The sequence below is a fragment of the Robertmurraya siralis genome (assembly GCF_005502275.1).
Classification (GTDB): domain Bacteria; phylum Bacillota; class Bacilli; order Bacillales; family Cytobacillaceae; genus Robertmurraya; species Robertmurraya siralis.
In genome coordinates this window covers 403701-461371 of the sequence record NZ_SWLZ01000001.1, presented here as the reverse complement: position 1 = coordinate 461371, position 57671 = coordinate 403701, and the positions used below count along the sequence as shown (strand labels likewise).

The window sequence follows — 57671 nt, the reverse complement described above, 5'->3', positions numbered from 1 at the left end:
ATTCATGTAACTGTAAGGAATAAATGGATGGTTTCTGCTCGGTTGTTTGTTTCTTCACTCTTGTTGTTTGTTCCACTTCCTACACCTTCTTTCTTTGCCTATACATCAACATTGTATCTGTTTATCGCGATTCATAAACGGTCATCTTTCATTAAGTCTTCTTAAGTGCTGCAATATAAAATCCGTCCGACCCAAAATCCTGCGGCAAAATTTGCAATGAAAACTCATCACAAAGCGCTGTAATCGCATCTGGAAGTCGCTCTGCCAATGTATGATCACCAATAAAATTTTTATTCTCATTTAAAAACGTCTTTATGACAGAGGCATTTTCTGCTTCATCAACTGTACATGTACTATAAACAAGAATACCACCTTTTTTCAACAATGGGGCAACAGAATTCAGAAGCTCGAGTTGAATTCTTTGAAGGTGCTGAACGTCTTGCTCATTTTTTCTGTACTTCATATCCGGTTTTCTCCTCATTACGCCAAAGCCTGAACATGGGGCATCAAGGAGAATGCGGTCGAAGCATTCTTCAGGGAAGTGTTCTCCCGCTTTACGACTATCCAGAGCCTTTGTTTCAATATTTTCTAATCCAAGCCGTTTGGCGTTTTGCGCGATTAGTTTTACTTTATGTTCATGAAGATCTAATGAAATGACTTGACCTGTTTGTTCAAGCTTCTCCGCGATATGTGTTGTCTTTCCTCCAGGTGCTGCACAAGCATCTAATACCATCTCATCTTGTTTTACTCCTAATGCATAGGCAACAATCATCGAACTCTCGTCCTGAATTGTTAACAATCCTTTCTTAAACGCCGTTGAATTAGCTAAATTCCCTTTAAAACACCTAATTGCTTCTGGAATAACAGAGCTTCTTTCAACTTGATAACCTTCTTCCTCAAGCATTTTGAAACATGCTTTCCAATCTGTTTTTGTCGTATTAATGCGAGCTGTTTGCAATGGAGCCGTTAAATTAAGTTCACACATTTCCTTTGCCCGATCATAGCCTAATTGATCGATCCATCTTTCAACAAGCCATAGTGGATGACTTGTACGAATTGAAAGGCGATGGGCAGGATCGCTTATCGCTTCCAAACTAGGAACACCCTGTCGTTGGATGGACCTTAAAACCCCATTGACCATACTAGCAATCCCTTTATGCCCACGCTTTTTAGCAATTTCAACAGCTTCAAAAATAGCGGCCCGATCAGGTATTTTATCTAAGTAAACCATTTGATAAATCGTCAATCTCAGCAATTGCTTTACCCATGGTTCGAGTTTATGTGCTTTTTTTAAAAATGGCTCCATGTAATAATCCAGCGTCATTCTGCGCTGTAATGTACCATAGACCAACTCTGTTAATAAACCGATATCTTTTCGGTCAATTTGATTTTTATTTATCTCGCTATTTAAAAGAAGATTGCTGTACGCTTGATTTTTTTCAATCTGATCTAATATTCTGAGTGCACCTTCTCTAACATTGTTTTGCTGGCCCATTTTATTCTCCTAATCTGTCTCCAACTACTAGCTTTGCGCCTCTTAAAAAATCGCTCGCTTTCATACGTTTTTTTCCTGAAGGCTGGAGTTCGATAATTTTCACAGCTGTTTTATTCCCTGTTGCAACAACAATGCCATCCTCTTCAATGGCAATAATTTCTCCTGGCTGTTGAGCTGTGGTGATTGCGTATTTTTCGACCCACCAAATTTTCATAACCGTGCCTTCGTGCGTTGTATAGGCAACTGGCCAAGGATTAAATCCTCTCACATGGTTATAAATAGCTTCTCCCGTTTTTGTCCAATCGATCTTCTCTTGCTCACGTTTAATCGTATAAGCAAATGTAGCCAATTCTTCGTTTTGCGGCACGGCTTGCAATTCCCCTTTTAAAAGCTTAGGCAATGTCTCTGAAAGCAGCTTCGCTCCTGCAGCACTTAATTTATCGTGCAACGATCCGACGGTATCTGTTTCGGTGATCGGAACTTCCACTTGCGTAAGCATATCACCTGCATCAAGTTTTTCCACCATATACATAATCGTAATGCCCGTTTTCTCTTTTCCTTCGACGATTGCGTAATGCATCGGGGCTCCCCCCCGTAATTCAGGTAAAAGAGAGGCATGAACATTAATGCAGCCAAACTTCGGTGCCTCCAGTAATGACTTCGGTAAAATCTGACCAAAGGCCGCTGTTACAATTAAGTCGGGCTGAAGAGCCAAAATCGGTTCCAGCGCTTCTGGTTGACGGATTTTTTCTGGCTGATGGACGGGAATTCCATGTTTCTCCGCTTCCATTTTTACTGGTGGTGGCGTCAATAGTTTTTTACGTCCCACAGGACGGTCTGGCTGCGTGACTACTCCGACTACTTCATAACCATCTTCGATAATTTGTTGTAATACAGGTACAGAAAAATCAGGCGTTCCCATAAATACGATTTTAGTCATTTTGCTCCACTTCCTCTAACTCTTCTTCATCTAAATATTTGCTGACCTTTGATGTGAATAAAACCCCATGAAGATGGTCAATTTCATGTTGAATGGCACGAGCTAAGTAATCTTCCGCTTCCATGACAAATGGCTTGCCTTTGCGATCATATGCCTTTATTTTCACATAATATGGTCGTAACACTTCTCCATATAGTCCCGGAAAGCTCAAACAGCCCTCTATTCCATTTTGTTCGCCTGACGTTTCTAATATTTCCGGATTAATCAGCTCAATTGTGCCTGACTCATCATCTATATCAACGATTGCGATCTGCTTGTTCACACCTATTTGCGGTGCGGCAAGACCAACACCATCAAATTCAATCATCGTTTCATACATATCAGTTAAGAGCTTTGCTAGTTTTTTATCAAATATCTTTACTGGCTCACACACCTGCTCTAATATTTCAGCAGGATATGTCACAATTGCTTTTACAGTCAAATCATTTCCTCCATTAATAAAACTTGTGATTAAAAAAGTGCTTTAACAAAATTATTTTTTGCCTACATCCCTCGCAAAAAAAGCTCAAGATTTAAACCTTCTTGAATGATTCCTGACATTCCTCTACATTAATATATAGGGATTGACATCAATGGAGATTTGTAATCCCTTCGAGGCGATATCCTGTTGATAATGGTCAAGAATCGTTTTTAATGCATTGTTTAATTGTGGTTCACGTTTGTATTTTATCAAACATTGGTAGCGATATCTATTTTTGATCCGTGAAATAGGGGAAACAACTGGACCGAGAACATGCGCTTCATTCGATAGTTTTGATTGTACAAACTTCGCTATTTTATCGGTTACCGATGCCACCATTGCTACATTTTCATGGGAAACGGTGATAAGTGCAATATAATAATATGGTGGATATTGACGAGCTTTGCGAACCGTCATTTCCCGTTTAAAAAAACGATCAAAATTTTGTTCTGCTGCCAACTCAATGCTATAATGCTCTGGCGTATATGTTTGAATGATGACTTCACCAGGTAGCTCATGTCTTCCAGCTCTACCACTCACCTGTGTTAACAACTGGAACGTTTTTTCGGAAGAACGAAAATCAGGCAAGTGCAGCATTGTATCTGCCGAAAGAACACCAACTAAGGTAATATTGGGAAAATCAAGCCCTTTGGCGATCATTTGTGTACCAAGTAAAATGTCAGCCTTCCCCTCCTCAAATTCAGTCAACAAGCGCTCATGTGCCCCTTTGCGGCTTGTTGTATCCACATCCATTCTAATCACTTTTGCTTCTGGAAGAATTTTCCCTAATTCTTCTTCTACTTTTTGTGTACCAGTTCCAAAATAGCGAATATGTTCGCTATTACATTCTGGGCATCTGGTCGGCACAGAAGCCTCATATCCGCAATAATGACACTTCATCTGCTGACTAAAGCGATGATATGTCAAGGATATATCACAATTAGGGCAATTTGCCACATAGCCACAATCACGACACATAACAAATGATGAGTGTCCGCGTTTATTTAAAAACAACACGATCTGTTCTTTTTTTTCAAGTCGCTCCTTTAAGCCCTCGATCAATGCTCTCGAAAACATAGAACGATTTCCGTCTCGGAGCTCTTCTCTCATGTCGACAATCTGCACGGAAGGAAGCGATTGATTATTCATCCGATTAGGCAATGTCAGCAGCTCGTAAACTCCCTTTTGCGCCCGGGCAAACGTTTCTAATGTTGGAGTTGCGCTTCCTAAAATAACGGGGCATTGATAATATTGCGACCGTTTAATAGCAACATCTCTAGCATGATAACGTGGATTGTCTTCCTGTTTATAACTTGTTTCGTGTTCCTCATCAATTATAATGATGCCTAAATTTTCAAATGGCGCAAAAATAGCTGAGCGCGCTCCGACGACGACCTTTACTTCTTTTCGCTCAATTCTGCGCCATTCATCATATTTTTCCCCTGATGATAACCCACTATGAAGAACTGCTACTTCATCACCAAAGCGACCTTTAAATCTTTTGACCATTTGCGGTGTTAAGGAAATCTCAGGAACTAGCACGATCGCTTCCTTCCCTTTCTCCAAAACCCGTTGAATGGATTGGAGGTAGATTTCCGTTTTTCCACTCCCAGTGACACCATATAATAAAAAAACCTGCTGACGTTCCTCTTCAACCGTTGCTATAATGGGAGAAATCGCTTTTTCTTGTTCCTTCGTCAAAGGAAAAGGCTTCGTTTTTGCAAATACGCGATCTTCGAACGGATCCCGATACACTTCCATTTCCTTTTCTTGCAAAATCCCTTTTTTTATAAGACTTTTAACCGTTGACGTCGAAACGTTGAAATAGGATAGAATTTCCCTAAGTTGAACAGGCTCATGCTTTTCAATAAAGAAATCAATGATTTTCCTCTGTTTTTCCGCAGTTACAACCAAGCTTGCTTTCGCCTGTTCAAGCGCCACTTTATCCAATAACGGTAAAAGATATTTTATCTTTTTCTTCTTCACACGTTCCTTCACTTCATATATAACTTCTATAGATCCATTGGCTGCTTCTCTTTGCAATATACTAAAAAAAGGAGCCGCATCGTTCCACAAAATCGTATCACTCTCTTGAAAAAGTGGCTGCAGTTTCGCTGGCAAGTGATCTAACGGGGCAATCCTCCTAATCTTTTTTTCATATTTTGCTTTCAAAGCGGCTGGAAGCATCACTTGAAATGCAGATATTTTGTAAGAAAGGGTCTCCTCTGTTAACCAATCACCAAGACTGAGCAGTTCCTGGTTTAACACAGGGGCCAGATCCATTGGCTCGACAATTTCCTTTAACTTCGTAAAAGCTGATTTTTCTTGCACTTCCACAACAAACCCTTGAAGCTTCCTCGGGCCAAAAGGAACGACAACGCGCATCCCAGGTTTAATCACACTTTCCAAGGCAGCTGGAATTTTGTAGTCAAAGGGACGATCCGTCTGCTTAGCTGGAACATCGACTATTACTTTAGCAATCATCTTTCGTCGCCACCTCTAAAATTTTAGCCGCCTCTACTAAAATTCTTCTAGCAACCTCCTGCTTTGACAGGATTGGAAGTTCTAAACTTGAACCGTCCTTCTTGTAAATGGTCACGATATTCGTGTCGGTAGCAAAACCCGCTCCCGGTTCCTTCACATTATTCGCAACGATCATATCCGCGTTTTTCTTTTTTAGCTTTGCCCGGGCATATTCCTCGACCCGATTGGTTTCCGCTGCGAAGCCGATGAGAATTTGATCCTTTTTCTCGTTTCCTAACTGCTGCAGGATATCCTTTGTTCTTTCCAATTCAAGCACTTCTGCCCCGTCTTTCTTTTTAACCTTATCATCGTAAGCTATTTTCGGCCGGTAATCAGCAACCGCAGCCGTTTTAATAACAATATCTGTTGAGCTATACTCTCCCATAACAGCATTGAACATATCCTCAGCACTCTCAACAGAGATAAACCGTACACCCTTGGGCACTTGCAGAGAAACAGGTCCAGAAATTAAGACTACTTCTGCCCCAAAACGAGCAGCTTCCTCTGCAATTGCATACCCCATTTTGCCGCTAGAATGGTTTGTAATATATCGAACTGGATCAATTTTTTCACGGGTTGGACCTGCTGTAACCACTATTTTTTTGCCACTTAAAATGGATGGCTGCGTCTGAAAAAAAACAGAGATTAACTCAACAATTTTTTCTGGTTCTTCTAATCGACCTTTGCCGACATAGCCGCAAGCTAAATAGCCTTCATTGGGTTCAATAAATTGATAACCAAAGCGATGAAGCGTTTCAATATTTTGTTGAACAGCAGGATGCTCATACATATGAACATTCATTGCAGGGGCTACCCACACTGGAGAAGTTGCCGCTAAAAGCGTTGTCGAAATCATATTATCAGCAATGCCGTTGGCTATTTTTCCGATAATATTCGCCGTTGCTGGGGCGATCAAAACCAAATCGGCCCAGTCTGCTAAATCAATATGAGCGATCACTTTAGAATCCTTTTCATCAAATGTATCTATATAAACATCATTTCTTGATAACGCTTGAAAGGTCAAAGGAGTAACAAACTTCGCCGCTGATTCACTAAGAATTACCTTCACTTCTGCACCAGCTTGCGTAAGCTTGCTCGTTAACGCAGCCGCTTTATAGACTGCTATTCCTCCCGTTACGCAAAGCAAAACTTTTTTTTCATTTAACATTTTTTCTTCCTCCGTCACATATCTCTTTCTTTCATTATGCAAGAATTGTCGTTTTATTGCATCTTTTAGCAATGATATTCCTTAAAAACCTGATTAGACGGTTGTTATTTGTCTCTCGAAGCAGTTTTCCATTGAAAAATGCCAAATTTAACAACATCATCTTGAAATAAAAAACAACCTATTTCTAGGTTGTTTTAGTTATTTTTCGTTTTCCCACCTTCAGATGAGTAAAACCGTCCGGCAAAATACTAGTTAGTAGCTGCCTCTTCTTGATCGACCATTCTAAATGTCAGCTGATCAGCATGAATTTCTTCTAACGCTTTGCCAACAGATTTATGAGAAACATATTTTGTTAAATATGGCTGGGCGTCCTGTTGTAGGCGACGAGCTCGTTTTGCCGCCACTGAAACCAATGAGTACTTAGAATCGATTTTTGTTAATAATGAGTCAATTGATGGGTATAGCATATTTAATTTACCTCCAACATTCTTTTATATTTGGGCTCAACCCGTTCTCTCCGGAGATGCTCAGCAATCACAATCGCTTTAATTTTCTCTACGGCATTCTCTACTTTATCATTTTCTACTACATAATCATATAAATGCATCATTTCAATTTCTTCTTTTGCCGCATTCATCCGGTTGTTGATCACTTCCTCAGACTCAGTTCCCCTCGTAACGATGCGTTTTTTCAACTCTGAAAGGCTGGGAGGGACAAGGAAGATAAAAAGACCATCAGGGAATTTTTCCCGAACCTGTTTCGCTCCTTCCACCTCTATTTCAAGGAAAACATCCTTTCCTTTATTTAAAGTTTCTTGAACGTAATCGACTGGTGTTCCATAATAATTGCCAACAAATTCTGCGTATTCAAGCAGTTTTCCCTGCTTAATAAGGGCCTCGAATTCTTCTCTTGTTTTGAAAAAATAATCGACACCATTGACTTCACCTTGTCTAGGTGCACGAGTTGTCATGGAGATGGAATACTCAAAAGCTGTATCCTCTTGCGAAAAAATTTCCTTTCTAACGGTACCTTTCCCGACTCCAGAGGGTCCAGATAAGACAATTAATAACCCCTTTTCTTGCATGAAACGTACCTACCCTTCATCCATAATTTCATCACGGTCATTCAGTCGGGCTGCAACCGTTTCAGGTTGAACCGCTGAAAGAATCACATGGTCACTATCCATCACAATAACAGCTCGAGTCCTTCTTCCATAAGTGGCATCAATGAGCACACCTCTGTCTCTTGCATCCTGAATAATCCTTTTAATCGGAGCTGATTCTGGACTAACTATCGAAATGATTCGGTTAGCAGAAACGATATTTCCAAAACCGATGTTAATTAATTTAATTGACATGCTTCCCCTCCATAATTCAGTTATTTATTTTTACCTTGCTAGCCTATTTCTAAACAAGGACTACTCTATATTTTGAACCTGCTCTTTCATTTTTTCGAGCAAGCTTTTCATCTCGACCACTTCCCTAGCAATGCTTGAATCATTTCCTTTTGAACCGATTGTATTAACCTCACGATTCATTTCTTGGAGGAGAAAATCCAATTTACGTCCAACTGGTTCAGCTAAACTCATGATTTTAAGAAATTGACTAATATGACTTGCTAATCTAGTCAATTCTTCATTAATGTCTGCCTTATCTGCAAAAATCGCGATTTCATTCACCATTCTATCCTCATCGATGACACCATTGGTGAACTCCTCCATCCTTTTATGCAATCTTTCTCGATAAAGCTGAACAACCTGCGGTGCATATTTTTTTAATAAAGTGGTTTTTTCGCTTAAAATATTTAGTTGATTATGTATATCATCTTCGAGAACTTTTCCTTCTACTATACGCATTTGCTTCAACTGTACAGCGGCATTTTCAATTGCATCAAGAACCAATTGTTCCAGTTCCGGATTTCCCTCATGCCCTTCTTCGATCGAAATCAAATCTTCACGCAGTAAAAGATCCCGTAGAGAAAATGAATCTTCCAGCTTAAACTTACTTTGAATCGCTTTAATTGATTGCACATATTTTTCAAGAAGGGGCCAATCTATCACCACATTGGAGGAAAGGTGTCCTGTACCTTCAACAGTCACAAATACTTCAATTCTTCCTCTTGTTACATGCTCGGCAATTTTTTTCTTTATTTTGTCCTCGATCACGTGTAGCTGCCTAGGCATTCGTATATTGAACTCTAGAAAACGATGATTAACAGCTTTTATTTCTACTGTCACAGAACATGTCTCGAGTTCCGCTTTACTTCGACCAAAGCCTGTCATACTAACGATCATAGCAACACACCCAATTTTTGATATTGAAAGGCGATATTAAACAATAAAGTTGATAAAAATTTGGGACTCATTCCGCAAAATCAAGCTTCTCATGCCTTCCCGTCAAGCTTTTAAAGCAATGACTTAACTGCAAACAACATCCTTACACAAAACCGATTAAACAATGCGCTTACAGTCTTCCCGAACTTCGCAAAAACAGTCCATTGAAAAAGGTAATAGAGCGATTGCCCTATTACCTATTGGATTATAACATAGTTTACTTTCTTTTTCTTGCCAAAAATGTTCCCGCCAGTAAAAAAGTTGGTGCAGCAGCTAAACCAAAAATCATGAGCCAATCCTTAGCGAGGATCGAAACCGTATGGAAAATTGGCTGTAATGGTGGATAATAAATAACGACAAACATTAAGACAACAGAGGAGATAACCGCCCATACTAAATACATATTTCCAAATGGATTTCGAGCAAAAATCGATTTTTCACTACGGCAATCAAATACATGGATTAATTGTGCCATCACCAATGTGGCAAAAGCCACCGTTTGTGCATACGCTAAATGATCTGGGTTATGATTTAATGCAATCATAAAAGCAATCAATGTCGCAATGCCGATTAAAAACCCTCGCGAAATGACTTTCCAGCCTAGACCCCTAGCAAAAATCCCTTCTTTCGGATTTCGCGGACTTCTTTTCATCACATCGCCTTCCGGTTGATCAAGACCTAAAGCCATTGCCGGTAAACCATCCGTCACGAGATTCACCCAAAGAATCTGGATCGGGACAAGCGGCAGAGGCAGTGCCAATAACATCGCAAACAGCATTACAAGAATTTCACCAACATTTGAAGCCAATAAATAACGAATAAATTTTCGAACATTTTCATAAATATTGCGTCCTTCTTTAATAGCAGTTTTAATAGTGGCAAAATTATCATCCAGTAAAACTAAAGCAGACGCTTCCTTGGCCACATCTGTACCTGTAATTCCCATCGCCACTCCAATATCAGCAGTCTTAATCGCAGGTGCATCATTAACTCCATCACCTGTCATCGCTACTATATGACCACGATCTTGGAAAGCACGGACAATTTTCAGCTTATGCTCAGGTGAAACACGGGCAAAAACTGCCACATCATCGACTACTTCTTCTAACTCGTCGACAGACATCTTCGATAATGCATTCCCGTCTAAAACGCGCTTATTTTTGGTAAGGATTCCCAATTGAGTAGCGATTGCCTTTGCCGTGATCAAATGATCGCCTGTGATCATGACGGTTTTAATTCCGGCTTCCTTACACTCTTTAACCGCTTGTTTAACTTCAGGTCTTGGCGGGTCGATCATCCCCTGCAACCCAATAAAAATCAAATCTTTCTCCGCTTCTTTTTCATCAAGGATCAGTGTTTTGGCTGGTACTTCTTTAAAACCGATCGCAATTGTCCGAAGCGCTTTTGATGCTAATTCATTAATTGCCGTTTGGACATCATTTTTTCGATCCACTGAAAAATTCTGACGCTTCCCATCCCAGAGGATCGATTCGCTAATCCCGATCATCACATCGGGGGCACCTTTTGTTACAATAAACTGACGTCCACTTTGATCTTTGACAATGATCGACATTAGCTTTCTCGTAGAATCAAATGGAAACTCCTGCACAATTTGATATTGCTGTAATAGACCTTCGCGCTTGTATCCTGCTTTCATTGCTGCTACAAGGAGAGCCCCTTCCGTTGGGTCGCCATCGACAATATAGTCATTCTTTGCTTTTTCTTTTAAAACAGCATGATTACAGAGCATACCAAACATGAGCATTTGTTGTACTGATTTTTCTCGATTGACATCGACCGGCCTCTCATGCTCCCCCCGATAGAAGCTGCCGTAAGGATTATAACCGACACCATCTACTCTCCAGGTAATTCCACCGCTCCATAGATGGGTAACGGTCATTTTGTTTTGCGTCATCGTTCCTGTTTTATCGGAACAAATGACGGAAGCACAGCCTAAAGTTTCCACTGCAGGCAGCTTTCGAACAATCGCATTTTTCTTAATCATTCTTTGAACCCCAAGTGAAAGGGCAACTGTCACAATCGCCGGAAGACCCTCAGGAATCGCTGCTACTGCTAGCGAAACTCCCGCCAAGAACATCGTATACAAATCGTTTCCTTGGATGACGCCAACAAATACGACCAAAATTGTCAACAAAATAGCGACAATAATTAATATTTTTCCAAGTTGCTGCAGTTTTCTCTGCAATGGTGTGATCATCGTCTCTGCATTTTGCAATAGATCAGCAATTTGCCCCATTGCCGTCTTCATGCCAGTGCCGACGACAACACCAATTCCTGAGCCTCTTGTCACCATTGTCCCCATAAAGGCCATATTTTCCATATCGCCCATTCCAATATTGTCTTTCTCAAGAGGTTCAGTTGTTTTCGCGACCGGAAGAGATTCTCCTGTTAAGGCAGATTCTTCAATCTCCAAACTTTTTGATTCTATTACTCTTACATCTGCACCAATTCGGTCCCCTGACGAAAATTTAACAACATCTCCCGGAACAAGTTCCTTTGATGGGATCTTCTCCCATTCACCTTCTCTCATGACCATTACACTTGGAGCAGACAGTTCTTTTAACGCTTGTAATGATTTCTCCGCCTTTCTCTCCTGGAAAAAACCTAGAAACCCGTTTAAAATGATAATCGCGATGATTGCAATCGCATCGATATATTCTCCCAATAATCCGGAAATTAGAACTGCCCCTAATAATACAAGAACCATGAAATCTTTAAATTGGCTAAAAAACAATAGTAGTGCTGACTGCTTTTCACCTTCATCCAATTCATTATACCCATGCTGCTTTACTCTCTTCTTAGCATCACTGTTTGTTAACCCGTTAGAAAAGTCGGTATTCAAGACCTTTTCAATATCTTGTCCTTTCATCCCATGGAACTTCATCCGACCATTTCACTCCTCCTTCAGCGTCGTAAAAACTTTCTAACCACTGCTTGTATTTTGTGATAGAATGCAAACTCACTCTAAAGAAAGCTTATTCAGACTCGTCCCAAAAAATGATCTAAATTTATAACAAAGTGAAATTATCGAATATTATATTTACTGAGAAAGCTAAATAGGGAAGAAACAAGGAAATAGAGAGAGCAAATCTAAAAAAAGAATGTGGATTATTGCCGCAGTCATATTATCTTTTATCCTGTGCTTTCTTGTCATAAGAAAGCTTTATGGGATGTCAATAGTAACGATTAAAAGAAAATGGATATTCAGCAAATCGACCATTTTTCACGGCGCAAAAGATACAGAACGTCACTTCCTTAAATTCGAATGATGCTTTAACCTTTGACGCAGCAAGAAACGATTCTGTTATTCTATTATCAATGATCAGTGAACCTACAAGCACATACGTGTGGACTTCTAACGTTATGATTCGTTTTTTCCGCAAAAGTAGGCTATGATAAAGGTGAGATTTTAGAAAGAAGAGGATGTTCAATATGTCATTTGACGGTCTATTTACAAGAGCGATTACAAAAGAATTTTCTTCCCTATTAAAAGGCGGAAGAATCAATAAAATACATCAACCCTTTAAAAATGAAATCGTGCTAATCATACGCGCAAACGGAAAGAATCATAAACTGCTTATTTCCGTTCATCCAAGCTATGCGAGAGCACAATTAACAAATGAAAGCTATGAAAACCCAAATGAACCTCCAATGTTTTGTATGCTTTTGAGAAAACATCTTGAAGGCTTCATTTTAGAGGATATCCATCAAGTAAGCATGGATCGAATTATTGTCTTTGACGTAAAAGGGCGAAATGAGATTGGAGATATTTCTTCAAAGCAATTAATTGTCGAGATTATGGGGCGGCATAGCAATATTATTTTAGTCGATAAGACAAGAAATATGATTCTAGATAGCATCAAGCATATTTCCTATGCGGTAAACAGCCATCGAGCAATTATGCCAGGGCAAGAATATATCGCTCCTCCTATCCAAAACAAGGAAAACCCATTGGAAGCAACCGAAGATTCTTTATTAAGAAAATTAGACTTTAATGCTGGTAAATTGGACAATCAGATTGTTAAGCATTTTGCAGGAGTTTCCCCTCTTCTTGCAAAAGAGATAGTGTTTCAGGCGGGAATTGCTAATAGAGTGACGATACCAAAAGCGTTCGTAGAAGTGTTACGAAAAATGAAGGAGCATCGCTATGAGCCAGCGATTACGATGAAGGATAAGAAAGAATCCTATTACCTCTTACCATTGGAACACCTAAATGGAGAAAGTAAGCGATATGACTCGCTCAGCGAACTTCTTGACCGCTATTATTTTGGCAAAGCGGAGCGGGACAGGGTAAAACAGCAATCCACTGATTTAGAACGGTTCATTTTAAATGAAAAAGATAAAAATGAAAAGAAAATCAAAAAGCTTCAAGCAACGATCAATGAAGCAAAGAATGCGAGCCAGTATCAGCTTTATGGTGAATTATTGACTGCCAATCTTTATGCACTTGAAAAAGGAATGAAGGAAATCGAAGTTAGTAATTATTATGATGAGAATGGTGGAATCATTACAATTCCTTTGAATCCACAAAAGACTCCTTCAGAAAATGCACAAAGATATTTCACGAGGTATCAGAAAGCAAAAACGGCGCTCGTCATGGCGAGTGAACAATTGCAGAAAGCAAAAGAAGAAGTTGCCTATTTCGAGTCACTTTTACAGCAAGTCGAGACCGCCTCAACAAAGGATATCTCTGAAATCCGGGAAGAACTGATTGAGGGTGGCTACTTACGAGATCGACAAAAGAAAGGCAACAAGAATCATAAAAATACTAAGCCTATGCTGGAAAAATACACGGCAACAGATGGAACGGAAATTCTTGTCGGCAAAAATAACAAACAGAATGACTATTTAACAAATAAAGTTGCCGGCAAGGATGAAATTTGGCTTCACACGAAGGATATCCCTGGCTCCCATGTGGTCATTCGAAGTACGAACCCTTCTGAAGAGTCAATTCTTGAAGCGGCTCAGCTCGCAGCCTATTTTAGTAAAGCACGAAGCTCCAGTTCCGTACCCGTTGACTTTACGCAAATTCGTCATGTCAAAAAACCAAGCGGAGCAAAGCCTGGATATGTCATTTATGAAAATCAACAAACCGTATACGTGACACCTGAGGAAGATACCGTTTTAAAATTAAAAAATTAAATTTAGCCAAAAAGTCAAAGGTCATGACTTTTTGGCTATGTCTTTATGGAAAGCTTGTTTTCCTCCTTTAAGCTTCCTAGTGATGCATGTTTACAATAAACATGTAAAATAATAAGCTCAAAGCTGATTGAAATGCCTTTCAAATCATTTAAAGTTTAGGCTTTGTTAAATAGAATTGTTGATAAAACATTATATAACATGATTTTACTACCATGACAAAATGCTTGGTAAGAGGAGTTAAGCTATGATACGTGCTGTTCTCGTAGATGATGAAGAATTAGCCTTAATATCTTTAAAAAACTTATTAAAAGACTTTCCTGAAGTAAAAGTGGTCAATACATTTACTGACGATAAAACACTCCAGTCTTATTTAAAAAAAGAGACTGTTGATGTTGCATTTTTAGATATCGAAATGGGAATATTAAATGGTTTGAATTTGGCTGAAATCATTTTATCGATTCAGCCAAATATTCATATCGTTTTCATAACCGCCCATTCTGAATACGCGGTTCAAGCATTTGATTTAGATTCAATTGACTACTTGTTAAAACCCGTATCACCAAACCGGCTTAAAAAAACAATTTCCAGGGTTATGGAAAGGTTGCAAATCTCTGAAAATTCGTTTAGCGAAATAGATGAAAGGAGCCCATTAGTGATAAAATGCTTCTTTGAATTTCAGGTCTTTAAAAATAATCAACCGCTGAACTTTAAAACGAGTAAAGTGAAGGAGCTTTTTGCGTATTTATTTACTCATATTAATTCGTACATCCATCGAGATCTATTAATTGAAAATTTATGGCCTGAGCAGGAATTCAAGAAAGCAAAGATCAATCTTCACACCTGTGTATCTCATCTGCGCAAAATGTTAACCCAGTTAGGCTATCAAAATGGCATTTTATTCTCTGATCAATGTTATTCTCTTTGCATTGATAATTTTGACTGTGATGCTTTCTATTTTCACCAAATTGCCTCAAAATATAATAAAGTCGACAGCACAAATATTAATAACATTAAAGAAGCCATCCAACTTTATACAGGTGGTTATCTCGAAATGAACGGCTATGAATGGGCAAATGAAAAAACAGTAGAATACCATAGACTCATGACTTCTTTATTAACAAAAACGATCGATTATTTTAAAACAGCAGACACGATCGAAGCGCTCTCATACCTTCAGCTCTATTTAAAACTAAATCCATATTCAGATGAGATTGTCAATCAAACGATGGAATTGCTTATCTCAATGGGGAATCGCGCAGAAGCAATCAGGATCTATCAAAACTATCGCAAGTTATTAAACGATGAATTAGGAATAGAGCCTAATGAAACGCTTTCTCTTTTATATAAATCACTTATAAATCTTTAAAATGGACGTTCCAAATTTGGAACGTCCTAAGTTAACGAGTTCGTTCATTCTATTTCTTTCTAATACCGGAAATTAATGTTTCTCAAATACTTCCTTCACAATATAGTAAGATTGCTTTAATCTTTCTTTATAATTGGGCATATCCCAATTTTCCCAACTATAACCTTTCATTTCTCCTAACTGTTGTCCTTCAACTGAAGGGAAAGCATCTGTGACTCTTCCCTCCTTATCGACCATCATCACTCCTGCAAAGATTTCCTTGATAAACTTACTAGCCGACACCCCATCGGCATATAAATCTCCAATAAATTCCTTCTGACTAGGGTCCTTCGCTTGAAGTAATAACCATGGAATTCTCATTTCTACCACACCGTTTTCACTAATGTAATAATCTGCTAAAGAGTCGTAATCCTCTGCTTCTGGATTCCCGTTTCCTTGTCTTAATTTGCCTGTTTCATAAGACGCAAAAGGTAAGGTCTTCTTTTGCTGAGGCAAATACAATTCTCTATTTAAGGCGTAGTGAATAGGAGAAAAAAACCCAGTATTTTTCTCTGATTGTGCTGCTTTTGCATCGATGAGATTTAAATGCTTGCTATAGAAATAACGGAAAAAATCATAGTATTGATCCACTCGGATACTCGATTCATGCTCATCCAAATTAATGTAGAAATCAATGCCATTTTTAAAGGAAAGGCTGCTGAACTGAGCAATATGATGATTTCCCTGATTTGGTACGACATCTAATAAAATTACTGGATGCCCGCTCCCTACTTTATTTATATCCAAACGAATATATAAATATCGTTCATCGTGATCAACATACATTGCTTTTAATTGTCCATCTTGTTTTTCGTAAATAGGTGCCGTTTTCCAATCTTCCGTTACTCCATCAACTTGAATTTTATGTGTATCAAAACTTAACAAACCAAATTGTTGTTCGTTTGTTTGGGCATTCGACCAATATGGACGTCGATCAGGATTGTCATAATCCATCGTGTTCCACGTTCTTTTAAACCATTCATCCTGCCAAGTAAATACAAGTCCTCCTAAAAGTTCCTCAGCGACAATGTCTTCATATAAATGGCTTGTAATTTCACCCTGTTCTTTCTCAGATAAAAATCCCTGATTCCAGCCAAAGGGATTTTCATGGGTTAATCCTCTTGAACTCGGAACACCAAATTCTGCAACTAAAATAGGAATTCGATGGGCATCATGCAGTTCAGATAAATATGCAGCATAGCTATTAAATTCACCACGATGATCGACATAGGTTTGATATGACTCCTCAAAATTAAAAAAGTCTGGATAATACGGATAAATATGATATGACGCAAATTGCTTCGTCAAATTCATTTCATTTTTGGTATAAATAACATTCGGATTGACCCCGACTAAATCTTCTTGTTCGTTTGGCTCTGCAGGATGCTCCAAAATATCTGTTGTCACCCAGTTTGTAAAGCTTACCGGTCTTATCGCTTGATAGTGCTTAATCTCATAATCAACAAGAAATTCCAATTGTTTCGCAAGCCAATGTTCGAAAGGCTTTGCATCCTTGGTCTCAAAATATTGTCCATTAAAGTCACCAATTGAGGTGTATTCTTCATTCATATTTAAAACCATATACGGGTACCACTCAATCCCAATAACCCACCCGATAACATATTCTGAAATATCTGAGCGGTATATCCCTGAAGCGTGCCCTGCTTCAGGCTGTACGTTGTTATTTCCATGGACAACGTCAACAATTTTCTTCATCTCATGTTGGAATTCTTGAAGAATATCCTTATCAAAAACATCGAGTGATTCCTCTATCTTTTCTTCATTCATCCATACACCGTGGAATACGTAAATTTTCTCTTCGTGAGACTCATTATACCGCTTTAATGCATCATAGAAACCTGGTGGATGAAGGGTATACACCCTTATGGCATTTGCATTCATTTCGCCAATTTGCTCAAACCAGCGGTAATATTCCTCTTCTGTAATAGCAGCCTCTCCAGGGAAATATCCAGGTTTCCCCATCCCTAAATTTACTCCCTTAATTCTCATACGAACCCATTCATTATCCTTAAGTATTTCAAAGGAATTATTTTCGATACGAGCGCCATAATTCAATTTATCTGTATCAATATCAACAACACTATTATCTTTTTTTCTATTACTCTCAAAACTTTCAAGAATACTTGTCATCATTGGTACATAAGTTTTCCAATAAAATGCTGCATCAGAAAACGTATTTAAAACACTGTATGCTCCTTGTAATCCTTTCATTTGATAAAAAGAGGGTACATGCTCAATATCATTATAATCACCGGCAAAATAATATGTTGTTGCTGAACCGTATCCATTCTTTAATACTGCAGCGAATTCCGTTGGGATTTCATTTTCATTCAGAAGTTCCATCCCTGCTTCAGTAAGGCTCCACTCATATTCCGCTAGTACTTCCGATCCAGACTTGGCTGTTACGATATCAAACCAATATTCATAATTTGGGCTTTTTGTTAATCCAAATTGTTTAGAGCCCTGATCTGTGAAACGGATAGAAATCCCCTTATCCTTTAAATGTTTATTGTTTTCCAATACCACAACCTGATAATTGATATCGTTAACTAATATAAAGCCTTCTCCTTCATATCTCCATGAATCCCCAAATTCGTCTACTATCCATTGCGGGATCTCCTTGTTCTTTGCGGGGTTTAGCTCTTGAAAATATCGTCCAGTCCAACCGGACCAATTCAAGCCTAGAAAGTCTGCAACTTTCTTCCTAACTTCTTCATTTGTTGGGGAAGCGAAAGTGTTATACTCGGCAACCAATAGGCTTTTTTCATTTTGGCTTAAGCGATTTACGATGGCACCCCACTCCTCTTCAGTCAAACCGCCATGTATTTTTTCAGAACGAGCTCCTCTTCGATCTTGTTCATACCAAGGAAGATCCTGCTCATACACTCCGTAAGTATCGGCTATATATATCACATCATAGTTCGAATAGTCATTTGGAAGTTTGGATACTTTGTAGCTCTTTTGTTTATCATCTGGAATGAAACCGTAATAGTCATTAACAAGAGAATATGGACTTTTGTCTTTTTTTGAATACTTTAAATGATTCAGCAACCATATAATTCCTTTATGCTCACGATATGTTTCATTTGGAACCGTTTTATCAATCACTGCAATCGACAACTGTTTATCATCCTCTAGAAACCATAAAAAAATCGGCAACACCATGATTACTAGAAAACAAAAAACGGTAATAAGAAACTTTCTCATGCTTATATCCCTTTCTTCGAGAGGCCAACCCGGTTCATACTGCCCCAGTCTTTTCTTTTCAATAAAACCTGTATAAATCCCTCACATCTCCAAATAAGCGTGAGTGGTCTATACCAAAAAATTTCTGTTAGTGACATGAGCATTAGCACAAAGACCTCCCTTATTTTTGGGTAAGTGTTCATAGCCCATGCCTCTAGCAAAATGGAAGCAACAGAAAATACTGTTCCGTATATGACAAATAAAAGGATTAGTAATAACGAAAATTCGTAATAGATGTCCCCCATAAAAAAAGCGATAATCACATATATATAGCCTCCCAGTTCAATAAGAGGTCCTAAGCATTCAACGATCCAAAAAAGTGGAAATGAAATCAACCCAATTCGACCATATTTAAAATTGAATGACATCTTTCTATGCTTTGTCATACTTTCAATCAGACCTTGATGCCATCTTCGTCTCTGCTGTCGTAGCACTGATAGGCTTTCCGGCGCTTCCGTCCAGCAAACCGGATCTGGAACAAACTCGATCCTCTTATTGATCTTATTTTCTTTTAGATACCGGTGAAGCTTAACGACCAATTCCATGTCTTCTCCAATCATGTGGTTTGAATATCCTCCGACTTCCACCACATGTTTCTTTGAAAAGACGCTAAACGCTCCCGATATGATCAATATTAAATTAAATGTACTTAATGCCATTCTCCCCATTAAAAATGCTCGCATATACTCGACGACTTGCATAACAACTAGATAATTTTTTGACAACTTCGTTTGAAAAACAGTACCCATTTGAACTTGCGTACCGTTGGCAATCCGTACATTGCCACCAGCTCCAATCACATCGCCATTTCCCAGAATAATAGGCTTCATCACTCTTAATAGAGATTTTTCATCTAAGATGGAATCTCCATCTACTGAACAAAAATAAGGATAGTTAGAAAAATTAATCCCGACATTTAATGCATCAGCTTTGCCCCCATTCTCTTTTTCTACTAACCAGAGGTGGGGAAAGATTTCCGAATGATAAATATTTTTAATCGGTTTTGTTGGGATTTGCTCACGAATAATTTCATCAACTTTGACCATCTTAAATTCTTTTATTACCTCTTGCTGAGTACCATCTGTTGAACCGTCATTGACTATGATGAGTTCAGTTTGAGGATAGCGGAGACTCAACAAAGAGTGAATACTATTTATTATCCCTACTTCCTCATTAAACGCAGGGACAATGATGGAAATAGGTTTCGAAAAAAACAAATCGATATAGCCTTCATCTATATCCTGCTTCTCCAACTTGTACTGACGTCTTAGCTGAAAAAACGCAAATAGGAGCATGATGCCGTAGGAGATGACCACTACCAGCATATAAACAAGAATTAAGCCCCCGAAAAAAAGCATCACAAATTCCCAAATCTTAAAAAAACTCATTTCCTAACTTTCCTTTCCAAGCACTTGATTTGCCATTTCAATTGCATATCGATCATTAGAACTATTTATATAGCTTTGCAGAACTATCTTTCCATCCTTGTTACGCCCAATGGATTTTGCCGCTTGTGTTCGGACCCACCAATTTTCATCTTCGAGTAATTCTTGCAAATAAGATGAAGTAATCGATATTGGCAAAGCACCCAATAATTTGGCCATCATTAGCCGTTCTTCCCATATTTGAGAAGTAATAAAAGGCAAATATTTATCTAAGTCTGTGATAATGCCAATTTCAAAAATTGCTTTAAGTGTACGAATTCTAATTTCAGCATCATCATTGTGAAGACATGATTCCAAAAAAGATAAATATTGCGGTTCCCTCTTTACTCCCAAAATATCAATTAAAGAATATTGGCATTCCAAAGGCAAGTCATCCATTCTCACAATCAATTGTTCTAAAACTGTTGGATCAAGCCTATATAGAACCTTTTTATATTCATATTCTGTAAGTGTGGTAGGACACTGCAAAAGCTTTGTTATAAAAACCTCTTTATGGCAGATTGAGTATATTTTTAATAATTGTACTTGTTCTTGAAGTGTCAATTTCTTTATTTCAAGCTGTTCACACTCTTCCACCAGTTCGTCCATTTGAAAATCGAATATGTGATAAAGTGCATTCATTCTAGTACTCCATCTATGGCTTCTTATACGACTTCTATAATATTCCTTTAAATAGTTATTAGAAAAAAGTTTAATTTTTGCTAAGATTTCAGAATCGGAAATATTATATAAATATGAAGAAAATATTTCTTCCACAGCTTTTACTTCACTCTCATTATTAGGGATTAGTGTGGAGCTAGGCTCTCTATCTTCAATTAAATACGAATACCATTCCTTCTGTTTTGTCTCAATGTACTTCATCTTTTTTTATTTCTAGAAACTTCCAATCCCCTTTTTAACATTAAATATGCGATGACTACAAGTAGGAGAGCAAACATTAGAACAGTGATTGTCAGTAATATGCGAATTGAAAGTTCAATCATAGCCATAACCTTTCTATCGTTCTTCTTAACTTTCCTTCAAACAGTCTTAAATTAAAGGGTTTCATTAAATATTCATCAACCCCTTGCTTATAAGCGAAAATCATCTCTTCCTCAGATTTCCTTTTGGTCATCATATAGATGATAAATTTTTTATTATTCGGTAATTTTCTTATTGTATGCAAAACCTCAAGTCCGTTTTTTCTCGGCAATATATCATTCATGATAATAATATGGGTATGCGCTGAGCGGAACCATTCTGAGTTTAGAAAGTCATAACCATCTTGAAATCCTTTTATCTCTAGTTGAAAAGGGTTAACTGAAATGTTTTCGATTGAGGTTATGAGAATAGAGCGAAACAAATCATCCTCGTCTAACACACTGATTCTTATTATTTCCAAATCCTTTTTCTTAAAAGAAGTAATTCTTTCAATTCCCCAAGGTCGATTTTTCACCGACTCCTCTAACCTTTCTTGTCCTTGTTGTAATAATTCTTCGAAAGAAACATCTTGATTATTGACTTCAGCTATACTTGCAGTCATTCCAAGAGAGTTCATTTGAAAATGCTCTTTTGTTTGAAGAAGAGAGTATATTCTTTTGAGGAAAGCTTCAGCTTCCTCCTCCCCACTTTCTGAAAGGATTAAAAACCAAGTTAATTCACGATTTAATTTTGACACTAAGTCCGTTTGGCGAATGTTTTTTAATAGAAACTGAGACAACTCCGTTTCTAATTGTTCTACATCTTCTGCAGTAAAGTCCTTATCTCTACAAACGGTTAAAAACACTCCTGTAATGGGAATTCTTGAGCGTACAACCCCTGCTTTTAAAACATTAAAGAAGACCTTCATTTGTTTTTTGTTCAATAAGAATTCTTCCTGAGTGAATTCAATTTCATCTCTCGTCGAAATACTCATGCTTATCACTCCAATGAATAATGTTTGACTGGTTTCTTTTATTCATGCCTTTATTTTCAAAAAAGCTAATTATTGTTTCTTTTGAAATACTCTCTTACTGCCCAACCTCATCAACCTATTTTTAGCAGAAAACTCTTAACAAACTCTTAAATTTATCATTTATGAATGAATATTACGTTTTTCATTGCATGAGGAGCAACAAAAATAGGAGAAAGCAAACAAAACGAAAAAAAGACACAAACCTAAATAAGTTTAAGGTCTGTGCATTTAACTTGATGACCAGTGAGGCAGTCATCACCTTTTTAGACTATATTAACATTAAATATAGCTATTACTTATTAATAAGTCCAGATCTAATCTTTGCCTTTTCATATCACTCTAACTGCTTTTTTGTTTTCAAAAGTCAAAAAAAGGGACATTCCCTTTAAGAACGCCCTTATACAAATAAAAACATGAAAAAATTGGTATCACCCTGAACCAACAATGGTTCAGGTTCTATCTGAAAAAATAACTTAATACATTCTTGACCAGCCTTTTTTAATTGACAAGCTTCTCCCACTCAGAAGGTTCCTTTTTCCACTCTGTTAAATTCTTTAAATCTTTTTCTTGAATATAGCCTTTTGCCTCTGCTACTTCAATTAAACTAGAAAAATCAGACAGTGAATAAGCATTGACTCCCGCATCGACAAGTTTTTCTCTGCCTTTCTCTAATTCATAGGTAAAAATGGAAACAGCGCCCAACACTTCACAACCGGCTTCCCTTAATGCAGCAACTGCTGTTATGACACTACCTCCAGTAGAAATGAGGTCTTCTACAACCACTACTTTTTGCCCTTTCAACGCTTTTCCTTCTATTTGCTTCCCCTTACCATGCCCCTTTGCTTTTGAACGGACATAGCACATCGGTAAATCAAGCAGATCACTTACCCAAGCTGCATGCGGTATTCCAGCAGTAGCCGTTCCCGCTATAAGCTCAGCATCTGGGAATTTTTCTACTATCAAGTCCTTTAAACCATTCGCAATTTCCTTACGAATATGCGGGTAAGAAAGCGTTAAGCGGTTGTCACAGTAAATCGGTGACCGTAATCCGGACGACCAAGTGAACGGTTCGTCCGGCCTCAAAGCTACTGCCCCTATTTCTAATAATCTCGCAGCGATGACATTCTTCATATGCGCACACCCTCCCATGCCTGTTTATATGCTTGATAGCTTGCGTACGGATTTTCTGCTTTTGTAATACCACGTCCAACTACGATTGCCGATACACCGGCTTCTCTTGCTTCATCTGGTGTCGCTACTCTTTTTTGATCCTGAACAAGATCGGAGTTTAAGCGGATTCCAGGTGTCACCGTTAGAAACTCTTTTCCTAAATGGTGGTGAATTATTTTTACTTCATGGGATGAACAAACAACCCCATCAATTCCCGCTTCCTGTGCAATTAAAGAATAATGGAGAACCGATTCCTGAAGAGTTGCTTCGATCAGTTGTTCACTTCTCATTTGCTGTTCGGAAGTACTTGTCAATTGGGTCACAGCGATACAGGAGGGTCTTACCTCTCCAGCCTTTGTTCCAGCTTCAAGTCCTTCAAGTGCAGCCATCATCATGTCTTTTCCCCCTGCCGCATGAACATTGACAAGGTCACAGCCTAACTTCGCTAAGCCTTTCATCGCACTGTATACCGTGTTGGGGATATCATGCAATTTCAAATCGAGAAAAATTTGATGCTCTTTATCCTTTATTTCTTGAATAATTTGAGGACCTTCCTGATAAAAAAGCTCCATACCAACCTTTACAAAGAGCCTTTCATCTCGAAATTGATCTATAAATTGGAATACCTCATTCTTATTTGAAAAATCAAGGGCAACGATCAGTGGATGGTTCAAATTAATTCCAGCTCCTTCCCGTACATTCAGAAATATGGTCAAATCCAAGTTGATCGAGTAATTCTGGTAAGTCTTTAATGATTTTTGGACAAACGAAAGGGTCGACAAAGTTAGCAGTTCCGACAGCAATAGCACTTGCCCCTGCATAGAAAAATTCAATGACATCCTCCGCTGATTCAATGCCACCCATTCCAATGATCGGAATGTTCACTTGTTGGCTTACATCGTGAATCATACGGATTGCAACAGGTTTAATCGCTGGGCCTGATAATCCACCCGTTTTATTCGCTAAAATCGGTTTAGCGGTTTTCAAATCAAGCCTCATACCGAGGAGTGTGTTAATCATCGTGAGTCCGTCAGCCCCACCGTCTTCCACTGCTTTTGCCATCTCGACAATATTGGTAACATTGGGAGAAAGCTTTACATATACCGGAACCACCGATACTTCTTTTACTTTTTTTGTTAAACTTTTGGCTACTTCCGGAATCGTACCAAAGGCAATACCACCTGTTTTCACATTCGGACAGGAGATATTTAATTCAAGGGCTTGAACATTTGCTGCAGTGGAAATTCGCTTAGCAACTTCCACATAATCTTCTTCAGTAGATCCTGCAACATTGGCGATAATGGGGACATCAAACTGTTCTAGCCATGGCAGCTCATTATTCATGACTCCATCAATGCCTGGATTTTGCAAACCAATCGCATTTAACATTCCTGCTGCTGTTTCAGCAACCCGAGGTGTTGGGTTGCCAAAGCGTGGTTCAACTGTCGTGGCTTTAATCATAATCGCGCCTAAATCGTTTAAATTATATAAACCACCAAATTCTCTCCCAAAACCAAAGCATCCGGAAGCAGGCATGACCGGATTTTTTAAGTTTAAGCCTGGTAACTGGGTTTCTAATCGATTCATAGCACGACCTCCCCAGCTTTAAACACAGGTCCATCCGTACATACCTTTTTATAGGAAAATCCGAACGGGTCGTCAGCGGTATGGCATACGCAAGCAAAACAGGCTCCAATTCCACAACCCATTCTTTCCTCTAAGGATACATACACTTTTTTATGTGTTGCATACCCGGCTTCTACTGCCTTTAACATGGCCGTTGGTCCGCAAGAATAAATGGTATCAAAGCTTAACTCATTCATGACATCCGTTACAAAGCCTTTTGTACCGTGAGAACCATCGACGGTCGTTACATAGGTTGATCCAAAACTTTTAAATTTATCTTCATAGAACACCGCTGCATGGTTTTGAAAACCAAGGACATGTTTGACATTTACCCCTTTTTTCACAAGCTGCTTGGATAGCTCGTATAATGGAGGTACTCCAATCCCCCCTCCGACAAGTACAGCCGTCTCTCCCGCCTTCGTTTCCTCAATTGGAAATCCATGTCCCAATGGGCCAAGAATATCGACTGTTTCAGAGGTCTTTTTTGAAGACAAAATGGCAGTTCCTCGGCCATCTTTTCGGTAAATCAATGTAAATTCCTGATTTTCCTTGTTGACGTGTGCGATACTGAGCGGTCTACGAAGCAATGGGGCATAACCTGATGCCACCTTTACATGAACAAATTGACCTGGCTCATTCATTTTAGAGGTGAGCTCACCATGAAGGATGAGCTCATAAATGTTTTCAGCTATTTCTCTCTGTGAAACGATGGAACAATGCTCATTAACTATCACAGTAAAACCGCCTCTCGTGCTTTCGTTTGTTGCCCCATTGGTTCTGCCGCGAAAGTCATCGATTCAAGGACGCGAAGCATCGCCTCTGCCGTATCGAGTGACGTGAAGCACGGAATCCCATTTTCAACGGTCTCTCGACGGATTCTAAAGCCATCACGAGCCGGCTGTTTTCCTTTCGTTAAGGTGTTAATCACCAATTGCGCATTGCCATTGCGAATGACATCCAGTAGATCTGGACCATTTGTGCCAATTTTATCAACTACTTTCACTTCAATTCCTGCCGTTTGCAAAAATTCAGCCGTGCCACTCGTCGCCATTAATTGAAAGCCGATGGAAGCAAATCTTCTGGCAATTTGAAGCGATTCTTCTTTATCTTTGTCCGCCACCGTCATCAGGACATTACCGTGCGATTGAATTTTCATCCCTGATGCGACTAGACCTTTATACAATGCTTTTTCAAGGGTAATATCTTTGCCCATAACCTCCCCAGTTGATTTCATTTCTGGCCCTAATGTGATATCAACTCTTCTCAGCTTGGCAAAAGAGAATACAGGTACTTTCACATATACGCCTGATTGCGCTGGTACAAGTCCTGATTCATAACCTTGTTCTTTTAAAGTTTGACCAAGAATTACTTTGGTTGCAATGTTTGCCATAGGTACCTTCGTAATTTTACTTAAAAACGGAACGGTTCGGCTTGAACGAGGATTGACTTCAATAACGAATACTTCCCCTTTTGAGATTACGTACTGAATATTCAAAAGCCCAATAATTCCTAAACCTTTTGCTAATTTTTTCGTATAGTCAACTAGTGTTTTTTTAATTTCTTGCGTTAAGCTTTGTGGTGGATAAACGGCAATCGAATCTCCTGAGTGAACTCCAGCTCTTTCAATATGCTCCATAATTCCTGGAATCAAAACCGTTTCTCCATCACAAATGGCATCAATCTCAATTTCTTTTCCCGTTAAATAGCGGTCAATGAGAACAGGGTGCTCCGGATTGATTTTGACAGCATTTTTCATATAGTGTAAAAGTTCTTCCTCATGATAGACGATTTCCATCGCCCGTCCTCCAAGGACATAAGAAGGTCGAACTAACACTGGATAGCCGATGCTAGCAGCAATTTTCACTGCTTCTTCGGCAGATAAAGCCGTTTTCCCTTTTGGTTGCGGAATATTTAAGCGGGAAAGTGCATGTTCAAACTTATCACGATCCTCTGCTCCATCAATATTCTCAAGAGATGTTCCGAGAATTTTCACGCCACGCTCGACAAGCTTAGAGGCAAGATTAATCGCCGTTTGTCCTCCAAACTGAACGACCACTCCTTCTGGCTTTTCTAAATCGATGATATGCATCACATCCTCGATCGTCAACGGTTCGAAGTAAAGCTTATCTGAAATACTGAAATCGGTTGAAACGGTTTCTGGATTATTGTTAATAATGATAGCCTCATAGCCTGCTTCCTTAATCGCCCATACGGCATGAACGGTTGAGTAATCAAACTCAATCCCTTGACCAATTCGGATTGGACCTGAGCCTAACACAACGACACTTTTCTTTTCCGTTACAATCGACTCATTTTCATCCTCATATGAACCATAATAGTATGGTGTTTCAGATTCAAACTCAGCTGCACATGTGTCTACCATTTTATATACTGGTAAAATACCTTGTTCTTTACGCCATTCATAAATTTCAAGCTCACTACAATTCCAAATTTCTGCGAGTGCAATATCTGAAAAGCCCATTTCTTTCGCTTTTTTCCCAACTTCTAAATCAAAATGCTTGTCGCTAATTTTTTGTTCGAACTTGATGATTTTTTCCATTTTATGAAGGAAAAAGAGGTCAATTTGACTCCAATCATGAATCGTTTCAATGCTGTATCCTCTTCTTAATGCTTCTCCGATATAAAACAGTCTTTCGTCTCCAGCTTTTCGGATTCGTTTTTCCAACAATTCGTTGTTAATTTCATCCGCATCGTTTAAGGCTAAATGGTAAACCCCTGCCTCTAATGAGCGAATCGCTTTTAACAAGGATTCTTCAAATGTACGCCCGACAGCCATCACTTCTCCTGTCGCTTTCATTTGCGTACCTAAACTTCGCTTAGCTGAATCAAATTTATCGAACGGCCAGCGTGGAATTTTCGTAACGATGTAATCAAGTGCAGGCTCAAAGCTTGCATATGTTTTTCCTGTAATCGGGTTCAACATCTCATCCAAAGTCAAGCCAACCGCAATTTTTGCCGCAAGCTTAGCGATTGGGTAACCCGTTGCTTTTGATGCTAATGCAGAAGAACGACTGACCCTTGGGTTTACTTCAATGATGTAATATTGAAAGCTATATGGATCAAGTGCTAGCTGGACATTACAGCCCCCTTCAATTCCTAGAGCACGGATAATTTTTAACGATGTGTTACGAAGAAGCTGATATTCTCTGTCACTAAGCGTTTGGCTAGGCGCAACAACAATAGAATCCCCAGTGTGAACACCGACTGGGTCAATATTCTCCATATTACATACGACAATCGCATTGTCATTTGCATCTCTCATTACCTCGTATTCTATTTCCTTATAACCAGCAATGCTTTTTTCTAATAAACACTGGGTGACAGGGCTATATTTCAAACCACTTTGTACAGTTTCAGCCAGCTCTGCTTCGTTATGGCAAATTCCGCCACCAGTACCGCCTAATGTAAAAGCAGGACGGACAATGACCGGATAATCAACCATTTTCACAAATTGAAATGCTTCTTCTAAATTGTGGATAATTTCACTCTCAGGGACAGGCTCGCCTAAATCATTCATTAATGTTCTGAAAAGATCCCTGTCTTCCGCTTGTTCGATTGCTGATAATTTTGTCCCTAATATTTCAACCCCACATTCTTCAAGGACCCCCGATTTAGCCAATTCAACTGCTAAGTTCAGGCCAGTTTGCCCTCCTAATGTTGGTACGATTGCATCTGGACGTTCTTTGCGAATAATACGACTTACGAATTCAAGTGTAAGTGGCTCAATATAAACCACATCTGCCATTTCAGTATCCGTCATAATCGTTGCCGGATTGGAGTTAACGAGTATAACCTTATATCCCTCTTCCTTTAAGGCGATACATGCTTGTGTCCCTGCGTAATCAAATTCCGCTGCTTGACCGATAACAATCGGCCCTGATCCGATGACTAATATACTGTTTATATCTGTACGCTTTGGCATTTGTTTACACCACTTTCCTCAGATTCTATTAAACTCATAAATTGGTCAAATAAATAATTGGCATCCTCTGGACCTGGTGAAGCTTCAGGGTGATATTGCACGGTAAAGGCCGGTACATCTTTATGCTGTAAACCTTCAATCGTTCCATCATTAAGTGCGATATGTGTAACTTCTAAACGAGTATTTACAATCGATTTCTCTTCTACCGTATAGCCATGATTTTGAGACGTGATCGCCACTTTCCCAGTTCGTAAGTCCTTTACTGGATGATTGGAACCTCGATGGCCAAACTTCATTTTTTCTGTATTGGCACCACATGCTAAAGCAAAGAGCTGATGTCCTAAGCAAATCCCGAACATCGGTACTTTTCCTAACATTTCTTTAATCATTTCGATTGCCTCCGGGACATCCTTTGGATCCCCAGGACCGTTTGAAAGCATGATTCCATCTGGGTTCAAAGCGAGTACTTCTTCTGCTGTCACATTGTAGGGCACGACGAGTACATCACAATTTCGCTTGTTTAATTCTCGTAAAATCCCGTGCTTCATCCCATAATCAACCAAAACGACTCTTTTCCCTCTTCCAGGACTTGGATAAGCTGTTTTTGTAGAAACTTGCTTCACTTGGTCGACTCTTAATGGCGTTGCTCTTAACTGTTGTAGAACCGACTGTACGTTTTCTTCAATATGACAAATGGCTCCTTTTAATGTTCCGTGCTGCCGAATGATTCTTGTTAATTTTCTTGTATCAATTCCAGCAATTCCCGGGATATTTTTACTTAGAAAATAATCATTCAATGAAATTTCACTGCGAAAATTGGACGGAAAATCCGCTACTTCCTTCACAATAAATCCTGAAATCGCTGGCGTTATCGACTCAAAATCGTCTCTATTGATGCCGTAATTTCCAATGAGAGGATACGTTAAGGTAACAATCTGTCCACAATAGGATGGGTCAGATAAAATTTCCTGATAGCCTGTCATTCCTGTATTAAATACAACTTCTCCAAGTGTCCTTTTGTCGCTGCCAAATCCGTCTCCAATAAAGACGCTACCATCTTCTAGAATTAATTGCCTTTTCATTCCTCTACACTCTCCCTGATGTAAGCAATTTTTCCACCGACGATTGTCAACTGGGGCCAACCTGCACACTCCCAACCTGTAAACGGAGTATTTCTTCCTTTTGATAGAAATTTTTCTGGTGTTACCTTATCCTGATACTCTAAATCGATTAATGTAATATCCGCTGCCTTGCCCACTTCAAGCCTTCCGAATGGCAATGCAAAAGTTTCAGCAGGTTTTACCGTTAAATAATCAATCAATTCCTTTAAGGTAATAATTCCTTCTTTTACTAAATAGGTATACAGAAGCGGAAATGCTGTTTCTAATCCCACAATTCCAAATGGGGCCAACGCCATTCCTTCTCCCTTTTCCTCTGCTGTGTGGGGAGCATGATCTGTTGCAATAAAGTCAATCGTTCCATCGAGTAGACCTGCAATTAATGCTTCTCGATCCGCTTTGCTTCTAAGTGGCGGATTCATCTTGTAATTCGGGTCTAATCCAGGGATATCATCCTCGCACAATAATAGATGATGAGGTGTAACTTCTGCTGTTACCTTAATACCAGCCCGTTTCGCATCACGTACAACTCTCACCGATTCCTTCGTACTTATATGACAAACATGGTAATGACAACCGGCAGCTTCTGCTAACAGTACATCACGGGCAATATGTACAGATTCGCACACAGAAGGGATTCCATTAATGCCATGTTCTTTTGAAAAAGTTCCTTCGTGAACAGCCCCTTTGTTAATGAGCGTATTTTCTTCACAATGGGCCACTATCGGCATATTTAATGCCGCCGCTCTTTTCATCGCCTCTAGCATCATGGCAGCGCTTTGTACCCCGACGCCATCATCCGTAAAGGCAAAAGCTCCTGCCTCTTTCAATTCTGCAAAGTTAGTCAGCTCCTGTCCAAGCTCACGAATGGTTATAGAAGCATAAGGAAGCACTCTTACCGCCGCTGTTTCTTCAATTCGTTTGTTCAGCCATTGTAATTGTTCCTTTGAATCTGGAACCGGTCGCGTATTGGGCATTGGTGCCACCGTTGTAAAGCCACCTTTAGCTGCCGCTAATGTACCTGTTTCAATCGTTTCCTTCTTTTCTCCACCTGGCTCACGAAGGTGCACATGTAAATCAATGAACCCTGGTGCAACAAGAAGTCCTTCAGCGTCAATGAGTTCATCCGCTTCTGTTGAAAGAGATGCTCCGATTTCTTTAATAATCCCATTTTCGATGAATATATCTCTGTTTTGTAATTCCCCATCTTTAGTAAGCAACAGACCATTTTTGATGATCATTGACATTTGCTTTTCCCCCTTGTTGTAATGCTCGTTTTAATACGGCCATCCGTACATACACACCATTTTCCATTTGTTTAAAAATTCTTGAGCGTTCACACTCAACGAGCGAGCCCGCAATTTCCACATCTCGATTAACCGGTGCGGGATGCATGATAATGCTACCGGCTTTCATTCTTTGTTCCCTTTCAAGTGTGAGACCGAATTTTTGATGATACACCGCCTTCCCCTCTTGCCCCTCCTGCTCATGTCTTTCATGCTGAATCCGCAACAGCATAACGACATCAGAAGTTACAATAGCCTGCTCAATCTCCTCGTATCGGCCATGCTCCAATAAGCTGTCATCAAACCATTCTTTTGGTCCAGAAAAGACAATCTCTGCCCCTAAGCGCTTTAAAACATTGGCATTGGAACGAGCAACTCGACTATGGCGGATGTCCCCGATAATGGCCACCTTTAAACCGTAGAAACGGCCAAACTCCTGTTGGATTGTTAGCAGGTCTAGCAATGATTGAGTTGGATGATGGCCGCAGCCGTCTCCAGCATTTAAAATCGGAATTTGAATTTGCTCTTCCAATTCTGCAAAATAACTATCTATACTATGGCGGATGACTACCGCCTCTACTCCTACTGATTGTAAGGTTCTAATTGTGTCATAAAGAGTTTCTCCCTTTAATACGCTCGATGCATTTACTTCAAACGGGACAACTTCTAATCCTAGTTTTCTCTCAGCGACTTCAAAGCTGCACTTCGTTCTCGTACTCGGCTCAAAAAATAGATTGGCAACAAAAGTTTGCTTCTCCGGCTTCCAAACAGCTCCCTCAGAAAATGCTTGTGCATCCTCTAAAATCGTTCTCACTTCTTCTAGTGATAAGGTGTTCGTTGTTAATAAATGCTTCAATTAAAAGAACCTCCTTTTTTATAAACTTTGTTATATGTCGATCTTGATTTTTGATTCATTGCCTCTCCAATTCCATGAAATCACCACTTCACACGAATTAAAGACAAAAATCATTTTTAACAAAGCCATTTAGTAAAAAAAAACACCCTGAAAACATTCAGGGTGTTTTAAATAATGCCGGTTTCAAAGATAGCGTTACGCAACATTATCTTCACTACCAACTTATTTCACCCTTGTAAATCTCTCGGATTTAATTAAAAGGCTGAACATATAACGTTTTTTATCGTAAATCTAAACCCATTTTAACGCAGCTAAAGTTTTTAAGGATGCTGTCTTTTTCCCCACAACATGACATTTTTTCTGCATCACAAACTGATTTAGAAGCGCAAGTATCATTAAATGGTGTACCTATGCAATATCCTGATTAACAGCAGCATCAGATTCAAGGTTTCCTTGCTCTCTGCCAGGCAATACAATATTGAGAATTACTCCAACAATAGCAGCTAAAGCCATGCCCTCGACACTAAAAGCTTCTGAAATTTTCAAAGCTGCTCCGCCAATCCCCAATACTAAAATGACCGAAGAGATGACTAAATTTCGATTATTCCCGAAGTCGATCTTACTCTCAACTAGCATGCGCAATCCGCTTGATGCAATAATTCCAAAAAGTAAAATGGAAATTCCGCCAAGCACTGCAGTCGGAATCGTCTGGATGAATGCCATCGCTTTGCCAACGAATGAGAAGAGAATCGCAATGATCGCTGCACCGAAAATCACATATACTGAATAAACTCTCGTGATTGCCAAAACTCCAATATTTTCTCCATATGTCGTTTTAGGTGGACCTCCCAAAAACGCACTGACAAAGGTTCCTAATCCATCTGCAACAATGGAACGATGCAATCCAGGGTCTTTAATATAATTGCGGTTGACAACTCTTCCTAACACTAATTGATGTCCGATATGTTCAGAAATAGTGACAAAAACGATTGGAACCATCGCTAACAAAATGGAAGATGTAATCGAAAATTCGTAGTGAATACCAGGAAAGAGGAAGTCAGGCATCGCGAACCAACTTGCTTTTTTCACCGCTGTAAAATCAACGATACCTACGATAGCCGAATAAATATACCCAACGATTAAACCTAACAAAATGGGCATTGCACTTAAAATATTTTTAAAATACACGGTGAATATAATCGCCGCAAATAACGTTACTAACGCTGCTGTGAAATGGATAAAGCTATATTCTCCATTCACATTCATGGCCATATCTACTGCTGTTGCTGCTAAACCGAGTCCAATTACCATAATAACCGGTGCGACAACAATCGGTGGCAAGAGGCGCATTAACCATTTGTATCCCGTTTTCCAAATAATGAGTGAAACAATCCCGTAGGTAATCCCTACCGCCATCGCTCCAATCATGGCATTCCCTGGATTAACGCTCACTCCATTTTCATCAAGGCCTCCGGCTGCGATCAAGATCGGTGCGATGAATGCAAAGGATGAACCTAAATAGGCTGGTACTTTAAATTGTGTAATTAGCAGAAAAAGGATTGTTGCAATCCCGCTCGTTAATAGCGCGATTGCCGGACTCAATCCAACTAATTTAGGCACCAAAATCGTCGCTCCAAACATCGCAAACATATGCTGGAAGCTTAATGTGAGCATTTGTGTTGCTGTTGGTTTTTCATGAATATCAAGTACTGGTCTGTTCATTTCTATTCCCCCCTAATTAACTGCTCATCGCCGTACATAACTGGAAAGACCTTGTCGATACAGAAAATCCGATTCGGTATTTGCGAAAGGGAAGTGGCCTGAAGTTCGATAGCTTTGGCTACTTGAGCGAAACAATTCTTTAAATCAAAATCAGCTTATTCCGGCATAAAAATACCTCTTTGAAAATTCCTTTCAAAGAGGCTAGGCGTAATAGCATAAGGGGCTGCCCCTTATACTATTCTTCCTTTTGCTAGCCTCTCTGGACTACACTTAAAAAGGTTGGCACTATTTTTCATATATACTTACTTGTTCATTTTCATCAATTTCCGCTAATTGAACGACAATTTTTTCTGAACTTGACGTCGGGATATTTTTCCCTACATAATCTGCTCGAATCGGAAGTTCCCTATGCCCGCGATCAACTAACACTGCCAGCTGAACGGATGAAGGTCTTCCTAAGTCGACCAAAGCATCTAAGGCAGCTCTTACGGTTCTTCCAGTATAAAGTACATCATCAACTAAAATGACTTTTTGGTTTGTGACATCAATCGGAATATCAGAACCTTTAACAAGTGGTTCTTGATTATCCGTTTTTGTCGTTAAATCGTCCCGATAGAGGGTAATGTCTAATTCACCAACAGGTATGTCAGCGCCTTCGATTTGCTGAATCCGTTCTTTGAGACGTTTAGCCAAGTAAATTCCTCGCGTACGAATTCCGACTAAAATGCAGCCTTCAATTCCCTTGTTTTTCTCAATAATTTCGTGAGCAATCCTTGTCAGTGCTCTTCGAATCGCTTGTTCATCCAATACTACAGCCTTTTTAGACATACTATTCACATCCTTTCATTAGACAAAAAAATCCTCTCACCTGAGGGCGAGAGGATGAACGAATGGTATAACATAATGTAACTTTGGACTTTTGATTGCCAGCTACAAATCCGCTTCCTTCCCAGCCTCTCTGGACTGTCTTAAAGGACTTATGAAACTATTGTAATAATAGCTTACCCCTGCTTACTTGTCAACGATTATTTCGAAGCTTATCTAATAATTCGACAAAGTCCTGTGGAAGCGGTGCTTCGAACTCCAAATATTCCCCGCTCCTCGGATGAACAAAGCCTAGTACCCCAGCATGTAAAACTTGTCCGCCAAAATCAATTGTTTTTCTTGGACCGTACTTTGGATCTCCGGCAAGCGGATAGCCAATATATTTCATATGCACACGGATCTGGTGCGTTCTTCCCGTTTCAAGCTGACACTCGACAAAGGTAAAGTCAGGAAATCTTTCTAATACTTGAAAGTGTGTAACTGCATGTTTGCCATTGTCTATAACGGTCATGCTTTGCCGTTCCTTAGGATCTCTGGCGATCGGTGCGTTTATGGTTCCATAATCGTGTTGAATGTTTCCATGAACGACTGCCCGATATTTTCTTGTCACGGTTTTTTCTACGAGTTGATTAACTAGATGCTCATGGGCATAGTCATTTTTAGCAACCATCAGCAAGCCAGATGTATCCTTATCAATACGATGGACAATCCCTGGTCGTAACACACCATTTATGCCCGATAAATCTTTACAATGAGCCATTAAACCATTGACAAGCGTTCCTGTTAAATGACCTGGAGCAGGATGTACAACCATACCTTTTGGTTTATTCACGACAATGACATCTTTATCCTCATAATAAATATCGAGAGCCATTTCTTCAGGAACAACATCCAGTTCCTCTGGATCCGGAATCGAAATTTCAATTTTATCATGTAAATTGCTTTTATAATTCGTCTTTATCTTTTTTCCGTTTACAAGGACATTGCCTTCCTTTATCCATGATTGCACTTGTGTCCTTGACCATTCATTGTTCAATGATGAGAGAACCTTATCGATCCTTTCATTCACTTGCTCCTCATCAATGATGTGTTCCTGTTTCTCCATCTAACTTCTCCTTTGCTTTCCGTTCTTCACGGAACATTTGAATCATTAGAAGGGCAACTCCTACAACTAAAGCTGAATCGGCGACATTAAATATCGGGAAATCATATCCAAATATATATGTATCGACAAAGTCTACCACTTCTTTTCGAAAGATGCGATCAATGAAATTACCAGCGGCACCACCAAGCATTAATCCTAATGATGTCCCAAGAAGAACGCTTCCTTTGGCATGCTTAGCCATGTAGTAAATGATGCCGACGATCACTATTGTTGTAACAATATAGAAAAACCACATTTGCCCAGGAAGAATGCCCCAAGCTGCTCCTATATTTCGATGGGAAGTAATGTAAAGAAAATTCTCCACTATCGTTATACTTTCTCCCAATTCCATATTTTTTACGATTAACCATTTTGTCCATTGATCGAGTGCAATAATAACTAATGCCAATATGTAATATAAAAACACAAAGGTAACCTCCAGCTCATACGAAAATTGTTACCTTTGCATTTTAGCATACAACTTATAAAAACGGTAGGGATTGGAATCTTATTAGAGCTTAATGATAGAGTGGCTTACAATAAAATTTGCTGATTTCATTCACATCATTAATCGATTTAAGCGTCGGTACAATCGAAAGATAATTTGCTGGTATCATTTCTCCAGAATTCTCGCAAAAACCAAACGTCCCTGACTCCATTTTTCTAATTGTCTCATCAATATCCCTTAGCTCGTCCTCAATTAACGGTTTAATACTTGAATCCTTATTAAGACTTGCTAATAATTCATTACGAATTATACGGAGTTCTGAATAGAGCCTTAGTTGATTTGCATCCATGTCTACCCCTCCGCCTTTGCAAATTTTTAAGTTCTCATTAAACCTTTGTTATTGCTTTTAGTATTGCCTCACTTAACATTCTGACACAGGCAAACATTTGACAGACTGAACAAGCTTTTACGATCTTGGAAGATTTTTTCCCCTTTCATATTGTATAAAGTATAAATGAAAATGGTTCTTCACCTTATAAGCTTAAAAAAATTCCATAAAAAAACTCTCCAAGACGATCGTCTCAGAGAGTTTTTTTCCTAACTTAAATGACTATAATGTTGCTCTACAACTTCTGCGCAGCGCGGGCAAAGTGTTGGGTGTTGCTCATTTTTTCCAACTTCAGTTGTAAGAACCCAGCAGCGTTCACATGTTTCGCCATCCGCCTTCGCCACAACAACGGCAGCATGCTCTAATTTAAGCGCGTCAACAGGTGCTGCATCATACGTACCGGCAATTTCAAATCCTGATACGATAAAGAGCTGCTGCAAATTCTCTGAAATAGACTCGAGCAAGTCTTTTGTTTCTCCATTAACGTACAGACTTACTTTTGCAGATAATGATTTTCCAATTACTTTTGCGTTTCTCGCCTCTTCCAATGCCTTCAAAATATCATCGCGCACATCCATAAACGCAGTCCATTTCTTCACTAATTCATTTCCATTTGCAAGTTCTCTGTACTCTGGAATTGATGTTAGCTGGACGCTTACCTCTTCTACATTTGGAATATGCCCCCAAACCTCATCGGCGGTATGTGGAAGAATTGGCGTTACTAATTTCGTTAAATTGATTAAGCATTCATATAAAACGGATTGAATTGATCGGCGCTCTTTATTATCCGGTGCCTCGATGTAAAGAACATCCTTCGCAAAGTCTAAATAGAAGGCACTTAAGTCAAGCGTACAGAAATTATTAATCGCATGATAGATGGAAGCATAATCATAGTTCTCATAGGAATTTCTCACATTTTTAATCAAGTTATTTAATTTCACCAAAATAAATTGATCCACTTCTCTTAATTCTTCGTATGCCACCTTATTTACACTTGGGTTAAAGTCGGCAAGATTTCCCAGTAAGAACCGGAATGTATTTCTAATTTTGCGGTACACTTCTGCCACTTGCTTGAGAATCGCGTCAGAAACTCTAACGTCGGATTGATAATCAACGGAGGATACCCATAATCGCAAAATATCTGCTCCAAGCTGGTTCATAACTTTTTCAGGGATAATCACATTTCCGATTGATTTACTCATTTTTCTTCCTTCACCATCAAGTACAAAACCGTGGCTTAAAACTCCTTTATAAGGCGCCTTTCCTGTGACAGCCACGGCTGTTGATAATGATGAATTAAACCAGCCACGGTACTGATCTGAACCCTCTAAATAAAGATCGGCAGGACGCTGTAGGTCGTTGCGTTCTTCTAAAACAGCTTGATGGGATGAGCCTGAATCAAACCAAACATCCATAATATCCGTTTCTTTTGTAAATTTACCATTTGGACTTGATTCATGCGTAAAGCCTTCTGGCAATAAATCCTTTGCATCACGTTCAAACCAAATATTTGAGCCATGCTCACGGAATAAGTCAGATATGTGATTGATCGTGTCATCAGTAATGATCGGTTCGCCATTTTCACCATAAAACACTGGAATTGGAACTCCCCATACGCGTTGACGAGATATACACCAATCACCACGATCTCTTACCATATTAAAGAGGCGAGTTTCTCCCCAAGCAGGCACCCATTTCGTTTCTTTTACAGCATCCAGTAGCTCATTACGGAAATCTTTAATCGATGCAAACCACTGAGCAGTTGCGCGGAAAATAACTGGTTTTTTCGTTCTCCAATCATGTGGATACGAATGGGTAATAAAATCCAATTTCAACAAAGCGCCTGCTTCTTGAAGTTTTTCCGTAATTTGTTTATTCGCATTGTCATAAAATAATCCTTCAAAACCTGGTGCTTCGCTTGTAAAGACCCCTCTGTCATCGACAGGGCTCAATACATCTAAACCATATTTCTTCCCAACAAGAAAGTCATCTTCCCCATGTCCTGGTGCTGTGTGAACACAACCAGTACCAGCATCTGTCGTGACATGCTCACCAAGCATCACAAGGGAATCACGGCCATATAACGGATGCTTCGCTACGATATATTCAAGCTCGCTTCCCTTCAATGTTTTAACAACAGAAGCGTCTTCCCAGCCAAGCTCTGTGGATACAGAATTTAATAATTCTTCAGCAATGACATATTTATCGCCTGCCACTTTAACAACGACATAATTTAAATCAGCATGAACAGTGATTCCGAGATTTGCCGGAATGGTCCATGGCGTTGTCGTCCAAATAATAATTTTTGTATCCCCATCAAGTACTCCTTTTCCGTCCCTTACGTCAAAGGCGACATAAATAGAGGCTGAACGCTTATCTTTATATTCAATTTCTGCTTCAGCAAGCGCAGACTCACTTGATGGGGACCAATAAACAGGCTTTAAACCTTTATAGATATAACCCTTTTTTGCCATTTCTCCAAACACTTTAATTTGTTGTGCTTCATACTCTGGCTTTAAAGTGATATATGGATTTTCCCAGTCCCCGCGTACACCCAAACGTTTAAACTGAGCTCTTTGGCTGTCAATTTGTTCATAAGCATACTCTTCACATAGTTTTCTAAATTCAGCAACTGTAAGTTCCTTGCGCTTCACCCCTTTATTCGTTAAAGCTTGTTCAATTGGCAAACCATGTGTATCCCATCCAGGTACATACGGTGCATGATAACCGCTCATTGATTTATAACGGACGATAAAATCCTTTAAAATTTTGTTTAAAGCATGCCCCATATGAATATCCCCATTTGCATATGGAGGACCATCGTGCAATACAAACATAGGAAGTCCCTTTGTCTTTTCCTGGACTGCCTTATAAATGTCCATCTCATTCCATTTTTCCTGCATTTCAGGTTCTCTCTTTGGCAAGTTTCCTCGCATTGGAAACTCTGTCTTAGGCATTAATAACGTGTCTTTATATTCCATTTCCTTTCCTCCTTACAAGTCCTAGCTCACTAGTCATACAGTATTACCTAATTTCGGATTTTAAGGCACATTTTTAAACACAAAAAACCCTCTCATCCCAAAAAGGGACGAGAAGGTTTAATCCCGCGGTACCACCCTTGTAGATAGAAAATCTATCCGCTCTATGTTCGTAACGTGAATAACACGCCTATGCCTACTTATTTCAAAGAATCACTTCTTGAAAATGTTCAACTAGGTACTCAAGGGTGATTTCCAACTTTCCATCTCAGCCGAACTCTCACCATCATCGGCTCGCTACAAATAAGATAAAAAAAGTGTACTTGTCCCTCTCATCGTATGAAATATATTTTATTAAGGTATTATATTCTCTTTTATGACGAGACGTCAAGCCATTGAATCTTCTTCTTCTGCAGATTTCAACTCTGCCGCGTCAATCTCATATTGCAGAAGATGATCCCAATCGTCATTATTTAACAGATCTAATTGAGCCTCAATCAACATTTTAAAGCGTGTCCGGAATACTTTTGATTGCTTTTTTAAATCCTCAATTTCCAAGGCGATCTTTCTAGCCTTCGATAATGACTCATTTACAATACGATCGGCGTTTTTTTCCGCCTCTTTTATTATGAGCTTTGCTTCTTTTTGCGCGTTGCGTTTAACTTCCTCTGCCGCCTCCTGGGCTACAACAATCGATTTATTCAATGTCTCCTCAATATTAGAAAAATGGCCGAGGCGCGCATTCATATCATTTAATTTTTCTTCTAATTCCTTTTTCTCACGAATGATGATTTCATAATCTTTAATTACCTGATCGAGAAATTCGTTTACTTCATCTTCATCATAACCTCGGAACCCTTTGTTAAACTCCTTGTTATGAATATCTAAAGGTGTTAATGGCATGAAGGCCACCTCCATATTTCTGTAAGTAGTATGTATTCATCAATATTCGACACTTGCTCTCATAATCCTGCACAATTCTAAAAAAATATGAAGCTTGAGCAGTTATTTTTGTTTGCCTCCGACAATACGCCACTTATCTTTCTTTGTTTTTCCTTCAATCGAAATTAATTTGAGGCGCCCAAAGCCTCTTACAGAAATAATGTCCGCCACACCGCATTCAAACGATGGGTTTTCAATCGTTGTCCAATTGACTTTGACTCGCTTATTTCTGATTAATTCTTGTGATTTTTGCCGAGAAAGATTAAGCAATGCAGCTAATACAGTATCTAAACGGAGCGAAGAAACAGTCGCAGTCATTTCTTGCCAATGCCCTTCAATTACTAACCCTTCTTCGCTAGGCAGTTCCTTTAATGTTACAGAAGCCCGACCAATTTGGGTAAGTTGTAATTTGATATATTCACTTATTTCTTCTGTAACTAAGAATTGAATTCGCCCCTCATGAATGAGAATGTCTCCAAACTTCCCTCTTCTCACTCCAAGAGCCATCAAGCTGCCAAGAACCTGAGAGTGTTCAATGGTTAAAAATTTTACTGGATATTCTACTTCGAATAAACGAATGTGAAAATCATTTTTCTCCACCTGCAAATATTCTGGATAGATTAATGCTCGTTTACGTTCATTATTTTCCTGTCCACCAAAAAACGCCACCTGGATTTCCGCCTGACTACCAACAACTGCCTGAACGATCTGCTGCTCTCGTGGATCGAGAAAATCTGTTAACTTAGAGCTGTATGTTTGTTCAACATATTCCATCCATTGCAAAGCCAAATCTATAAATTCTCTTTCTTCAATGCGGAAATGCTGATAAATATTCATGTTATCACCTAGAATGAATGAAAAAAGGGGGATTATTATAGCCCCTTTTATTACTTAATATGAGTAATTACCCTTAAATGATCCAATAGTAAAGCTGATGCAATCCACTTGTAGCAAATCGTAATACTAAAATCGCCACAATTGGAGAAATGTCGATCATTCCAAGTGGTGGGATAATCCTACGAAACGGATCCAAATATGGCTCACAAATTCTTGCTAAAAATTGACCAATTGCAGAATCTCTCGCATTTGGAAACCATGAAAGTAAGATATAAATAATTAAAGCCCATGAGTAAATAGAAATAAGTTGAACCAAAAGACTAAAAATCGTTGTAAGCAACCACTACCACCTCGTATCTTCATATTCCGTTTCTTGTAGAATTTGCGATATACTTCCAGAAACCTCCACATTATCAGGTGTGCAAAGGAAAATATCGGTTCCTATTTTTTGAATGTCGCCACCTATAGCATACACAGTACCACTAAGGAAATCGACAATCCTTTTTGCTTGCTCTCTATCAATTCTTTGTAAGTTTACGACAACAGCTCGACGATTTTTTAATTGATCTGCTATATCCTGAGCTTCAGCATACACTCTCGGTTCAACGAGTACAACTTTTGATGCCTTTTGAACACTTTGTAAGCTAACGACATTTTGCTTCTGAGATGCTTGATGTTTTTGAGAGCGTGCTGGCGGTGCAGCTTGTTCCTCGTACGGCTCTTCGTTATCATAATCATATTCATCGTCTAGGAAAAAAAATGTTTTGAATTTTGACTTTATACTCATTTATTATTCACCTCTTTACTCACCGACTAATGCGGTACCTATTCGAATCATTGTTGCTCCCTCTTCAATTGCTACTTTAAAATCATTAGACATACCCATGGATAGTTCATGACAAGGGGCATAATCTAGTTGTTTTCCTTGAATTTCAAGCTGCAATTCTTTCAATGCTCGAAAACATTTTCTTAACACATGTTCATCATCAGTAAATGGAGCCATCGTCATTAGACCAACAACTTGTATGTTTGAATATTGCTCTAATTGTTGAATAAAAGAGATTACCTCATCTGGATCCATACCATGCTTCGACTCTTCTTCAGATGTTTTAACTTGCACGAAGCATTTAACCTTCCTTTGTGCCCTTTTATCAATCTCAGCAGCAAGTGACAATCGGTCTAATGAATGGATATAATCAACTTTATCGATGATGTTCTTTACCTTTCTCGACTGTAGCGTACCGATGAAATGCCATTTTGGCTTGTCCCCAAGAACACCCCGTTTAGCATTTAATCCTTCCTCGCGGTTTTCGCCTAGATGAACAATCCCTGCTTCAATAGCTTCTTTCGCTCTCTCTATCGACACATATTTGGTGACAGCAATAATCTTGATTTGATCTGGGTCACGATTTGCTTTATTACATGCTGCTTGAATTTGTTCATTTATATTAGCTAAATTGTCTGCCACTTTCATCGATGCTCTTATAATCCTCCTTCCACCCTATAAATCCCATCATACGACCAGTTTTGCCTTCATCACGTCGATGAGAAAAAAAATGTTTTTGATTGCATTTAGTGCATAAATTAGAAACTTGAATATTCTCAGCGGGTACTCCTGATTGTTGTAAAATCAAGCGATTCAATTCTTTTAAATTTAGTTGATATTGATTGTCTTCAATTAGATTATATGGGTTTTCTTCGACATCTTCTAGTATATTTTGAACTAATTCGATCACTCGATTATCGACAATATAACAATTTTTGCAAATTGCTGGGCCAATAACAACGAATACATCTTGGGCAGGAATATTTTCATGATTAAAGACTTGAATCATTTCCTTCCCAATTCCTTTCACTGTCCCCTTCCATCCAGCATGAGCAATGCCAAGTGCGTGATGTTTGGGAGCGGAGAAAAAGAGCGGAACACAATCAGCAAAACATAATGTCAGCAATACCCCAGCTTCTTTTGTGAAAAGGCCATCTGTCCCTTTAAGGGAATCTTCATAAACAGACGCGCCTTTTCCTCTATGCTCCTGACGGATAATGGCTATCTCGCTATCGTGAATCTGTTCGGCTCCAACCCAATTTTCAATTGAAAAATCAAGTAAATGCGCTACTGTTTCACGATTCTTGCATACGGCTTCGATGTGGTCATGTACATGAAAGCCTAAATTTAAAGAGGAAAAAACTCCAGTGCTTGCTCCTCCATTTTTGCTTGTAAACCCAGCAATAAGAGAATCTGTATGCCAGTCCTTAACTATATAGTATTGTTCATTCTTTAAAAAGAAAGGTTCCATTCGACCATTACCTCATGTTGTTTTTTTTAGTTTAACATAGATAACTCAACGGTCACAGTAAAAAATAACGTTTCTGTAAAACGTTGCTAACTGCGAATGCTATTCTTCCAAATACTTCACTTCTGCAATATCTTTATAACGAACTAAGATGACATCTTCCCCAATCTTTAAGATATTGTTCCAAGAAATGGTTACTTCCTCATCTTTCCCAAAAAAGCCTAACACTTTCCCAGCACCTGTTATAATAATCGCTTCAATTTTACCTGTTTTTAAATTAATATCAATATCACCAATGTTGCCGAGTTTTTTTCCGTCAGATATATTTACGACATCCTTCATTTGAAATTCAGATATTCTTATCATGGATATCAACTCCTACCGTTTCTCATTCTATGTATATGATACAAGGTAGGCAAATAATGAACATTTCCGAAAGAGGAGGGAAAGTTTAGTACGAACTGCTACAACAGAGCTAGATATGAATCAATCTAATTTAACAAATGGGACAGTGCTCATTTCAACGCCTTTCAGCAGTGTTGATTAGTCAAAGAGAAAATGAACAAAAAAGACACAAAATAAAGCCCTACAAAAAGACTTGAGCCCGGTAAAATACCGAACTCAAGTCTTAAAAATTGCCTAGAATAGTGGACCAATTCACATCTGAAGTTAGCTTTGTATATTTTTATTCATTTGTTTTATAGCAGCTTTTTCTAAACGGGATACCTGCGCTTGAGAAATACCGATTTCCTCAGCAACTTCCATTTGCGTTTTCCCTTGAAAAAATCGTTTTCTAAGAATTAGCTTTTCTCTTTCGTTTAATCTTCTCATCCCCTCTTTCAGTGCAATTTCTTCGATCCACTGAATATCCTTATTTTTTTCATCACTTAATTGATCCATTACATAAATGGGATCGCCCCCATCATTATAGATCGGTTCAAATAATGATACCGGATCTTGAATTGCATCTAAAGCAAAAACAATTTCTTCATGAGGAACATCCAAAACTTTGGCAATTTCAGCAGCAGTAGGTTCCTTTGAGGTTTCACTCATTAATTTTTCTCGTACTTGCAGAGCCTTATAAGCAATGTCTCTTAAGGAGCGGGAAACGCGAATGGGATTATTGTCTCGTAAATAGCGTCTAATCTCTCCTATGATCATCGGAACGGCATACGTAGAGAATTTAACATTTTGACCTAAATCAAAGTTATCAATTGATTTCATGAGACCGATACATCCTACCTGAAAGAGGTCATCGACAAACTCGCCCCTGTTATTGAATCGTTGAATTACACTTAATACTAGTCGTAAATTTCCATTAACGAGTTTCTCACGTGCCGAAATGTCACCATTTTGCATTTCTTTAAATAACTTTCTCATTTCTTCATTTTTGAGCACTGGAAGTTTAGATGTGTCAACACCGCAAATTTCAACTTTATTTCGAGTCAACTCTTTTCCCTCCTCACAGGAGTTGCTGTACAAAAAACAGTATCTCCTTGAGAAGGAAAAATATGCACTTTCACTCAAGACAAAGAAGGGCAAAAAAAGATGAAATTCTTTACAAACCTTTATCTATTAGTATTTTCGTTTTTTATTTTTTTCCTCAAGACTAGATTTTTTTTAATTCGAATAATTCACACCATTTTATTAAATTCTTTTTTTAATCTTTTGATAATCCTTTTCTCTAATCGGGAAATATATGATTGCGATATTCCGAGCATATCTGCAACATCTTTCTGTGTCTTCTCCTCACCATTTCCAAGACCGAAGCGCAGTTCCATAATTTGTTTCTCTCTATCAGATAATTGGTGCAATGCTTTTAAAAGTAGCTTTTTGTCAACAGTTGCTTCAAGATTTTTTGTAATAATGTCATCTTCTGTTCCAAGCACATCTGATAGGAGCAGTTCATTTCCATCCCAATCAATGTTAAGTGGTTCATCAAATGATACTTCCGAGCGAATTTTATTATTTCTTCTTAAGTACATAAGAATTTCATTTTCGATACATCGTGATGCGTATGTAGCAAGTTTTATTTTCTTTTCAGGATTAAATGTATTTACCGCTTTAATTAAACCAATTGTTCCTATACTAATTAAATCCTCAATATTGATTCCCGTATTCTCGAATTTGCGTGCTATATAGACAACTAAACGCAGGTTTCTTTCAATTAAAATGGAACGGGCAGCCCTATCTCCGTTCGGCAGTTTTTGTAATAACATTTCTTCTTCTTCTTTTGTTAATGGAGGAGGGAGAGCTTCGCTTCCACCAATATAAAATATTTCATCCGTTTTTAAGCGCAATTTAATTAATAGTTTATACCAATAGTAGGATAAGCGAAGTTTCAATTTTTTCATCTGTTGTCCTCCTTCAAATCATGTTAAAATTGTTTTTCTAAAGCTGTTTTTGTTTTCATAGTTTCACTTAGAGGTGCAAACCAAGTTCTCAGCTCACTTTCGTGGTTCCTTTACTTTTAGAACCTGTCAGCATCTTAGGATGGACGATGCACTGAAAAGCACCATCAGAAGATAGCTCCTGAATAGTAAATGACACCAAACCTTTTTCTACTAACAAAATTTCTTCTTCACATTCAATTAAAATCTCGTCTGGTTTAACCGCAATAATTAATTGATGCTCTCGACCGACTACCTTGTAAGGAATAATTCTCAAAACAAAGTCGAGATCCTGTTCAAGCTCTTCTTCTCCTAATATGATTCTTTCACCTTCAGTCGCAAGCTTCATGATTTCTTCCGGTACGTCTTTAAAATTTCTCAAAGAAACAAACATCACTGGCATTTTTGAAATTGGATCATACAATTGGTTGCCATTATCGATCAGTCCCTTAACCTTCATTATGGTGCTTCCAAGTGTCACCGTGACATCAACCATTTTCTCGTATTGTATTTTCGTCACTTCCATTCTTTCAAAGTTCATCCTGGAAAAATGCCATGCAATCGGAAAGCCTATTAAAACAAAAAGCCAACTTATCGGATCACCAAACCCTTTAATACTCCCTAATGCAACATTAGAGGCTAAATCTAGGTCAAATTGGATAAAGTAGTGAACTCCGATTAAAGCTCCTCCTGCAAGGAATGTCACCAAATAGAGGGTAAAGACTCCACTTAGAAAATAACGAAAGCGTTTGTAACCGAAGGTCGTTAAAATCATTAGGAAAGAAAAAAATAATTTAGTGAACGGGTGTCCTGAATAGGCATTTATTGGAGTAATCGATAATAAAATAATGAATGAACCGATCAATCCACCAAGTATAAGTCGATAACTTTGAACCTTCCTCTTCAAAATAATCGCAGTCAAATATAAAAGAAGGGTATCGAACAGAAAATTTAATGCCCAAATCACATCTAAATAGATGGTCAACTGCCCTCCCCCTTTTTCCTATCACTCTGCGGTTCCTATTTTTGCTTTCTATTAATCTGTTACGAAAAAGTATAGCGTACATCGATGAGGAAAGTGTGTCACTTCATGAAGTAAAAAAGCAGTAATTTTCACATATTCATTCGGATTTTGTCATTTTTCCTCATTTTCAATAATAGTACCTGAATAAAGATCAAAAAAAAGCACGATCCTTTTGGATCATGCTTTTTGACCTTTTAGAATTACCTTCTTCGATTGCGATTTCTTAAAAATGTCGGGATGTCTAGAGCATCCTCTTGTTGTGTTGTCGTTCTTGTTTGTTCAGGAACTTCCTCTTCTCTTCTAACCTCTCTCCGAGGCTTTTCAAAAGAAGAGGTTGGCTTCGCCTGATTTAAGGTTGGACGAAACGCTTTTGCTTGCGCAACCTCTTCATTAAAGCCAGTTGCAATCACGGTAACAACAATTTCATCCTTAAGGTCCTCATTAATAACAGAACCAAAAATCATATTCACTTCTTGATCAGAAGCTGTTGCGACAATATCAGCGGCCTCTTGTACCTCATACAGGCTTAAGTTTGTTCCTCCCGTAATATTCATTAACACACCCTGTGCTCCATCAATTGATTTTTCAAGTAATGGTGAAGAAATCGCTTTTTTCGCTGCTTCAGTAGCTCGATTCTCACCACTAGCAACACCAATTCCCATAAGAGCAGAACCTTTATTTGACATAATTGTCTTAACATCTGCAAAATCCAAATTAATCAATCCTGGTGTAGCAATTAGGTCAGAGATGCCTTGCACCCCTTGACGCAATACATTATCAGCTTCTCTGAAAGCTTCAAGCATAGGAGTACTCTTATCGACAATTTCCAACAATCTATCATTTGGAATAACGATTAAAGTATCAACAGCTTCCTTCATTGCTTGAATTCCACCAGCGGCTTGATTTGAACGCTTTCTTCCCTCGAAAGTAAAAGGACGTGTTACAACCCCCACCGTTAAAGCACCTAACTCACGTGCTATTTGGGCAATAACTGGTGCAGCTCCCGTCCCAGTTCCGCCACCCATACCGGCAGTAACGAAAACCATGTCAGCACCGCTTAATACTTCTTCAATTTGTTCTTTGCTTTCTTCAGCCGCCTTTTTACCAACTTCAGGATTTGCCCCGGCACCGAGACCTCTCGTTAATTTTCCGCCAATTTGCATTTTTACTTCTGCTTTTGATAGATTTAAAGCTTGAGCGTCTGTATTAACAGCAATAAATTCAACACCTTGAACCCCGTGTTCAATCATTCGGTTTACCGCATTGTTTCCGCCGCCACCGACGCCGATTACTTTTATCGTCGCTAATGAATCTAAATTAGTATCAAATTCCAACATGACAAATCCTCCTAATTCGTCGATATTCCTGATAGCACTATTTATCCCGCCTTCAACAAGTAAATTTTAAATTACTTGAAGTTATCGTTTTAGCTGAAAGAATTCTTCAGCTATTCAAAAAAGTAACCAAGGAATTTCTTTACTCTTGATGTGATTTTCTCTTCAGATTGTTTTTCCGGTTTTGCTTTTGACTGTGCCTGTTTTTGCGCACGTTTTTCCTTCGGTTCCATTACGGTCGTTTGACTACTCAAACTTCTTCCTTGCACCTTTGCATTCTTATAAGCAAATTTAATAAGTCCCACTGCTGTTGTATAGAGTGGTTCCCGAACTCCAATATAATCAGGAATAGCAATACGAACTCGATTTTGAAAAATAACTTGTGCCAATTCGAGAATGCCTTGAGTGTTTGCAACTCCTCCTGTGAGAACATAGCCTCCAGGTAGATCATGGATACCTAAGCGCCTTATTTCTGCTTGGATGAGGTCAAAAATTTCCTCCATTCTTGCTTCTATAATATCAGCAATCTCGAGCTGATTAAATTGTTGATGCTGGTCACTTCCAATGATCGGGACGCTAAAAACATCTTCTTCAGAAGCATGATCATAATAAGCATGTCCATGTTTAATTTTGATTTTTTCCGCATCTTCAGTAGAGGTGCGTAGGCCAATCGATATATCTTTGGTTATATGATCTCCACCAACCGGTATAACTCCAGTTGCCTTTAAATTGCCGTTCTCAAAAACAGCAATTGTTGTCGATCCACCACCGATATCAACAAGGGCAACTCCAAGATTTTTTTCATCTTTTGACAAAGCAAAAGCCCCTGCTGCTAGTGGTTGTAGAGTGATATCTAAAATTTCCAAACCTGCCCTCTCTACACATCGTAATGTATTATGTAAGATCGTTTTTGAACCAGTAATAATCGTTCCTTCCATTTCTAACCGAACACCTATCATCCCTCTTGGATCAGTAATCTCGTCAAGTCCATCGACAATAAATTGCCTTGGAATGACATCAATGATTTCCCGTTCAGGTGGAATAGAAACAACCTGTGCAGCGTCGAGCACTCTTGCTACATCTTCATTTGAAATCTCTCTGTTTTCGCTTGAAACAGCTACTACGCCATGACAAGGTTGAAGAAGAACATGATTGCCTGTGACCCCAACAATCACTTGACTAATTTCCATTCCAATCATTCTTTCAGCTTGTTCTACCGCCCTTTTAATAGAATGAACCGTCTCATCTATATCAACAATAGAACCTTTTCTCAAGCCTTCGGACTTTACGTTACCAACTCCAATAATATTCAAAGCATCATTGACCATTTCACCAATGATTACTTTTACACTGGATGTACCGATGTCAAGACTTACATATATGTCGTTGCTGTTCATTCTCACTGGCACCTCCTCTTAAGCGCAATTCAATTTTCTTGAACAACAAGATGATGTCTATTTATATTTCTTTCAATTATATATTTAGTAAGCAAGCTGCTACTGGCTACAAAAAGAAAGAAACACACCTTAATTAACAGATAAGCTAATTTTGGATTCTTCAGGCAGAAGATATTTTGCTTAAAAAACAGCTTATCTATAAAATTATTCGGCAAAATTAATATTTTCCCTTTTAATTAATTGAATTTTTTCTAATTTTCTTGTGATCTCATTTCGATGACCATTTTGTAATTAAAATTCTTCTTATAACAGCGATGTTTTGAAATAGCCTTACACCAAATGCAAAAACTGCTGCTAAATACAAGTCTACACCAAGATGAACACCTAGAAAAGCTAAACTTGCTGCCAAGGCAATATTAAAGAAAAAACCGGAGACAAAAACCTTCTCATCGTAAATATTTTGCAAATGAGCTCTTATCCCACCAAATAATGTATCTAAAGCCGCGAGGACGGCTATCGATAAATAATTGGAATATTCATCAGGTATGCTAAAGTTGCTCAATAACCCTAGAGCAATCCCAATAATAAGTCCTAATACTGGAAGCCACATCTTTAATTGCCTCCTTTATCAGATTTGACCGGCTCAATATTTCTAATTCTGATCGAGTCTTCATACGCTGGAATCGTGATTTTTAATTGTGGCTCCAGTACTGTCATCTTCAAATTGTCAATAAAGAATTCCTCTGATGCGTTGGAAACAAGCATACGGTTGTATAAGTTTCTAGCCGTTTTCATATCTTCCGTTATCACCAGAATCTCTACCGGGAAATTCCTTAGAGAGCGCCCGTTAATTTTCGTTTCCCCGGCTATTTCCCTGATTACGGTTGTATTAATTACTCGTTGTCCTCCAATTGAAACGTGCTTAGCTCCGTACATATTAATCTCATTTAATAATCGCCTTAATAATTCTGGCGAGAGCATTTGCTGCCCTTGATCGAAAATTAAAGCATTATCGATCAGGTCAAGTTCAATTTTCACACCAGGTCCTGAGACATCTGTTAAACCAGCTTCTTCTTTTAACTCCTCCAACGTATTTCGCAAAGTTTGTTCCTGCCCTTGTGTTCTCTCCGTTTCATAGTTAGCAAGCTTTTCTTCGTTTGAGCGGATTTCTCTTATTAGCTTGGACTGCAATTCCATTTCTTTCTGCAAGTCTTCCCTCAATTCCCACGTGTCACGGGTGTCTCTGACAACTGGTTTTTTAACCGATTGAAATTGAATGGCAAGCATGAACCCAATAATGATTGTGATCACCGTAAAACTAATCATTTTATTTTTGCCCACCGAATCACCCAACTTTCTATTTATGTGGACAACATTTCATATTTTATTACGAACCAAGGATCGGTTCTAGAATAATCTCCTGACTTTCCTCTAACTTGAATTCAACGTTTTCACTGACAAGGCGATCCTTAACTCCTCCCGTTATATTCAATGCCGATGATAAAACCTCAGGTTCTCCAATTGCTGTGATCACAAACGGAGCAGGGTGAGGATTCCCATCTACCTCTATAACAGGACCGTTGCAAACAATATAAGAGTTGTGAGTAAGTCTTTGCCCGTTTATTGCCACTGCCGTTGCACCTGAAACATATAATTCGTTGACAACGTTAAAGACATGATGCTCATGAACAAGATAATTGTTAATATTATCATCATTCGGGTCATATTGTCCGTCAGCTAATGTGACCGTTACTCCTTCCCCTTTTACACGGACCTTGCCAAGAAACATTCTATATTTTTCAGCGTCTTCCGCCAAATTGAAAAATACTTGCTCCTCTTGGGCCAACAATTCTTCGATTTCGAGTACCTTTTCCTGCTTTTCAATTAATTCCTGCTGCAACGCGCGATTTTTTTCTTCTTGTTCAATCAATTGATTGCGCAGTTCAATATCCCGCTCCCATTGACTATTCGTCATTGCCGTATCGGTATCATTTTTTTCGGTTAAATGATATGAAAATGCCATAATAAAACCTAATATAAGACTGACCAATGAGAGAATGACATGTTTACCCTTCACTTTCAGTTTCATTCTCTTCTTCAGCACCTTCCCATTCATACGCTCTAAAAAATGACCCGACTTCTAAATCAATTACACCTTTGATTGTTGGATCTAACTGGCTCACAATAGATGGGTAATGGGTCATTTTTTCTGAGAAACTTCTTATTGATGCACTTACCTCAAATCCATCATTCATGAATAATTTAATATGATATTGATCCGTTTCTTTCGGATCATGATGAATTTCTGAAATGGAATTAAGCACCTCTGCCGGGATTTGATTTAATTCTTCGATCATTGCCTCCATTACATTTCCCTTTGAGAAAAATTGCAGGATAGGAGAATTGACGGGGATTATATCAGTCCGTTCTTCGAGAATATCACCATTTTCTAAAATAGGTAAAAAAAGACCTTCTCTCATAATATAAGCAATGCGTTTCCATTCTTTTATTTCAATTACAATATTATTCGGAAACTCCACTTCTATTTTTGCCGATTTTACCTCTGTTAGTTCTTCCAGCTTTTGCTCCACTTCTTTTTTATTAATTTTCCAGACATTCGTATTTTTAGTCAATTCACTTACAGCGATGATTTCATCTTCTTGATAAACTTCGTTACCACTTATCATAATTTTGTTCACATGACTTAACGGTGATTGGAAATAAACTACACAACTTATCAGCAAAAAAAACAGAAACAAGAGAAAAATAAGGCGTTTATTTGCCTTTCTCCGCCTTTGTTGTTTAAGCTTAGGAACGCGATCTTCTAGTGAAACGATCTTCCCCTTTTCCAATCTATTCACCTCAATTTTTCTTTTCCATTTGCTAAAAGAAGGCTTGTCCAATTCTAGTATGTAATACCCAAGCCAATACAAATATAACTGATAAAAAGAGAAAACAACGGCACGATAACACATGCCGTTCTTCCTATTTTATTACATGTATAGCGTTCTATATAGTGTTATATTATACTATATATTTTGGTAGCAAAAGGGGGAAAAAGGACTATTTTCGACCTATAATTTCTACCTCTGTCTCCATCATAACTTGATAATTTTCGAAGATCTTATCCTTCACATAATGAATAAGAGAGAGAACATCCTCCGCCTTCGCTCCACCGCTATTAACGATGAAATTCCCATGCATTTCCGAGATCTTTGCTCCACCAATAGAATGGCCTTTTAAGCCAGCTTCTTCAATTAATTTCCCCGCATAGTTTGGCAAAGGGTTTCTAAAAATGCTGCCAGCACAAGGCGAGTCCCACGGCTGCGTTACTTTACGATATTCTTTATTTTTTTTCATTTCTGCCGAAATTTTCTCCCTGTCGCCTTCAGCTAATTGGAAAATTGCTTTTATAACAATACCTGGACGTTTTTTTTGGAGAACAGAGGTACGGTATGAAAACTCCATTTCCTCATTCGTGAGCCATTCTAACTGACCATCCTCAAAGAGAATAAGTGCTTTATCAAGTATTTTCGATATATCCGAGCCATGGGCACCAGCGTTCATGTATACCGCACCGCCTACTGAACCTGGAATTCCACTGGCAAACTCAAGACCTGACAGTCCTTTTCTGCTGATCTGAGTTGCTAAAGCAACAAGCGAATAACCTCCACCTACCGTAATTTGAGTCCCATCAAGCTGAAGGTCATTGATTCCCGTTCCTAACTTAATGACAACACCTTCAATTCCCTGATCAGAAACAAGGAGATTTGAGCCCCTTCCAATTGCTCTCCAATTTACTTGATAATCGCTGATTACCTCCATCGTTTTTTGCAAATTTTCTATAGACGAAGGTTCAACAAAACAATCCGCCGGGCCACCAATCTTTAACGTAGTATGATTTGCTAATGGCTCGTTCTCTTTTACCTTTCCCACATTAAGTTCTTTTAGTTTTGTACACAGTTCGATCATCTTGACCTCCCTTTCGTTGCTGGGTTATTTCATTATATGAACACTTTATCGTTTTGCTTAAAAGAACCTTTAGGTTCCGTAGCGCGTCAATTCTTTCATAATTGAATAAAGCCGTGCAGCAGCATCTTGAACACCAAGTTCTTTCGCGGATTTTTTCATCGTAGCTAACTGCTCCTGATCCAGCAAAATCCGATCAATTTCCTCAACAAGCTTTTTACTTGTTAGCTCTTTCTCGACGAGTAGTTTGGCTGCCCCATGCTCGCTTAATGCCAGAGCATTTTTTTCTTGATGATTATTTGTTACGTACGGACTCGGAATAAGGATACTCGGGATACCAAGTGATGTTAATTCTGCTAAAGTTGTTGCTCCTGCTCGAGACACGGTCAGATCGATCCCTGCTAACACCTCTGGCATATTATGCACAAAAGGTTTAATGATGACATTCGTAGGATTTCCAACAAGCTCCACCTCTTTAAGCACAGCATTAAAATGAACGTCTCCAGTTATATATAAAATTTGATACGGTTTATTGCCAAATTCTGAAAGCGATTTTACGACCGCCTCATTAATAGGTTTGGCTCCACGGCTCCCACCAAAAATCAAAACCGCCGGTTCGTCAAGCTTTAAACCAACCGACAAACGCCCTTTAACCCCATCCTGTTCCAATACTTCAGAAGCGCGAGGATTACCAGTAAAGACGACTTTCTCACTCGGAAAGAAACTTCTAGCCTCTTCAAAGCAGATCGCTACTTTGTTAACATAGCGACTTAAAAATTTATTGGTCAATCCTGGCACACTATTCTGCTCGTGAATAATTGTTGGAATTCCAAGCTTTGCTGCAGCGTAGACAACAGGACCGCAAACATAGCCACCAGTACCAATTACGACATCTGCTTTAAATTCTTTGAGCATCTTTTTGCTATCCGCTACCCCTTTGATAAAGCGATAAATGGTTTTAATATTATCAACTGAAAGCTTTCGTTTGAATCCAGAAATATGTATTGATTTAAAAGGAATGTTCTCTCTTGGCACGAGGTTGCCTTCCAACCCTTGTTCTGTACCAATATACAAAAACTCGGCATCTATATTTTCCTTTTGTATTTCACGAATTAAGGCAAGCGCCGGATAAATATGACCACCGGTACCTCCGCCACTTACAACAATTTTCATTTCTTCACCTCATAAATATCTTAAAAAACGGTTAAAACAGCTACTAATAAAATAAACGCTCCATTTGAACTTCCTAAAAGTAAATTTTTTAGCAATCATGCGCTTTTCCCATTTTACTATATTATCAACAATCCTGAGATAACAACATAATAATGTTATTAATTTTTAATGTATTCGTCATAAAAGAAGTTCACTTATATTTTACTAAAATGACCGCTAAATATCTAATCGTAGCCAATCAAAACGGTTTTTTCACAACATTGCTACAATTAGTTCCCCATGAGATGAAGCAAATTTGTAAGTCAGGGTTAAATAAAAAGAAGCCCTGATATTCAGGGCTAAGGACAATTTCTCATTTAATGTGAATAAACTCTTTGCCATTTTTTTATTTCCTTAATAGCGTGAATGACGACTTATATTTAAAAGCACGCCAATCGCAACTAACATCAATGTTAAAGAAGAACCGCCATAGCTGAGGAATGGCAAAGTTATACCAGTTACTGGCATAAGCCCAGTCACGACACCTATATTGATCATCACTTGAATCGCAATCATCGCAATAATGCCAACTGCTAAAAAGCTTCCAAATAAGTCCGGTGCTCCTAATGCAATCCTTATCCCCCTCCATAATAGGAGTGCAAACAGTAAAAGGACGAAAGAACCGCCAATAAAGCCTAATTCTTCTGCTAATATCGCAAAAATAAAATCCGTTTGCGGCTCAGGCAAGTAAAAGAATTTTTGTCTGCTTTGACCTAATCCTAGTCCAAATAATCCACCAGGACCAATTGCATACAATGATTGAATAATCTGAAACCCGCTATTTTGTGGATCTGACCAAGGGTCTAAAAATGACGTAATTCGCTGAATTCGATAAGGGGCTGAGATAATTAGCCCTACAAAGCCCAAAAGACCGAGTACACCTAAACCGACAAAATGGCTGATTCTTGCCCCTGCGACAAAGATCATGACGATGCAAGTTCCTACCATTACCGTTCCCGTTCCTAAATCGGGCTGAAGCATAATCATGCCGAAAGCAAGAAATACTAATCCTAACGAGGGAAATAAACCTTTTCTTAATGACGTAATATGCTTTTGATTTTCGGATAAATACTTCGCTAAAAAAGCAATCATCGCCAGCTTCATAAATTCAGATGGCTGAACGGAGAACGCTCCAACGCCTATCCAACTTCTTGACCCATTTCTGACATTTCCTATGCCAGGAATCAAAACAAGGATTAAAAGAACAAAGCAGATGATTAATATGACCTTTGCGAATTTTTTCCATGTCCAATAATCAACATTCATGATAAAGAACATCGCAAAAATTCCTACTCCAGCAAAAAGCATTTGTCTTTTCGCAAAGAAAAAGGAATCATCGAATTTATAATCAGCCCAAACGGCGCTTGCACTATAAACCATAATTAATCCTAAAGCGAGCAATGCAAATGTCACGATTAACAGAATAAAGTCAGGAGTAGATCTTTTTGTCGGCAATTTATACACCTCGAATGCAAATTTAAGGGCCGAGTATTGCCTTTTGCCATACATTACGAAGTTGGACTAGCCCTTACTTAAGCTTATGCACCGCTTCGATAAAAATGTCTCCCCTAACCTCAAAAGTTTTATATTGGTCCCAGCTAGCACACGCAGGTGAGAGTAGTACCACATCTCCTGGGCTAGACAACTCAAAAGCAGCGGGTACGGCTTTTTCTACATTATCGACACGGATGATCGATTTTATTCCCGCCTCACGTGCTACTCTTTCAATTTTTCCTGCCGTTTCTCCAAAAGTTACAAGCGCTTTTACCTGTTCAAGATGCGGAAATAGCTCATCGAATTCATTTCCCCTGTCTAATCCACCTGCTAGCAAGACGACCGGTTCTTTGAATGCAGCCAACGCTTTGCTTGTTGCTAAAATATTCGTTGCCTTTGAATCATTATAGAATTTTCGCCCTTCCTTTTCTGCTATAAACTGGAGGCGATGCTTAACCCCATTGAAGGAGTTTAAGACTTTAAAAATAGCTTCATTTGTCACTCCAGAAAGTTTTGCTGCAGCTACCGAAGATAAAATGTTTTCGAGATTATGTTCACCTGGTAAAACAATGTCTTTGAGATCGATAATTTTTTCAGCAATGAACCATATCGCTCCGTCTTTCACGTAAGCGCCATTATCGACCATTTTTTTAGTGGAAAATGGAATCATTCGCGCCTTTGACCGTTTCGCTATTTCCACTACCTGCTCTTGGTCAACATTGACAATTAAATATTCCGCCCCGGTCTGATTTTTAGTAATATTGGCCTTTGCTTTCCAATATTCAATTAACTTGCCGTGATAATCTATATGGGCTTCATAGAGATTTGTGATAATCGCAATCAATGGGTTAAACTGGTCAATTCCCATTAGCTGAAATGAAGATAGCTCAATCACAATGATATTATCCTCCGTTGCCTCCTGGGCAACATCCGCTGCAACTGTACCGATATTTCCTGCAATGAGAGGAGCCTTGCCACCTTCAGATAGCATTTCATGGACAAGGGTTGTCGTCGTCGTTTTTCCATTCGTACCCGTAATCGCAACAAATGGCGCTTCCGAAACTTGATAAGCTAGCTCCACTT

General features: G+C 38.8%; 51 protein-coding genes and 1 other annotated feature (2 of these 52 cut by a window edge). Of the genes, 2 read left to right on the top strand and 49 right to left on the bottom strand.

Translation table 11 applies throughout. The features are described from left to right. From rlmN to FCJ93_RS02120, 11 genes are all read right to left on the bottom strand, one after another. Positions 1-76 carry the 5' end (the start) of a 23S rRNA (adenine(2503)-C(2))-methyltransferase RlmN gene (gene rlmN / locus FCJ93_RS02170; protein ID WP_095307972.1) on the bottom strand. 1010 nt of this gene lie to the left of the window's left edge, so only the first 76 of its 1086 coding nucleotides appear in the window; it begins with the start codon at positions 74-76; its stop codon lies off the left edge, out of view. 75 nt (positions 77-151) lie between these two features. Next, on the bottom strand, positions 152-1495 hold the full coding sequence (gene rsmB / locus FCJ93_RS02165; RefSeq protein WP_095307970.1) for a 16S rRNA (cytosine(967)-C(5))-methyltransferase RsmB: 1344 nt from the start codon (positions 1493-1495) through the stop codon (positions 152-154). A gap of 1 nt (position 1496) precedes the next feature. Beyond that, positions 1497-2435, bottom strand: a complete 939-nt coding sequence (fmt, locus tag FCJ93_RS02160) for a methionyl-tRNA formyltransferase (RefSeq protein WP_137742816.1) — start codon at positions 2433-2435, stop codon at positions 1497-1499. Further along, positions 2428-2916 (bottom strand): peptide deformylase, encoded by a 489-nt coding sequence (gene def / locus FCJ93_RS02155; RefSeq protein WP_095307967.1) that lies wholly within the window; start codon positions 2914-2916, stop codon positions 2428-2430. Before def ends, fmt begins: the two co-directional genes overlap by 8 nt. Before the next feature lie 123 nt (positions 2917-3039). Next, positions 3040-5439, bottom strand: a complete 2400-nt coding sequence (gene priA, locus FCJ93_RS02150; RefSeq protein WP_137742815.1) for a primosomal protein N' — start codon at positions 5437-5439, stop codon at positions 3040-3042. Continuing rightward, a complete protein-coding gene (gene coaBC / locus FCJ93_RS02145; protein ID WP_137742814.1) occupies positions 5429-6646 on the bottom strand; it encodes a bifunctional phosphopantothenoylcysteine decarboxylase/phosphopantothenate--cysteine ligase CoaBC in 1218 nt (405 codons plus the stop codon). The genes priA and coaBC overlap by 11 nt, the downstream gene beginning before the upstream one ends. A gap of 248 nt (positions 6647-6894) precedes the next feature. Next, positions 6895-7113, bottom strand: coding sequence for a DNA-directed RNA polymerase subunit omega (gene rpoZ / locus FCJ93_RS02140; protein ID WP_095307962.1), 219 nt, complete (start codon positions 7111-7113; stop codon positions 6895-6897). A gap of 2 nt (positions 7114-7115) precedes the next feature. Next, the gene (gene gmk / locus FCJ93_RS02135; protein ID WP_095307960.1) at positions 7116-7730 is read right to left on the bottom strand and encodes a guanylate kinase; all 615 of its coding nucleotides are present in this window, start codon (positions 7728-7730) and stop codon (positions 7116-7118) included. A 9-nt stretch (positions 7731-7739) separates the two neighbouring features. Further along, positions 7740-8003 carry an extracellular matrix/biofilm regulator RemA gene (gene remA, locus FCJ93_RS02130; RefSeq protein WP_095307958.1) on the bottom strand — a complete coding sequence of 88 codons (264 nt, stop codon included), beginning with the start codon at positions 8001-8003 and terminating at the stop codon, positions 7740-7742. Between the two features lie 60 nt (positions 8004-8063). Next, entirely contained in the window at positions 8064-8939 is an 876-nt protein-coding gene (locus FCJ93_RS02125; RefSeq protein WP_137742813.1) for a YicC/YloC family endoribonuclease, read from the bottom strand. Positions 8940-9195: 256 nt separating this feature from the next. After that, positions 9196-11883 (bottom strand): cation-translocating P-type ATPase, encoded by a 2688-nt coding sequence (locus FCJ93_RS02120; RefSeq protein ID WP_137742812.1) that lies wholly within the window; start codon positions 11881-11883, stop codon positions 9196-9198. A gap of 548 nt (positions 11884-12431) precedes the next feature. Between FCJ93_RS02120 and FCJ93_RS02115 the strand changes: the two genes are divergently transcribed. After that, complete coding sequence (locus FCJ93_RS02115) at positions 12432-14141, top strand: Rqc2 family fibronectin-binding protein (RefSeq protein ID WP_137742811.1); 1710 nt, start codon at positions 12432-12434, stop codon at positions 14139-14141. Between the two features lie 244 nt (positions 14142-14385). Further along, on the top strand, positions 14386-15507 hold the full coding sequence (locus FCJ93_RS02110; protein WP_095313005.1) for a response regulator: 1122 nt from the start codon (positions 14386-14388) through the stop codon (positions 15505-15507). Between the two features lie 72 nt (positions 15508-15579). Here the strand turns inward: FCJ93_RS02110 and FCJ93_RS02105 are convergent, their stop codons facing one another. The 38 genes from FCJ93_RS02105 to murD all read right to left on the bottom strand — a co-directional run. Then, the gene (locus FCJ93_RS02105) at positions 15580-18774 is read right to left on the bottom strand and encodes a hypothetical protein (protein WP_137742810.1); all 3195 of its coding nucleotides are present in this window, start codon (positions 18772-18774) and stop codon (positions 15580-15582) included. 2 nt (positions 18775-18776) lie between these two features. Continuing rightward, on the bottom strand, positions 18777-20201 hold the full coding sequence (locus tag FCJ93_RS02100) for a glycosyltransferase family 2 protein (RefSeq protein WP_137742809.1): 1425 nt from the start codon (positions 20199-20201) through the stop codon (positions 18777-18779). A gap of 3 nt (positions 20202-20204) precedes the next feature. After that, a complete protein-coding gene (locus tag FCJ93_RS02095) occupies positions 20205-21014 on the bottom strand; it encodes a HEAT repeat domain-containing protein (RefSeq protein ID WP_170211186.1) in 810 nt (269 codons plus the stop codon). A 223-nt stretch (positions 21015-21237) separates the two neighbouring features. Next, on the bottom strand, positions 21238-22152 hold the full coding sequence (locus FCJ93_RS02090; protein WP_095313012.1) for a response regulator: 915 nt from the start codon (positions 22150-22152) through the stop codon (positions 21238-21240). 537 nt (positions 22153-22689) lie between these two features. Continuing rightward, positions 22690-23322, bottom strand: coding sequence for an orotate phosphoribosyltransferase (pyrE, locus tag FCJ93_RS02085; protein ID WP_095313014.1), 633 nt, complete (start codon positions 23320-23322; stop codon positions 22690-22692). Then, the gene (gene pyrF / locus FCJ93_RS02080) at positions 23319-24035 is read right to left on the bottom strand and encodes an orotidine-5'-phosphate decarboxylase (RefSeq protein ID WP_137742807.1); all 717 of its coding nucleotides are present in this window, start codon (positions 24033-24035) and stop codon (positions 23319-23321) included. The genes pyrE and pyrF overlap by 4 nt, the downstream gene beginning before the upstream one ends. Position 24036: 1 nt before the next feature. Continuing rightward, positions 24037-24948, bottom strand: a complete 912-nt coding sequence (locus FCJ93_RS02075; protein WP_095313018.1) for a dihydroorotate dehydrogenase — start codon at positions 24946-24948, stop codon at positions 24037-24039. Continuing rightward, positions 24945-25721, bottom strand: coding sequence for a dihydroorotate dehydrogenase electron transfer subunit (locus FCJ93_RS02070; RefSeq protein ID WP_235879389.1), 777 nt, complete (start codon positions 25719-25721; stop codon positions 24945-24947). Before FCJ93_RS02070 ends, FCJ93_RS02075 begins: the two co-directional genes overlap by 4 nt. Next, positions 25718-28930, bottom strand: a complete 3213-nt coding sequence (carB, locus tag FCJ93_RS02065) for a carbamoyl-phosphate synthase large subunit (protein ID WP_137742805.1) — start codon at positions 28928-28930, stop codon at positions 25718-25720. The genes FCJ93_RS02070 and carB overlap by 4 nt, the downstream gene beginning before the upstream one ends. Then, positions 28909-30012 carry a carbamoyl phosphate synthase small subunit gene (locus tag FCJ93_RS02060; RefSeq protein WP_095313024.1) on the bottom strand — a complete coding sequence of 368 codons (1104 nt, stop codon included), beginning with the start codon at positions 30010-30012 and terminating at the stop codon, positions 28909-28911. The genes carB and FCJ93_RS02060 overlap by 22 nt, the downstream gene beginning before the upstream one ends. Beyond that, a complete protein-coding gene (locus FCJ93_RS02055) occupies positions 30009-31295 on the bottom strand; it encodes a dihydroorotase (protein ID WP_095313026.1) in 1287 nt (428 codons plus the stop codon). Before FCJ93_RS02055 ends, FCJ93_RS02060 begins: the two co-directional genes overlap by 4 nt. Then, positions 31258-32190: an aspartate carbamoyltransferase catalytic subunit gene (locus FCJ93_RS02050; RefSeq protein ID WP_095313028.1), complete on the bottom strand. Its 933-nt coding sequence runs from the start codon at positions 32188-32190 to the stop codon at positions 31258-31260. Before FCJ93_RS02050 ends, FCJ93_RS02055 begins: the two co-directional genes overlap by 38 nt. A gap of 408 nt (positions 32191-32598) precedes the next feature. Then, positions 32599-33912: a solute carrier family 23 protein gene (locus FCJ93_RS02045; RefSeq protein ID WP_095313030.1), complete on the bottom strand. Its 1314-nt coding sequence runs from the start codon at positions 33910-33912 to the stop codon at positions 32599-32601. A gap of 285 nt (positions 33913-34197) precedes the next feature. After that, a complete protein-coding gene (gene pyrR, locus FCJ93_RS02040; RefSeq protein WP_095313032.1) occupies positions 34198-34740 on the bottom strand; it encodes a bifunctional pyr operon transcriptional regulator/uracil phosphoribosyltransferase PyrR in 543 nt (180 codons plus the stop codon). Between the two features lie 190 nt (positions 34741-34930). Next, positions 34931-35842 (bottom strand): RluA family pseudouridine synthase, encoded by a 912-nt coding sequence (locus tag FCJ93_RS02035; RefSeq protein ID WP_095313034.1) that lies wholly within the window; start codon positions 35840-35842, stop codon positions 34931-34933. Continuing rightward, a complete protein-coding gene (gene lspA, locus FCJ93_RS02030; RefSeq protein WP_095313035.1) occupies positions 35817-36308 on the bottom strand; it encodes a signal peptidase II in 492 nt (163 codons plus the stop codon). Before lspA ends, FCJ93_RS02035 begins: the two co-directional genes overlap by 26 nt. A gap of 91 nt (positions 36309-36399) precedes the next feature. Then, entirely contained in the window at positions 36400-36678 is a 279-nt protein-coding gene (locus FCJ93_RS02025) for a TraR/DksA family transcriptional regulator (protein WP_095313038.1), read from the bottom strand. A 248-nt stretch (positions 36679-36926) separates the two neighbouring features. Then, complete coding sequence (gene ileS / locus FCJ93_RS02020; RefSeq protein ID WP_137742804.1) at positions 36927-39698, bottom strand: isoleucine--tRNA ligase; 2772 nt, start codon at positions 39696-39698, stop codon at positions 36927-36929. Between the two features lie 100 nt (positions 39699-39798). Beyond that, positions 39799-40040: a binding site (T-box leader), on the bottom strand. Positions 40041-40082: 42 nt separating this feature from the next. Continuing rightward, positions 40083-40598: a DivIVA domain-containing protein gene (locus tag FCJ93_RS02015; RefSeq protein ID WP_095313042.1), complete on the bottom strand. Its 516-nt coding sequence runs from the start codon at positions 40596-40598 to the stop codon at positions 40083-40085. A gap of 102 nt (positions 40599-40700) precedes the next feature. Continuing rightward, positions 40701-41474, bottom strand: a complete 774-nt coding sequence (locus FCJ93_RS02010) for a YlmH family RNA-binding protein (RefSeq protein ID WP_137742803.1) — start codon at positions 41472-41474, stop codon at positions 40701-40703. Positions 41475-41547: 73 nt separating this feature from the next. Then, the gene (locus FCJ93_RS02005; protein WP_170943640.1) at positions 41548-41814 is read right to left on the bottom strand and encodes a YggT family protein; all 267 of its coding nucleotides are present in this window, start codon (positions 41812-41814) and stop codon (positions 41548-41550) included. Between the two features lie 3 nt (positions 41815-41817). Beyond that, positions 41818-42261 (bottom strand): cell division protein SepF, encoded by a 444-nt coding sequence (locus FCJ93_RS02000; protein WP_095313046.1) that lies wholly within the window; start codon positions 42259-42261, stop codon positions 41818-41820. A 15-nt stretch (positions 42262-42276) separates the two neighbouring features. Further along, complete coding sequence (locus tag FCJ93_RS01995) at positions 42277-42948, bottom strand: YggS family pyridoxal phosphate-dependent enzyme (RefSeq protein WP_095313048.1); 672 nt, start codon at positions 42946-42948, stop codon at positions 42277-42279. Beyond that, a complete protein-coding gene (pgeF, locus tag FCJ93_RS01990) occupies positions 42923-43771 on the bottom strand; it encodes a peptidoglycan editing factor PgeF (protein WP_095313050.1) in 849 nt (282 codons plus the stop codon). Before pgeF ends, FCJ93_RS01995 begins: the two co-directional genes overlap by 26 nt. Before the next feature lie 99 nt (positions 43772-43870). After that, positions 43871-44134 (bottom strand): YlmC/YmxH family sporulation protein, encoded by a 264-nt coding sequence (locus FCJ93_RS01985; RefSeq protein WP_095313052.1) that lies wholly within the window; start codon positions 44132-44134, stop codon positions 43871-43873. 303 nt (positions 44135-44437) lie between these two features. Continuing rightward, positions 44438-45217, bottom strand: coding sequence for an RNA polymerase sporulation sigma factor SigG (gene sigG, locus FCJ93_RS01980; RefSeq protein ID WP_137742802.1), 780 nt, complete (start codon positions 45215-45217; stop codon positions 44438-44440). 185 nt (positions 45218-45402) lie between these two features. After that, complete coding sequence (sigE, locus tag FCJ93_RS01975) at positions 45403-46122, bottom strand: RNA polymerase sporulation sigma factor SigE (protein WP_137742801.1); 720 nt, start codon at positions 46120-46122, stop codon at positions 45403-45405. A gap of 88 nt (positions 46123-46210) precedes the next feature. Next, positions 46211-47143 (bottom strand): sigma-E processing peptidase SpoIIGA, encoded by a 933-nt coding sequence (spoIIGA, locus tag FCJ93_RS01970; protein WP_095313058.1) that lies wholly within the window; start codon positions 47141-47143, stop codon positions 46211-46213. A 239-nt stretch (positions 47144-47382) separates the two neighbouring features. Beyond that, complete coding sequence (gene ftsZ, locus FCJ93_RS01965) at positions 47383-48519, bottom strand: cell division protein FtsZ (protein ID WP_095313060.1); 1137 nt, start codon at positions 48517-48519, stop codon at positions 47383-47385. Between the two features lie 110 nt (positions 48520-48629). Beyond that, a complete protein-coding gene (gene ftsA, locus FCJ93_RS01960) occupies positions 48630-49913 on the bottom strand; it encodes a cell division protein FtsA (RefSeq protein ID WP_095313062.1) in 1284 nt (427 codons plus the stop codon). Between the two features lie 268 nt (positions 49914-50181). Further along, positions 50182-50523, bottom strand: coding sequence for a small basic family protein (locus FCJ93_RS01955; protein WP_095313063.1), 342 nt, complete (start codon positions 50521-50523; stop codon positions 50182-50184). 2 nt (positions 50524-50525) lie between these two features. Continuing rightward, the gene (locus tag FCJ93_RS01950) at positions 50526-51254 is read right to left on the bottom strand and encodes a DUF881 domain-containing protein (RefSeq protein WP_095313065.1); all 729 of its coding nucleotides are present in this window, start codon (positions 51252-51254) and stop codon (positions 50526-50528) included. A gap of 46 nt (positions 51255-51300) precedes the next feature. Continuing rightward, on the bottom strand, positions 51301-52002 hold the full coding sequence (locus FCJ93_RS01945) for a DUF881 domain-containing protein (RefSeq protein ID WP_137742800.1): 702 nt from the start codon (positions 52000-52002) through the stop codon (positions 51301-51303). Next, the gene (locus FCJ93_RS01940) at positions 51980-52765 is read right to left on the bottom strand and encodes a cell division protein FtsQ/DivIB (RefSeq protein WP_137742883.1); all 786 of its coding nucleotides are present in this window, start codon (positions 52763-52765) and stop codon (positions 51980-51982) included. The genes FCJ93_RS01945 and FCJ93_RS01940 overlap by 23 nt, the downstream gene beginning before the upstream one ends. A gap of 211 nt (positions 52766-52976) precedes the next feature. Then, on the bottom strand, positions 52977-53885 hold the full coding sequence (murB, locus tag FCJ93_RS01935; RefSeq protein WP_137742799.1) for a UDP-N-acetylmuramate dehydrogenase: 909 nt from the start codon (positions 53883-53885) through the stop codon (positions 52977-52979). A gap of 69 nt (positions 53886-53954) precedes the next feature. Continuing rightward, the gene (gene murG, locus FCJ93_RS01930) at positions 53955-55055 is read right to left on the bottom strand and encodes an undecaprenyldiphospho-muramoylpentapeptide beta-N-acetylglucosaminyltransferase (protein WP_137742798.1); all 1101 of its coding nucleotides are present in this window, start codon (positions 55053-55055) and stop codon (positions 53955-53957) included. A gap of 393 nt (positions 55056-55448) precedes the next feature. Beyond that, a complete protein-coding gene (gene spoVE / locus FCJ93_RS01925) occupies positions 55449-56549 on the bottom strand; it encodes a stage V sporulation protein E (RefSeq protein ID WP_095313096.1) in 1101 nt (366 codons plus the stop codon). A gap of 73 nt (positions 56550-56622) precedes the next feature. Beyond that, positions 56623-57671, bottom strand: partial view of a UDP-N-acetylmuramoyl-L-alanine--D-glutamate ligase gene (gene murD / locus FCJ93_RS01920; RefSeq protein ID WP_137742797.1) — the 3' portion only. The gene runs 304 nt beyond the window's last position; 1049 of the gene's 1353 nt are visible here — the last part of the coding sequence; the start codon falls outside the window, past its right edge — the gene reads right to left on this strand; it ends in the stop codon at positions 56623-56625.

Coding starts and splice junctions, on each gene's coding strand:
- FCJ93_RS02105 (WP_137742810.1), bottom strand. CDS start 18,774: ATGAGAAAGTTTCTTATTACCGTTTTTTGTTTTCTAGTAATCATGGTG.
- FCJ93_RS02060 (WP_095313024.1), bottom strand. CDS start 30,012: ATGAAAAGGCAATTAATTCTAGAAGATGGTAGCGTCTTTATTGGAGAC.
- pyrR (WP_095313032.1), bottom strand. CDS start 34,740: ATGTCTAAAAAGGCTGTAGTATTGGATGAACAAGCGATTCGAAGAGCA.
- pgeF (WP_095313050.1), bottom strand. CDS start 43,771: ATGGAACCTTTCTTTTTAAAGAATGAACAATACTATATAGTTAAGGAC.
- FCJ93_RS02025 (WP_095313038.1), bottom strand. CDS start 36,678: ATGGATGCAAATCAACTAAGGCTCTATTCAGAACTCCGTATAATTCGT.
- FCJ93_RS02110 (WP_095313005.1), top strand. CDS start 14,386: ATGATACGTGCTGTTCTCGTAGATGATGAAGAATTAGCCTTAATATCT.
- priA (WP_137742815.1), bottom strand. CDS start 5,439: ATGATTGCTAAAGTAATAGTCGATGTTCCAGCTAAGCAGACGGATCGT.
- ileS (WP_137742804.1), bottom strand. CDS start 39,698: ATGGAATATAAAGACACGTTATTAATGCCTAAGACAGAGTTTCCAATG.
- gmk (WP_095307960.1), bottom strand. CDS start 7,730: ATGCAAGAAAAGGGGTTATTAATTGTCTTATCTGGACCCTCTGGAGTC.
- murB (WP_137742799.1), bottom strand. CDS start 53,885: ATGATCGAACTGTGTACAAAACTAAAAGAACTTAATGTGGGAAAGGTA.
- murG (WP_137742798.1), bottom strand. CDS start 55,055: ATGAAAATTGTTGTAAGTGGCGGAGGTACCGGTGGTCATATTTATCCG.
- sigE (WP_137742801.1), bottom strand. CDS start 46,122: ATGAAAAAATTGAAACTTCGCTTATCCTACTATTGGTATAAACTATTA.
- FCJ93_RS02125 (WP_137742813.1), bottom strand. CDS start 8,939: ATGATCGTTAGTATGACAGGCTTTGGTCGAAGTAAAGCGGAACTCGAG.
- FCJ93_RS02010 (WP_137742803.1), bottom strand. CDS start 41,474: ATGAATATTTATCAGCATTTCCGCATTGAAGAAAGAGAATTTATAGAT.
- FCJ93_RS02045 (WP_095313030.1), bottom strand. CDS start 33,912: ATGAACAGACCAGTACTTGATATTCATGAAAAACCAACAGCAACACAA.
- FCJ93_RS02015 (WP_095313042.1), bottom strand. CDS start 40,598: ATGCCATTAACACCTTTAGATATTCATAACAAGGAGTTTAACAAAGGG.
- FCJ93_RS01955 (WP_095313063.1), bottom strand. CDS start 50,523: ATGTGGCTTCCAGTATTAGGACTTATTATTGGGATTGCTCTAGGGTTA.
- ftsZ (WP_095313060.1), bottom strand. CDS start 48,519: ATGTTGGAATTTGATACTAATTTAGATTCATTAGCGACGATAAAAGTA.
- FCJ93_RS02115 (WP_137742811.1), top strand. CDS start 12,432: ATGTCATTTGACGGTCTATTTACAAGAGCGATTACAAAAGAATTTTCT.
- pyrE (WP_095313014.1), bottom strand. CDS start 23,322: ATGAAGAATGTCATCGCTGCGAGATTATTAGAAATAGGGGCAGTAGCT.
- FCJ93_RS02000 (WP_095313046.1), bottom strand. CDS start 42,261: ATGAGTATAAAGTCAAAATTCAAAACATTTTTTTTCCTAGACGATGAA.
- FCJ93_RS02035 (WP_095313034.1), bottom strand. CDS start 35,842: ATGGAGAAACAGGAACACATCATTGATGAGGAGCAAGTGAATGAAAGG.
- FCJ93_RS02055 (WP_095313026.1), bottom strand. CDS start 31,295: ATGTCAATGATCATCAAAAATGGTCTGTTGCTTACTAAAGATGGGGAA.
- carB (WP_137742805.1), bottom strand. CDS start 28,930: ATGCCAAAGCGTACAGATATAAACAGTATATTAGTCATCGGATCAGGG.
- FCJ93_RS01995 (WP_095313048.1), bottom strand. CDS start 42,948: ATGAAAGTGGCAGACAATTTAGCTAATATAAATGAACAAATTCAAGCA.
- rpoZ (WP_095307962.1), bottom strand. CDS start 7,113: ATGCTATACCCATCAATTGACTCATTATTAACAAAAATCGATTCTAAG.
- FCJ93_RS02120 (WP_137742812.1), bottom strand. CDS start 11,883: ATGAAGTTCCATGGGATGAAAGGACAAGATATTGAAAAGGTCTTGAAT.
- fmt (WP_137742816.1), bottom strand. CDS start 2,435: ATGACTAAAATCGTATTTATGGGAACGCCTGATTTTTCTGTACCTGTA.
- FCJ93_RS01985 (WP_095313052.1), bottom strand. CDS start 44,134: ATGATAAGAATATCTGAATTTCAAATGAAGGATGTCGTAAATATATCT.
- FCJ93_RS02075 (WP_095313018.1), bottom strand. CDS start 24,948: ATGAATCGATTAGAAACCCAGTTACCAGGCTTAAACTTAAAAAATCCG.
- FCJ93_RS02100 (WP_137742809.1), bottom strand. CDS start 20,201: ATGAGTTTTTTTAAGATTTGGGAATTTGTGATGCTTTTTTTCGGGGGC.
- rsmB (WP_095307970.1), bottom strand. CDS start 1,495: ATGGGCCAGCAAAACAATGTTAGAGAAGGTGCACTCAGAATATTAGAT.
- FCJ93_RS01945 (WP_137742800.1), bottom strand. CDS start 52,002: ATGAAACTGAAAGTGAAGGGTAAACATGTCATTCTCTCATTGGTCAGT.
- coaBC (WP_137742814.1), bottom strand. CDS start 6,646: ATGTTAAATGAAAAAAAAGTTTTGCTTTGCGTAACGGGAGGAATAGCA.
- remA (WP_095307958.1), bottom strand. CDS start 8,003: ATGTCAATTAAATTAATTAACATCGGTTTTGGAAATATCGTTTCTGCT.
- ftsA (WP_095313062.1), bottom strand. CDS start 49,913: ATGAACAGCAACGACATATATGTAAGTCTTGACATCGGTACATCCAGT.
- FCJ93_RS02090 (WP_095313012.1), bottom strand. CDS start 22,152: ATGAGTATTTCGACGAGAGATGAAATTGAATTCACTCAGGAAGAATTC.